The sequence below is a fragment of the Streptomyces sp. NBC_00775 genome (assembly GCF_036347135.1).
Classification (GTDB): Bacteria; Actinomycetota; Actinomycetes; order Streptomycetales; family Streptomycetaceae; genus Streptomyces; species Streptomyces lutosisoli.
The window spans coordinates 8,779,137-8,834,624 of the sequence record NZ_CP108938.1 but is presented as its reverse complement, the minus strand read 5'-3'; the positions used below and the strand labels follow the sequence as shown (position 1 = coordinate 8,834,624).

55 protein-coding genes (2 of these 55 running past the window's edge) are annotated in these 55,488 nt (G+C 70.7%); 17 read left to right on the top strand and 38 right to left on the bottom strand.

What is annotated here, in order from left to right; all coding sequences use genetic code 11:
* The 6 genes from OIC96_RS39230 to OIC96_RS39205 all read right to left on the bottom strand — a co-directional run.
* Nucleotides 1–862: the 5' portion of an acetylornithine transaminase gene (locus OIC96_RS39230; RefSeq protein WP_330303266.1), read on the bottom strand. 356 nt of this gene lie to the left of the window's left edge; only the first 862 of its 1,218 coding nucleotides appear in the window; it begins with the start codon at nt 860–862; its stop codon lies beyond the left edge, outside the window.
* A complete protein-coding gene (argB, locus tag OIC96_RS39225) occupies nt 859–1,800 on the bottom strand; it encodes an acetylglutamate kinase (protein ID WP_330303267.1) in 942 nt (313 codons plus the stop codon). The genes OIC96_RS39230 and argB overlap by 4 nt, the downstream gene beginning before the upstream one ends.
* The gene (gene argJ, locus OIC96_RS39220; RefSeq protein ID WP_330303268.1) at nt 1,797–2,966 is read right to left on the bottom strand and encodes a bifunctional glutamate N-acetyltransferase/amino-acid acetyltransferase ArgJ; all 1,170 of its coding nucleotides are present in this window, start codon (nt 2,964–2,966) and stop codon (nt 1,797–1,799) included. The genes argB and argJ overlap by 4 nt, the downstream gene beginning before the upstream one ends.
* Nucleotides 2,963–3,991, bottom strand: coding sequence for an N-acetyl-gamma-glutamyl-phosphate reductase (argC, locus tag OIC96_RS39215; RefSeq protein WP_330303269.1), 1,029 nt, complete (start codon nt 3,989–3,991; stop codon nt 2,963–2,965). The genes argJ and argC overlap by 4 nt, the downstream gene beginning before the upstream one ends.
* Nucleotides 3,992–4,107: 116 nt before the next feature.
* Entirely contained in the window at nt 4,108–4,749 is a 642-nt protein-coding gene (locus OIC96_RS39210) for a class I SAM-dependent methyltransferase (RefSeq protein ID WP_330303270.1), read from the bottom strand.
* A 119-nt stretch (nt 4,750–4,868) separates the two neighbouring features.
* Entirely contained in the window at nt 4,869–5,261 is a 393-nt protein-coding gene (locus OIC96_RS39205; protein ID WP_330303271.1) for a DUF5997 family protein, read from the bottom strand.
* A gap of 175 nt (nt 5,262–5,436) precedes the next feature.
* On the opposite strand from OIC96_RS39205, the gene OIC96_RS39200 reads away from it, so the two are divergent.
* Nucleotides 5,437–6,237 (top strand): LysR family transcriptional regulator substrate-binding protein, encoded by an 801-nt coding sequence (locus OIC96_RS39200; RefSeq protein WP_330303272.1) that lies wholly within the window; start codon nt 5,437–5,439, stop codon nt 6,235–6,237.
* Nucleotides 6,238–6,291: 54 nt separating this feature from the next.
* Here OIC96_RS39200 and OIC96_RS39195 read toward each other — a convergent pair whose 3' ends face one another.
* Entirely contained in the window at nt 6,292–6,891 is a 600-nt protein-coding gene (locus tag OIC96_RS39195) for an ABATE domain-containing protein (RefSeq protein ID WP_330303273.1), read from the bottom strand.
* A 113-nt stretch (nt 6,892–7,004) separates the two neighbouring features.
* Between OIC96_RS39195 and OIC96_RS39190 the strand changes: the two genes are divergently transcribed.
* The 3 genes from OIC96_RS39190 (at nt 7,005) to OIC96_RS39180 (ending at nt 9,203) form a co-directional block, all read left to right on the top strand.
* Nucleotides 7,005–8,237 carry a cysteine desulfurase gene (locus tag OIC96_RS39190; protein WP_330303274.1) on the top strand — a complete coding sequence of 411 codons (1,233 nt, stop codon included), beginning with the start codon at nt 7,005–7,007 and terminating at the stop codon, nt 8,235–8,237.
* 85 nt (nt 8,238–8,322) lie between these two features.
* A complete protein-coding gene (locus OIC96_RS39185; RefSeq protein WP_330303275.1) occupies nt 8,323–8,742 on the top strand; it encodes a MerR family transcriptional regulator in 420 nt (139 codons plus the stop codon).
* Between the two features lie 26 nt (nt 8,743–8,768).
* Nucleotides 8,769–9,203: a carboxymuconolactone decarboxylase family protein gene (locus OIC96_RS39180; RefSeq protein ID WP_330310026.1), complete on the top strand. Its 435-nt coding sequence runs from the start codon at nt 8,769–8,771 to the stop codon at nt 9,201–9,203.
* Here OIC96_RS39180 and OIC96_RS39175 read toward each other — a convergent pair.
* Nucleotides 9,190–11,673: an alpha-L-arabinofuranosidase C-terminal domain-containing protein gene (locus OIC96_RS39175; protein WP_330303276.1), complete on the bottom strand. Its 2,484-nt coding sequence runs from the start codon at nt 11,671–11,673 to the stop codon at nt 9,190–9,192. The two genes, OIC96_RS39180 and OIC96_RS39175, sit on opposite strands and share 14 nt — an antisense overlap.
* A 141-nt stretch (nt 11,674–11,814) precedes the next feature.
* Between OIC96_RS39175 and OIC96_RS39170 the strand changes: the two genes are divergently transcribed.
* Nucleotides 11,815–12,291: a DUF6314 family protein gene (locus tag OIC96_RS39170; RefSeq protein WP_330303277.1), complete on the top strand. Its 477-nt coding sequence runs from the start codon at nt 11,815–11,817 to the stop codon at nt 12,289–12,291.
* A 6-nt stretch (nt 12,292–12,297) separates the two neighbouring features.
* On the opposite strand, the gene OIC96_RS39165 is transcribed toward OIC96_RS39170, so the two are convergent.
* From OIC96_RS39165 to OIC96_RS39155, 3 genes are all read right to left on the bottom strand, one after another.
* On the bottom strand, nt 12,298–12,882 hold the full coding sequence (locus OIC96_RS39165) for a histidine phosphatase family protein (RefSeq protein ID WP_330303278.1): 585 nt from the start codon (nt 12,880–12,882) through the stop codon (nt 12,298–12,300).
* A 76-nt stretch (nt 12,883–12,958) separates the two neighbouring features.
* A complete protein-coding gene (locus tag OIC96_RS39160) occupies nt 12,959–13,396 on the bottom strand; it encodes a GNAT family N-acetyltransferase (protein ID WP_330303279.1) in 438 nt (145 codons plus the stop codon).
* A 102-nt stretch (nt 13,397–13,498) separates the two neighbouring features.
* A complete protein-coding gene (locus tag OIC96_RS39155) occupies nt 13,499–14,926 on the bottom strand; it encodes an aminotransferase-like domain-containing protein (protein ID WP_330303280.1) in 1,428 nt (475 codons plus the stop codon).
* On the opposite strand from OIC96_RS39155, the gene OIC96_RS39150 reads away from it, so the two are divergent.
* Nucleotides 14,925–15,944: a DMT family transporter gene (locus OIC96_RS39150; protein WP_330303281.1), complete on the top strand. Its 1,020-nt coding sequence runs from the start codon at nt 14,925–14,927 to the stop codon at nt 15,942–15,944. The genes OIC96_RS39155 and OIC96_RS39150 overlap by 2 nt on opposite strands.
* A 92-nt stretch (nt 15,945–16,036) precedes the next feature.
* On the top strand, nt 16,037–16,237 hold the full coding sequence (locus tag OIC96_RS39145; protein ID WP_330303282.1) for a DUF1918 domain-containing protein: 201 nt from the start codon (nt 16,037–16,039) through the stop codon (nt 16,235–16,237).
* Nucleotides 16,238–16,262: 25 nt separating this feature from the next.
* Here the strand turns inward: OIC96_RS39145 and OIC96_RS39140 are convergent, their stop codons facing one another.
* A complete protein-coding gene (locus OIC96_RS39140) occupies nt 16,263–17,540 on the bottom strand; it encodes a glycoside hydrolase family 10 protein (protein WP_330303283.1) in 1,278 nt (425 codons plus the stop codon).
* A gap of 169 nt (nt 17,541–17,709) precedes the next feature.
* On the opposite strand from OIC96_RS39140, the gene OIC96_RS39135 reads away from it, so the two are divergent.
* Both OIC96_RS39135 and OIC96_RS39130 read left to right on the top strand, forming a co-directional pair.
* Complete coding sequence (locus tag OIC96_RS39135) at nt 17,710–18,570, top strand: 3-hydroxybutyryl-CoA dehydrogenase (RefSeq protein WP_330303284.1); 861 nt, start codon at nt 17,710–17,712, stop codon at nt 18,568–18,570.
* 205 nt (nt 18,571–18,775) lie between these two features.
* Nucleotides 18,776–19,033, top strand: coding sequence for a hypothetical protein (locus OIC96_RS39130; protein WP_330303285.1), 258 nt, complete (start codon nt 18,776–18,778; stop codon nt 19,031–19,033).
* Nucleotides 19,034–19,059: 26 nt separating this feature from the next.
* Here the strand turns inward: OIC96_RS39130 and OIC96_RS39125 are convergent, their stop codons facing one another.
* The 10 genes from OIC96_RS39125 to infC all read right to left on the bottom strand — a co-directional run bounded on the left by OIC96_RS39125 (nt 19,060) and on the right by infC (nt 30,866).
* Nucleotides 19,060–19,605 (bottom strand): NUDIX hydrolase, encoded by a 546-nt coding sequence (locus OIC96_RS39125; RefSeq protein WP_330303286.1) that lies wholly within the window; start codon nt 19,603–19,605, stop codon nt 19,060–19,062.
* A gap of 228 nt (nt 19,606–19,833) precedes the next feature.
* Entirely contained in the window at nt 19,834–21,174 is a 1,341-nt protein-coding gene (locus tag OIC96_RS39120; RefSeq protein ID WP_330303287.1) for a transcriptional regulator, read from the bottom strand.
* 387 nt (nt 21,175–21,561) lie between these two features.
* Nucleotides 21,562–22,533 (bottom strand): PP2C family protein-serine/threonine phosphatase, encoded by a 972-nt coding sequence (locus OIC96_RS39115; RefSeq protein ID WP_330303288.1) that lies wholly within the window; start codon nt 22,531–22,533, stop codon nt 21,562–21,564.
* A 556-nt stretch (nt 22,534–23,089) separates the two neighbouring features.
* Nucleotides 23,090–25,594 carry a phenylalanine--tRNA ligase subunit beta gene (pheT, locus tag OIC96_RS39110; RefSeq protein WP_330303289.1) on the bottom strand — a complete coding sequence of 835 codons (2,505 nt, stop codon included), beginning with the start codon at nt 25,592–25,594 and terminating at the stop codon, nt 23,090–23,092.
* Nucleotides 25,594–26,718: a phenylalanine--tRNA ligase subunit alpha gene (gene pheS, locus OIC96_RS39105; protein WP_330303290.1), complete on the bottom strand. Its 1,125-nt coding sequence runs from the start codon at nt 26,716–26,718 to the stop codon at nt 25,594–25,596. The genes pheT and pheS overlap by 1 nt, the downstream gene beginning before the upstream one ends.
* Nucleotides 26,719–26,906: 188 nt before the next feature.
* Complete coding sequence (locus tag OIC96_RS39100; protein ID WP_330303291.1) at nt 26,907–28,136, bottom strand: sensor histidine kinase; 1,230 nt, start codon at nt 28,134–28,136, stop codon at nt 26,907–26,909.
* A gap of 53 nt (nt 28,137–28,189) precedes the next feature.
* Entirely contained in the window at nt 28,190–29,047 is an 858-nt protein-coding gene (locus tag OIC96_RS39095; RefSeq protein ID WP_330303292.1) for a TrmH family RNA methyltransferase, read from the bottom strand.
* Nucleotides 29,048–29,351: 304 nt separating this feature from the next.
* The gene (gene rplT / locus OIC96_RS39090) at nt 29,352–29,735 is read right to left on the bottom strand and encodes a 50S ribosomal protein L20 (protein WP_003970214.1); all 384 of its coding nucleotides are present in this window, start codon (nt 29,733–29,735) and stop codon (nt 29,352–29,354) included.
* Nucleotides 29,736–29,845: 110 nt separating this feature from the next.
* Complete coding sequence (rpmI, locus tag OIC96_RS39085; RefSeq protein ID WP_003977225.1) at nt 29,846–30,040, bottom strand: 50S ribosomal protein L35; 195 nt, start codon at nt 30,038–30,040, stop codon at nt 29,846–29,848.
* A 106-nt stretch (nt 30,041–30,146) separates the two neighbouring features.
* A complete protein-coding gene (infC, locus tag OIC96_RS39080) occupies nt 30,147–30,866 on the bottom strand; it encodes a translation initiation factor IF-3 (protein ID WP_330303293.1) in 720 nt (239 codons plus the stop codon).
* Between the two features lie 404 nt (nt 30,867–31,270).
* Between infC and OIC96_RS39075 the strand changes: the two genes are divergently transcribed.
* Nucleotides 31,271–31,627: a DUF1844 domain-containing protein gene (locus tag OIC96_RS39075; RefSeq protein ID WP_330303294.1), complete on the top strand. Its 357-nt coding sequence runs from the start codon at nt 31,271–31,273 to the stop codon at nt 31,625–31,627.
* A gap of 18 nt (nt 31,628–31,645) precedes the next feature.
* On the opposite strand, the gene OIC96_RS39070 is transcribed toward OIC96_RS39075, so the two are convergent.
* Nucleotides 31,646–32,377, bottom strand: a complete 732-nt coding sequence (locus tag OIC96_RS39070) for an SseB family protein (protein ID WP_330303295.1) — start codon at nt 32,375–32,377, stop codon at nt 31,646–31,648.
* 149 nt (nt 32,378–32,526) lie between these two features.
* Between OIC96_RS39070 and OIC96_RS39065 the strand changes: the two genes are divergently transcribed.
* On the top strand, nt 32,527–33,501 hold the full coding sequence (locus OIC96_RS39065; protein WP_330303296.1) for a serine hydrolase: 975 nt from the start codon (nt 32,527–32,529) through the stop codon (nt 33,499–33,501).
* A 139-nt stretch (nt 33,502–33,640) separates the two neighbouring features.
* Here the strand turns inward: OIC96_RS39065 and mycP are convergent, their stop codons facing one another.
* From mycP to OIC96_RS39050, 3 genes are all read right to left on the bottom strand, one after another.
* Nucleotides 33,641–34,843 carry a type VII secretion-associated serine protease mycosin gene (gene mycP, locus OIC96_RS39060; protein WP_330303297.1) on the bottom strand — a complete coding sequence of 401 codons (1,203 nt, stop codon included), beginning with the start codon at nt 34,841–34,843 and terminating at the stop codon, nt 33,641–33,643.
* Nucleotides 34,840–36,069: a hypothetical protein gene (locus OIC96_RS39055; protein WP_406501416.1), complete on the bottom strand. Its 1,230-nt coding sequence runs from the start codon at nt 36,067–36,069 to the stop codon at nt 34,840–34,842. The genes mycP and OIC96_RS39055 overlap by 4 nt, the downstream gene beginning before the upstream one ends.
* Nucleotides 36,070–36,382: 313 nt before the next feature.
* Nucleotides 36,383–36,913, bottom strand: coding sequence for a hypothetical protein (locus tag OIC96_RS39050; RefSeq protein ID WP_330303298.1), 531 nt, complete (start codon nt 36,911–36,913; stop codon nt 36,383–36,385).
* A 131-nt stretch (nt 36,914–37,044) separates the two neighbouring features.
* Here OIC96_RS39050 and OIC96_RS39045 point away from each other — a divergent pair, with 131 nt between their 5' ends.
* Nucleotides 37,045–38,247 carry an amino acid deaminase/aldolase gene (locus OIC96_RS39045; RefSeq protein ID WP_330303299.1) on the top strand — a complete coding sequence of 401 codons (1,203 nt, stop codon included), beginning with the start codon at nt 37,045–37,047 and terminating at the stop codon, nt 38,245–38,247.
* A 49-nt stretch (nt 38,248–38,296) separates the two neighbouring features.
* Here the strand turns inward: OIC96_RS39045 and OIC96_RS39040 are convergent, their stop codons facing one another.
* The 5 genes from OIC96_RS39040 to OIC96_RS39020 are packed head-to-tail and all read right to left on the bottom strand — an operon-like array spanning nt 38,297 to nt 44,145.
* Complete coding sequence (locus OIC96_RS39040) at nt 38,297–39,232, bottom strand: DUF2510 domain-containing protein (RefSeq protein WP_330303300.1); 936 nt, start codon at nt 39,230–39,232, stop codon at nt 38,297–38,299.
* Nucleotides 39,233–39,260: 28 nt separating this feature from the next.
* Nucleotides 39,261–40,538, bottom strand: coding sequence for a haloacid dehalogenase-like hydrolase (locus tag OIC96_RS39035; protein ID WP_330303301.1), 1,278 nt, complete (start codon nt 40,536–40,538; stop codon nt 39,261–39,263).
* Nucleotides 40,539–40,562: 24 nt separating this feature from the next.
* Nucleotides 40,563–41,354 carry a 3-oxoacyl-ACP reductase gene (locus OIC96_RS39030; RefSeq protein WP_327427396.1) on the bottom strand — a complete coding sequence of 264 codons (792 nt, stop codon included), beginning with the start codon at nt 41,352–41,354 and terminating at the stop codon, nt 40,563–40,565.
* Entirely contained in the window at nt 41,351–42,766 is a 1,416-nt protein-coding gene (locus OIC96_RS39025) for an aldehyde dehydrogenase family protein (protein WP_330303302.1), read from the bottom strand. The genes OIC96_RS39030 and OIC96_RS39025 overlap by 4 nt, the downstream gene beginning before the upstream one ends.
* A gap of 8 nt (nt 42,767–42,774) precedes the next feature.
* Nucleotides 42,775–44,145 (bottom strand): glutamine synthetase family protein, encoded by a 1,371-nt coding sequence (locus tag OIC96_RS39020; RefSeq protein WP_330303303.1) that lies wholly within the window; start codon nt 44,143–44,145, stop codon nt 42,775–42,777.
* Nucleotides 44,146–44,222: 77 nt separating this feature from the next.
* On the opposite strand from OIC96_RS39020, the gene OIC96_RS39015 reads away from it, so the two are divergent.
* Nucleotides 44,223–44,993, top strand: a complete 771-nt coding sequence (locus tag OIC96_RS39015; protein ID WP_330303304.1) for a FadR/GntR family transcriptional regulator — start codon at nt 44,223–44,225, stop codon at nt 44,991–44,993.
* 79 nt (nt 44,994–45,072) lie between these two features.
* Nucleotides 45,073–45,750, top strand: a complete 678-nt coding sequence (locus tag OIC96_RS39010; protein WP_330303305.1) for a gamma-glutamyl-gamma-aminobutyrate hydrolase family protein — start codon at nt 45,073–45,075, stop codon at nt 45,748–45,750.
* A 237-nt stretch (nt 45,751–45,987) separates the two neighbouring features.
* Here the strand turns inward: OIC96_RS39010 and OIC96_RS39005 are convergent, their stop codons facing one another.
* Entirely contained in the window at nt 45,988–46,845 is an 858-nt protein-coding gene (locus tag OIC96_RS39005; RefSeq protein WP_330310028.1) for a LysR family transcriptional regulator, read from the bottom strand.
* A 187-nt stretch (nt 46,846–47,032) separates the two neighbouring features.
* On the opposite strand from OIC96_RS39005, the gene OIC96_RS39000 reads away from it, so the two are divergent.
* Nucleotides 47,033–48,166, top strand: coding sequence for a TDT family transporter (locus tag OIC96_RS39000; protein WP_330303306.1), 1,134 nt, complete (start codon nt 47,033–47,035; stop codon nt 48,164–48,166).
* Between the two features lie 57 nt (nt 48,167–48,223).
* Here the strand turns inward: OIC96_RS39000 and OIC96_RS38995 are convergent, their stop codons facing one another.
* Nucleotides 48,224–49,015: a tetratricopeptide repeat protein gene (locus OIC96_RS38995; protein ID WP_330303307.1), complete on the bottom strand. Its 792-nt coding sequence runs from the start codon at nt 49,013–49,015 to the stop codon at nt 48,224–48,226.
* A 356-nt stretch (nt 49,016–49,371) separates the two neighbouring features.
* On the opposite strand from OIC96_RS38995, the gene OIC96_RS38990 reads away from it, so the two are divergent.
* Nucleotides 49,372–49,659, top strand: a complete 288-nt coding sequence (locus OIC96_RS38990) for a hypothetical protein (protein WP_330303308.1) — start codon at nt 49,372–49,374, stop codon at nt 49,657–49,659.
* A gap of 183 nt (nt 49,660–49,842) precedes the next feature.
* A complete protein-coding gene (locus tag OIC96_RS38985) occupies nt 49,843–50,226 on the top strand; it encodes a hypothetical protein (protein WP_330303309.1) in 384 nt (127 codons plus the stop codon).
* A gap of 117 nt (nt 50,227–50,343) precedes the next feature.
* Here the strand turns inward: OIC96_RS38985 and OIC96_RS38980 are convergent, their stop codons facing one another.
* The 5 genes from OIC96_RS38980 to OIC96_RS38960 form a co-directional block, all read right to left on the bottom strand.
* Nucleotides 50,344–51,051 carry a helical backbone metal receptor gene (locus tag OIC96_RS38980; protein WP_330303310.1) on the bottom strand — a complete coding sequence of 236 codons (708 nt, stop codon included), beginning with the start codon at nt 51,049–51,051 and terminating at the stop codon, nt 50,344–50,346.
* A 41-nt stretch (nt 51,052–51,092) separates the two neighbouring features.
* Nucleotides 51,093–51,890, bottom strand: coding sequence for a class I SAM-dependent methyltransferase (locus OIC96_RS38975; RefSeq protein ID WP_330303311.1), 798 nt, complete (start codon nt 51,888–51,890; stop codon nt 51,093–51,095).
* An 87-nt stretch (nt 51,891–51,977) separates the two neighbouring features.
* Entirely contained in the window at nt 51,978–52,559 is a 582-nt protein-coding gene (locus OIC96_RS38970) for a helix-turn-helix domain-containing protein (RefSeq protein ID WP_330303312.1), read from the bottom strand.
* A 150-nt stretch (nt 52,560–52,709) separates the two neighbouring features.
* Nucleotides 52,710–53,675 (bottom strand): hypothetical protein, encoded by a 966-nt coding sequence (locus OIC96_RS38965; RefSeq protein WP_330303313.1) that lies wholly within the window; start codon nt 53,673–53,675, stop codon nt 52,710–52,712.
* A 177-nt stretch (nt 53,676–53,852) separates the two neighbouring features.
* On the bottom strand, nt 53,853–55,488 hold the 3' portion of the coding sequence (locus OIC96_RS38960) for an ABC transporter permease/substrate binding protein (RefSeq protein ID WP_330303314.1). Its footprint extends 974 nt past the window's final position; 1,636 of the gene's 2,610 nt are visible here — the last part of the coding sequence; the start codon falls outside the window, past its right edge; it ends in the stop codon at nt 53,853–53,855.

The window sequence follows — 55,488 nt, the reverse complement described above, 5'->3', positions numbered from 1 at the left end:
GGTTGCCGCCGAAGGTCGTGCCGTGGTGTCCGGGCTTCAGCAGCCCGGCGGCCCGGCCGAAGGCGACGGTGGCGCCGAGCGGCAGTCCGCCGCCGAGGCCCTTGGCGAGCGTGACGATGTCGGGCAGGACGCCCTCGTGGGCCTGGTACTCGAACCAGTGTCCGGTCCGGCCGATTCCGGTCTGCACCTCGTCGAGAACCAGCAGCGATCCGGTGGCGGCGGTGATGGCACGAGCCGCCTTCAGATATCCGGCGGGCGGGACCACGACCCCGTTCTCACCCTGGATCGGCTCGATGATGACGAGGGCCGTCTCCTCGGTGACCGCGGCGGCCAGCGCCTGCGCGTCGCCGTTCGGGACATGCGTGACGTCGCCGGGCAGCGGCAGGAACGGCTCCTGCTTGGCGGGCTGGCCGGTGAGCGCGAGGGCGCCCATGGTCCGGCCGTGGAAGCCACCGGTGGTGGCGACCATGTGCGTCCGGCCGGTGAGCCGGCCGATCTTGAAAGCGCCCTCGTTGGCCTCGGCGCCCGAGTTGCAGAAGTACACCCGGCCCTCGCGCCCGAAGAGCCGGAGCAGCCGTTCGGCGAGCGTGACGGGCGGCTCGGCGATGAAGAGGTTGGAGACATGGCCGAGGGAGGCGATCTGCTTGCTCACGGCCTCGACGATCGCGGGGTGGGCGTGCCCGAGTGCGTTGACCGCGATCCCGCCGACGAAGTCGAGGTACTGCTTGCCGTCCGCGTCCCACAGCTTGGTGCCCTCGCCGCGGACGAGCGGCAGCCGCGGGGTGCCGTAGTTGTCCATGAGCGAGCCCTCCCACCGCTGGGTGAGCTCTTCGTTGCCGGTCACGCCCTGGTTCGCGGTCATACGGCATCCCCCTCTTCCTCGTCCGGCACGACCATCGTGCCGATCCCCTCGTCGGTGAAGATCTCCAGCAGGATCGAGTGCTGGACCCGGCCGTCGATGACGCGGGCCGTGGTGACGCCGTTGCGCACGGCGTGCAGGCAGCCCTCCATCTTCGGCACCATGCCGCTGGCCAGCTCGGGGAGCAGTTTCTCCAGCTGGGAAGCGGTGAGGCGACTGATCACCTCGTCGCTGTTGGGCCAGTCCTCGTAGAGGCCCTCGACGTCCGTGAGGACCATGAGGGTTTCGGCGCCAAGTGCCGCAGCGAGTGCCGCAGCCGCCGTATCAGCATTGACGTTGTAGACATGTCCGTCGTCCTGGGAGCGGGCGATCGAGGAGACGACCGGGATGCGGCCGTCGGAGAGCAGCGCCTCGATGGCGCCGGTGTCGATCGCGGTGATCTCGCCGACCCTGCCGATGTCGACGAGCTCGCCGTCGATCTCGGGCTGGTGCTTGGTGGCGGTGATGGTGTGCGCGTCCTCGCCGGTCATGCCGACGGCGAGCGGCCCGTGCTGGTTGAGCAGCCCGACCAGCTCGCGCTGCACCTGCCCGGCCAGGACCATGCGTACGACGTCCATGGCGTCCTCGGTGGTGACCCGCAGGCCCGCCTTGAACTCGCTGACGATGCCGTGCTTGTCGAGGGCGGCGCTGATCTGCGGGCCGCCGCCGTGCACCACGACGGGCCTGAGACCGGCCTGCCGCAGGAAGACGACGTCCTGCGCGAAGGCGGCCTTCAGCTCCTCGTTCACCATGGCGTTTCCGCCGAACTTGATGACGACGGTCTTGCCGTTGTGGCGGGTCAGCCAGGGCAGCGCCTCGATGAGGATCCGGGCCTTGGGCAGCGCGGTGTGCTTCCTGGTCGTGCTCGTCTTGTCGGTCGAGTTGTCGGTCGAATCGCTCATGAGGAGTACGCGCTGTTCTCGTGGACGTAGTCGGCGGTGAGATCGTTGGTCCAGATCGTGGCGGTCTCGCCGCCGGCGGCGAGGTCGGCAACGATGTGCACTTCGCGGTAGCGCATGTCGACGAGCTCGCGGTCCTCGCCGACACCGCCGTTCTTGCAGACCCATACGCCGTTGATGGCGACGTTGAGCTGGTCGGGCTCGAAGGCGGCCTTCGTGGTGCCGATCGCGGACAACACCCGTCCCCAGTTGGGGTCTTCACCGTGGATCGCGCACTTGAGGAGGTTGTTGCGGGCGATGGAGCGGCCCACCTCGACGGCGTCGTCCTCGGTCGCGGCGTTGATGACCTCGACCTTGATGTCCTTGCCTGCGCCCTCGGCGTCACGGATGAGCTGCTGACCGAGGTCGTCACAGACCGTACGGACGGCCTCGGCGAACTCCGCGTACTCCGGGGTGACTTCGGAGGCGCCGGAGGCGAGCAGCAGCACGGTGTCGTTGGTGGACATGCAGCCGTCGGAGTCGACGCGGTCGAAGGTGACGCGGGTGGCGGCGCGGAGCGCCTTGTCCAGCGTGTCGCTGTCCACGTCGGCGTCGGTGGTGAGCACGACCAGCATGGTGGCCAGGCCCGGGGCGAGCATGCCCGCGCCCTTGGCCATGCCGCCGACGGTCCAGCCGGGGCCCTCGTGGACCGACGTCTTGTGCACGGTGTCGGTGGTCTTGATGGCGATGGCGGCCTTCTCGCCGCCGTGCGGGCCGAGTTGGGCGACGGCCTGGTCGACGCCCGGGAGCAGCTTGTCCATCGGCAGGAGGACACCGATGAGGCCGGTCGAGCAGACGGCGACCGTGCCCGCGCCGGTCTCCCCGAACCCCGCGGCGTCGAGCGACTCCGCGACCTTCTCGGCGGTGGCGTGGGTGTCCTGGAAGCCCTTGGGACCCGTACACGCGTTGGCGCCGCCGGAGTTGAGGACGACCGCGGTCAACTGGCCGCTCTTGAGTACCTGTTCCGACCAGAGGACCGGCGCGGCCTTCACGCGGTTGGAGGTGAAGACGCCCGCGGCGGCGAGGCGGGGCCCGTTGTTGACCACGAGGGCCAGGTCCGGGTTGCCGTTCTCCTTGATCCCGGCGGCGATCCCGGCCGCCGTGAATCCCTGTGCTGCCGTGACACTCACGGTGCGACTCCGATCGTGGAAAGCCCAGTGGCCTCATCAAGGCCCAGGGCAATGTTCATGCTCTGCACGGCACCGCCCGCGGTGCCCTTGGTCAGGTTGTCGATGGCGCTGATCGCGATGATGCGGTGCGCAGCGGCGTCGTACGCGACCTGGATCTGAACGGCGTTGGAACCGTAGACGGACGCCGTGGCGGGCCACTGGCCCTCGGGCAGCAGGTGCACGAACGGCTCGTCCGCGAACGCCTTCTCGTACGCGGCCCGTACGGACTCTGCGGTGACCCCCTGCTTGGCCTTGGCGGTGCAGGTGGCCAGGATGCCGCGGGGCATCGGCGCGAGCGTGGGCGTGAAGGAGACGGTGACGGGCTCACCGGCGGCGGCGCCGAGGTTCTGGATCATCTCGGGGGTGTGCCGGTGGACGCCGCCGACGCCGTACGGGGACATGGAGCCCATGACCTCGGAGCCGAGCAGATGCGCCTTGGGCGCCTTTCCGGCACCGGACGTCCCGGAGGCGGCGACGATCACGGCCTCGTTCTCCGCCAGCCCGGCCGCGTACGCCGGGAAGAGCGCGAGCGAGACGGCCGTCGGATAGCAACCGGGCACCGCGATGCGCTTGGACCCCTCCAGCGCAGCGCGGGCACCCGGCAGTTCGGGGAGGCCGTACGGCCAGGTTCCGGCATGCGCGGAGCCGTAGAACCTCTCCCAGTCGGCCGGGTCCTTCAGCCGGAAGTCGGCGCCCATGTCGACGACGAGGACGTCCGGGCCGAGCTGTTCGGCGACGGCGGCGGACTGCCCGTGGGGCAGCGCGAGGAACACGACGTCATGCCCGGCGAGCACCTCGGGGGTCGTCTCCTGGAGGACGCGGTCCGCGAGCGGCAGCAGATGCGGCTGCAGCGCGCCCAGGCGCTGGCCCGCGTTGGAGTTGCCGGTCAGAGCGCCGATCTCGATCCCGGGGTGCACCAGGAGCAGACGCAGCAGTTCCCCGCCCGCGTACCCACTCGCTCCCGCCACTGCCGCACGTACCGCCATGGAACCCTCCTCTTGGATGGCATGACTATACGTTTCGCTGCACGTTTATGCAATCTCGGCATCGGTGGGCCGGAGGCGACGGAACGGAAGGGGTGAGAGCCAGCAGGCGAGGTCGCTCAGCCGGAGGCCGTCGGGGGTGTGGCGATTCCGACGATGAAGTTGCCCAGGGGGCGGACATCGGCCGACCAGCCGAGGGTGGCGAGATCGTCGGTGAGGGTGGTGGGGTCGTGGAAGATCTTGACGATGCGGTACTGGCTTCCGTCGTCGAGGTGGCGCAGTTCCACGGCGACCTCCTCGCGGGCGGCCTCCGCGGGGCCCTCGTCGATGAAGATCGCTCTGCCGTGCGGGGTGAGGGCGGCGGCGACGGTGTTCCAGAACTGGCCCATCCGGGACAGTGGGACGTGGGAGAGCCAGAAGGCGAAGAACACGGTGTCGTAGCGGCGTGGGGGCTGCCAGGTGAAGACGTCGGCCTGGACGAACTCGACATCGGCGGAGGCGGTCCGCGCCCGCGCGATGCCCAGGACCTCGGGCGACGAGTCGACGGCCGTCATCGAGTGTGCTCGTGCGGCCAGCCTTCCGGTCCACTGGCCCGTTCCGCAGGCGAGCTCCAGCACGTCTCCGGCGATGGGGAGCTCGTCGACCGCCGTCACCAGCTCGCGCAGGTCCTCGTGCTCGGCATAGACCCGGTCGTACTCGAAGGCACGGGCCCGGTAGTACGCGATCTGCTCCGCCACCAGAGCGTCGTCATCGGTGTCCATGACCATCGACGATAGTGGCGGCAGCGGGGCGCCGTCGGCCGCTTTCACGGATCGCGACGGACCCGCCACACCACTGGGCGAGAACCCGCCACACCGCCGCGCGAGGACGTGGGAGGCGGTCAGGAACGCTTGGCGGACCGCTCCGCGTTCTTCTCCTTGATGCGGACCGATTCCTTGCGGACGTCGGCCTGGGTGGAGCGCTCGCGCCGCAGCCAGGCGGGGTTCTCCGTCTTGAGGGCCTCGATCTGCTCGGTGGTGAGGGCCTCGGTGACCCCGCCCCGGGCGAGCCCGGCGATGGACACGCCCAGCTTGGCCGCGACCACCGGACGGGGGTGCGGGCCGTTGCGGCGCAGCTCCTGGAGCCACTCGGGCGGGTCGGCCTGCAGCGCAGTCAGCTCGGCACGCGAGACGACACCCTCCTGGAACTCGGCGGGGGTGGCCTCGAGGTACACACCCAGCTTCTTCGCCGCTGTCGCGGGCTTCATCGTCTGGGTGGTCTGGTGCGACGTCATGGTGTCAAGGGTATCGAGCATGTGAGCCACCGCCGACCATCACGTGTTCGGGAGGCGACGTCACGGGTGCGGCATCCGGTCGTGGTCACGGCGCGGCACCCGGTCAAGGTCGCGGTGCGGCACCCGGCCAAGGTCGCGGTGCGGCACCCGTGACCATGACCGGTAACCTGACGAAGTGACTGGCTCCGAAGCACCCTCCGCGTTCCGGCTCGCGTACGTCCCGGGGGTCACGCCCGCCAAGTGGGTGCGGATCTGGAACGAGCGGTTCTCCGGCATCCCGCTGACCCTCGTCGCGGTCTCCGCCGACGAGGCGTTCGGCCTGCTGCGCAGCGGTGGCGCCGACGCGGGCTTCGTACGGCTGCCGGTCGACCGGACCGACCTCAGCGCGATCCCCCTGTACACCGAGACGACGGTCGTCATGGTCCCCAAGGACCACATCGTGGCGGCGGTCGAGCAGGTCTCCACGGAGGATCTCGCCGACGACATCGTGCTGCACCCCCTGGACGACACCCTCGACTGGGAGCGCCTGCCGGGGAAGCCCGCGCTGGAGCGCCCCGCCACCACCGAGGATGCCGTCGAGCTCGTCGCGGCGGGCATCGGCGTCCTCGTCGTCCCGCAGTCCCTGGCCCGCCTCCACCACCGCAAGGACCTCACCTACCGGACGGTCACGGACGCCCCCGAGTCGCGTGTCGCACTGTCCTGGCCCGAGGAGAAGACCACCGACCAGGTGGAGGACTTCATCGGGATCGTCCGCGGCCGGACGGTCAACAGCACCCGGGGACGTTCCCAGACCCCGGCCGCCGACGGGCAGAAGGCCAAGTCCAAGGCCAAGGCCACGCCCCAGCGGTCGGACGCGGGCGGCGGCGCACGGCGCAAGTCCACGGCCGGCAAGGCGGGCGGCAAGAACCCCCGCGGCAGTGGTTCCGGTGGCCCCAAGGGCGGCGCCAAGCGCGGCAAGCCTCGCCGCCACTCGTAACCCCGCACCTCAGGTACGACACCACCGCACCTCGGATACGACGGCACCCCGCGGTTACCGCGTCTTGCGTGCCGCGTAGGCGCGTGCCGCCCGCACCCGGTTGCCGCACTTCGTCGTGCACCAGCGCCGGGCCGCGTGGGAGCGGAGGAACCAGCGCGTACAGCCGTCGGCCGCGCACGGGGCGAGCTGCGGGGATTCCGGGCCCGTGAGGAGTTCGGCCGCGTCGTCGGCGAGGAGGGAGAGGGCGGCGCCCGCCGGGTTGCCGGTGTCGGGTTCGTCGGCGCGGTGCGGGCCGTCCGCGGTCCAGGCGAGGCGGGGCGTCGCAGGGGCCGCGGCCAGCGCGGAGTTCAGGGTGTCGAGGCTCTCGCGCGGCGGTACGGAACGGGCCTCGCGTGCCTCGAAGAGCGAGCGCAGCGCCTCGCGCAGGCCGAGAAGCCGGCCGAACTGCCGGCCGTTCAGCGCCACCCGGTCCGGCAGCAGCTCATGCCGTACGAGCCAGAGGTGCGCGGCCTCGGTGTCGTCGAGCAGGTCGACCGGGCCATGGCTCAGCGCGAAACGCGTGTTGACCAGGGCCAGCGAGACATAGCGCTCCTCGCCGGGGACCCCCGGCTGATGCAGGTAGTGGGGGGCTTCGTGCTCCACGCGGTGTTCCACGCGTCTCATGCTAACGCTTGCGATTCTCCGTGAGGACGCCTAGCGTCCCTCACGGCAAAAAGTGCACCAACCCGTGAGACACCCAGCGAACAACCCGTGAGAGGTGAGCCCCCGTGGCCTTCGACGTGGACGCGCTCCGCAAGGACTTCCCGATTCTGGAGAGGACGGTGGAGAGCGGCGCCCGGCTCGTCTACCTCGACTCCGGCGCGACCACCCAGAAACCTCTCCAAGTCCTGGACGCGGAACGGGACTTCTACCTCACCCGCAACGCGGCCGTGCACCGCGGCGCGCACCAGCTGGCCGGGGAGGCCACGGAGGCGTACGAGGGCGCGCGGCACACCGTCGCGCGTCTCATCGGCGCGGAGGACGACGAGATCGTCTTCACCAAGAACACGACCGAGGGCATCAATCTGGTCGCGTACGCGCTCGGGAACGCCCGCCGCGTCGGCCCCGGCGACCGCATCGTGGTCACGGAGATGGAGCACCACGCGAACCTCGTCCCCTGGCAGCAGCTCGCCGAACGCACCGGGGCGACGCTGGACTGGTTCGGACTCACCGACGAGGGCCGCCTCGACCTCACCCGTGTCGACGAACTGCTCGACGAACGCACCAAGGTCCTCTCCCTCACCCACCAGTCGAACGTCCTCGGCACGCTCAACCCCGTGCGCCAACTCGCCGACCGCGCCCACGCGTTCGGTGCGCTCGTGGTGGTCGACGGCGCCCAGTCGGTCCCCCACCGGCCCGTCGACGTACGCGAGCTGGGGGCCGACTTCCTCGCGTTCTCCGGCCACAAGATGCTCGGCCCCAGCGGTGTCGGCGTGCTGTGGGGGCGGCGTCAACTCCTCGCGGATCTGCCGCCGTTCCTCACCGGCGGTTCGATGATCGAGGTCGTCGAGATGGACCGCACGACGTTCCTGCCGCCGCCCCAGCGCTTCGAGGCGGGCGTCCCGATGACCGCGCAGGCGGTGGGGCTGGCGGCGGCCGTGGACTATCTCCAGCGGCTGGGCATGGCCAAGGTGGCCGCGCACGAGGACCAACTCACCGCCCGCGCACTGGAGTTGCTCGGCGAGATCCCCGGCGTACGGATCGTCGGCCCCCGCGAGCTCACCGACCGCGGGTCCGCGGTGTCGTTCACGGTCGACGGCATCCACCCGCACGACGTCGGCCAGATCCTCGACGAGCGGGGCGTCGCCGTCCGCGTCGGCCACCACTGCGCCCGCCCGATCGTGCGGCGCTACGGGATCCCGGCGACCACCCGGGCATCCTTCTACGTCTACAACACCCCGGCGGAGGTCGACGCTCTGGCCGAGGGTGTTCGCGCAGCTCAGAGGTACTTCGGCGGTTGATCGTCGGCCGCCCTGAAGGCTCTTCGCGGCGTGCTCGCCGGTGAGGCTTGACCTGGAGCGCACTCCAGGTTCTACCGTTCTTGTCATGACCAGCGGACAGCCCCACCCGCACAGCCAGGAGCCGACGCTCACGATCGCCCAGGTCGTCGAGCACACCGGACTCTCGCACGACACGCTGCGGTACTACGAGAAGGCCGGCCTGATCGAACGGGTCGGCCGGACCACCGGGAACCAGCGGCGTTACGAGCTGGCCGACCTGGCCTGGCTGGAGTTCCTGATCCGGCTGCGCGAGACGGGCATGTCGATCGCGGACATGCAGCGGTTCGCGGAGCTGCGGGCACGGGGCGACGTCTCGGTCCCCGAGCGGCTCGCGTTGCTCCGGGAGCATCGCGCCGACCTCGCGGACCGGATCCGCGCCCTGCGCCGCAACGCGGCCGCCCTCGACGTCAAGATCGACCACTACGAACGGCTGCTCGACCAGCCGGGATCGGACGACCTCTCATGAGCGACGCCCTCATCGACAACGCCCCCATGGACAACGCCACCACCCGCGAGGAGCGCTTCGAGCACGGCCTGAAGATCCTTCAGCGCGTGGACGGCGAGGCCGGGCAGCGCGTGGTCGACGCGCTCTCCGACATCAACCCCGAACTGGGCCACCAGATCGTGGCCTGGGCCTTCGGCGACATCTACGACCGGCCCGGACTCGCCCCGCGCGACCGCCAGTTGGTGACACTCGGCATGCTCACGGCGCTCGGCGGCTGCGAGACCCAGCTGGAGGTGCACGTCAACGCCGCACTGAACGTGGGACTTTCGTCGGAGCAGATCGTCGAGGCGCTGCTGCACTCGGCGGTGTACTGCGGCATACCGAAGGCCATGAACGCGACCCTGGTCGCGAAGAAGGTCTTCGGCGAGCGTGGGCTGCTGCCGGTCGAGCAGCAGCCCACGGCCGGAGCTACCTCTTCTTGATCCTCAGGAACGTCACGGAGTTCGCCGGGAAGGTGTACGTGAACGTGTCGGCGACCCCCTCGAAGGTGGACTTCACCGGGGCGACCGCGGTGGCCGCCTCCGTGTTCACCGCGTCGGGCGCGGCCTGGAGCGTGGTGACGGCGGCCTTGTGTCCCACCTTCGCCCCGCCCAGGTCGATCGCGGTACGGGCGTCCGCGGACTGGGCGTTGACGACCTTGACGATGAGGTCACCGGTCTTCGCGTCCCGCGTGACGACCTGACGGAACGGCTCCGCGGGCTTGTCGTCGGTGAAGCTCCCCCACTCCTGGCCGTCCAGGTAGAGGGTGACCTGACGGCCTCGTACCTTGACGTCGATGTCGTACGCCTTGCCCGTCTCGATCGAGCCGGCCTTGGAGATCAGCGTCGACTTGCCGCCGTCCACGGCCTGTTCGACGGCGGAGGTGGTGTTGTTCCAGCCGCCGAGGTTCCACCAGTAGTAGTTGCCGGTGTCCTTGACTCCGAAGGCGACGAGGAAGCCTTCCTTGCCGGACTTCTTGGTGGCCTTCACGTGGAGGTCGTAATCGTGCCAGGCCGGGTCGCCCGCCTGGACCATGGTGTTGGTCGCGGCCTCGTCGGTCTGCACGTACTGCCCGTCCTGGAGGCTCCAGCTCCCGGTGCCCGTGTGGGTCCACTGCGAGGCGTCACCGCTGAAGTCGTCGCTGAGCAGTGTGGTCCCGTCCGCACCGGTGACCAAGACATCGTCGTACGCCGCCGTGGTCGCCCAGGTCGACAGGCCGACGGCGCCCGAGATCGGCGCGCTCAGCGACGGTGTGGTGGTGGCGCTGCTGGGCACCACCCGGTCGCCGACGTTGCTCATGAAGAGCTTCTGCACCTCGTAGTCGGCCGAGTTCCACGAGGCGTGGTTGTTGAACCAGATCATGTCCGGGCGCCACTGCACGTAGTCCTCGTTGGCGAGCAGCGGGGCGTACGAGGCGAGCTTCACGACGTCCGCGTTGCGTTCCAGGCCGGTCATGTACGCGGCTTCGGAGAGGGCGTTCTTGAAGGTGTTGCCGCCCGAGGCGTACTCGCCGAGGAAGACCTTCGGGCCGTTCCTGTCGTACGAGTCATAGCGGTCGTTGTTCTGCAGGAACCACTGCGGGCTGTTGTAGTAGTGCTCGTCGACCATGTCGACACCGGCGTCCTTGTTGAGCTTCCAGGCCGTGTCGAAGGTGGTGCCCGAGTCGTCCGGGCCGGCGTTCGAAATCACCGTGACGTCCGGGTACTTGGCCTCGATGGCGGCGCGGAACTGGGTGAAGCGCGAGAAGAACGCCTCGGGGAGGTTCTCCTCGTTGCCCACTTCGAGGTGCGTGAGGTGGAAGGGCTTGGGGTGGCCCATCTGGGCGCGCTTCTTGCCCCATTCGCTGGTCACCGGGCCGTTGGCGAACTCGATGAGATCGAGGGTGTCCTGGATGTGCCGCTTGAGCAGCGCGTCGTCGTCGGTGGCCTTGTTCTGGCCGCAGCCGGTGACGAGCGCGGGCACGACGGGCAGCGGCATCGCGCCGATGTCCTCGGCGAACTGGAAGTACTCGTAGTAGCCGAGCCCGTAACTCTGGTTGTAGCCCCAGAAGTTGGAGTTGGTGGCGCGCTGCTCGACCGGGCCGACGGTGTCCTTCCACTGGTACGAGCGCTTGCGCTGGTAGCCCGACGCCTCGTCATATCCCTGCATGCTGCCAGTGTTGACCAGGCAGCCGCCCGGGAAGCGTACGAAGCCCGGGTGGAGGGCGGCGATCTTCTCGGCGAGGTCCTTGCGCAGGCCGTGGCCCTTGTAAGTGTCCCGGGGGATCAGCGAGATCATGTCGAGCGCGACGGGGTTGCCCGCGGCGACGGTGAGGCGGCCGGTAGTGCTGGTGCGGGTCGCGGTGAACGTCGCCCGGTACTTGGCCCAGCCGCCGCGCGCGGTGACCTGACGGGCCTCGGCGAGCGTGCCCTCGGCGTCCTGGAGCGTCAGGGTCAGGGGCGACGCGGCATCGGCGCGGGCCCAGACCGAGAAGTCGTACGCCTTGCCGCTCTCGACCGAAATCCCGGTGTTGTAACCGGAGTTGGTGACGGACGAGCCGCCGTCCAGGGAGAGGTAGGTGCGGTTGCGGGCGTTGAGGCGGCCGTCGTCGCTCGCGGCCTGCGCGGTACCGGAGACGGTCCAGGAGGTCAGCGGCGTATAGGACGCGTTGTCGGCGGTGCTGTACTCGAACGACCGGTTCTGTACGAGCTCCGCGTACAGGCCGCCGTCGGCGGCGCGGTTGATGTCCTCGAAGAAGACGCCGTACATCGTGTCGTCGATCTTCGCGCCCGAGCCCTTCGGGTCGACGGTGATCGCGTAGTCGGTGACATCGGCGGCGGCGTTCGCCGGAGCGGTCCCGGGAACGACGGTGGAGGCCACCAGGAGTGCGGTGGCCGTGAGTCCGAGTCTCCAGCGGGTGCGGGTGGGTGACATGGATACTCCGCGGCTCTGTAGTTAGTGTGGAGTTGTTCGAAATATCAGACATCGATCAATACTTCGAACGGCAAGATAGGGAGGGGGCCAGAGTGCGTCAATGGGTCACGCAGCATCGGACGGGACGGAGAGCGGGACGGCATGGGCGAGTTCTGGCCAGTCGCGGACGTGCTGACATACCTAGCCGGGAGCTGGCGGGTCGAGCGTGCCGTGCGGGATCTGGCGAGTGACGCGGAGGGGCGCTTCACCGGCACGACGGTTTTCGGACCACTGGAAGATCCGCAGGAAGCGGGGCTTCTGCACCACGAATCCGGCACGTTCATCTGGCAGGGCGTCGCACGGCCCGCCGAGCGGACGCTGCGGTTCCTGCGGGGGCCGGCTGCGGGTACGGCCCTCGTCGAGTTCTCGGACGGCCGGCCCTTCCACGACCTCGACCTGAGCAGCGGGCGGCACATCGCCCACCATCCCTGCTCGGCGGACCTCTACCGGGGCGAGTTCACGGTGTACACGGAAGACCGCTGGCGCACGGTGTGGCGCGTCGGCGGGCCGGCCAAGGACCTCGTCCTGACGACCGACTACGCGCGCGTGCGCCGGCACGGGTCCGGCGACTCCTGCTGAACAGGCCTAGACGCGCTCCAGCCCGGCCTCCAGCCGGAGATTCCAGCGTCTGTTGTTCCCGGTGAGGGTGACCGTCGACAGGGGGCGCACATCGATGTTCCAGTACGTCGACGGCTGGGCCTTGAGCGCGTAGACCAGGGCGGCCCGCACCACGGACGGTTCGGCCACGGCGACGATGCGGCTGCCGTCGTCGGCGGGGCGGGTGTCGAGCCAGCCGCCGACTCGGGAGATGAAGGACATCAGGGACTCACCGCCGTGCGGCGCCGAGCGCGGATCGGCGAGCCAGGCGTCGACGGCCTCGGGTTCGCGGGCCATCGCCTCGCCCAGCGTGAAGCCGCGCCACCGGCCCATGTCGCAGTCGCGCAGCGCGAGCTGGACGAGCGGCCCGTAGCCCAGCGCGTCGCCGGTGGCCCGGCTGCGGGGCGTCGGCGAGCAGTAGCGCAGCTCGGCCGCCGCCAGCGGCACCAGCTCGGCGGCGGCGCGCTGCACTTCGTCCCAGCCGGCCTGGTCGAGAGGCCGGTCGTCCTCGAAGCGCTCGGCGAGCAGCGAGGAGCTGCGCGCGGCGGCTACGAACGTGACCCGAAGATGCATGCGGAGATCGTGGAGTGCGGGACTCCGCTGGTCAAGGGGTGTTACGCAGGGTACATGCGGGCTCACTGGAGCGGACTCAGTGGCGGGTGAGCGCCATCCACTGGTCGGGGCGGGCGAGCGGCTCGAAACCCAGCTTCGCGTAGACGCCGTGGGCGTCGTGCGTGGCGAGCAGGATGCGGCGCAGGCCGAGCGGTTCGAGGTGGTCGCGCGCGGCTGCGACCAGGGCGGTGCCGAGGCCCTTGCCGCGTACCGACGGGGCGACGTAGACGTCGCACAGCCAGGCGAAGGTGGCCTCGTCGGTGACGATGCGCGCGTACGCCACTTGCTCGCCCGAAGTGTTGTCGTACACACCGAAGTTGAGCGAGCCGGCGATCGCGCGCCGCTGCTTGTCGCGCGGGCGGCCGAGGGCCCAGTACGCGTCGGTGGAGAGCCAGTGGTGGACCCGGTCGACGTCGATACGGGAGGTGTCGGCGGAGATCTCGTAGCCCTCGGGGAGGCTGTGCGCATCGGTCATGCGGGGATCGTCGCAGGTGAGGGCGTTGCGGAGCGAACGGTTTTCGGGTTCGCCCCCGGCCTCGTCCTCAAACGCCGGACGGGCTGCAATGCGCGGGACGGGCTAAAAGGCGCACGCCTCCCGCAGTCTCCGTACACCCTCCGTGATCTCCTCCGTCCCCGCGACCGCCGCGAAGCTCAACCGGAGGTGGGCGGCAGGGGGTTCGGCGCTGAAGTAGGGGCGGCCGGGGGTGACTGCGACGCCTGCCCGGAGCGCGGCGGCGACCAGGGCGTTCTCGTCGGCGCCGTCGGGCAGGCGGAGCCACAGGTGGTAGCCGCCGAACGGGATGTGGGGCAGGGCGAGTTCGGGGAGGTTCAGGCGCAGCGCGGCGGTCATGGTGTCACGGCGGGACTTCAACTCGGCGGACACGGCGCGGAGATGGCGGGGCCAGGCGGGCGAGCCGACGAGTTCGAGGGCGGCCTCCTGGAGCGGGCGCGGTACGAAGAAGGAGTCGACGACCTGGATGGCGCGCAGCCGCTCAAGTACCGGTCCGCGCGCGGCCAGTGCGCTCACCCGGAAGCTCGGCGAGGTCGCCTTGGTCAGCGAGCCGACATGCACGACGACCCCGTCGGGGTCCTCGGCGGCCAGCGGTCGCGGCAGCGGGCCCGCGTCCTCGTGCACGAGATGGCGTACGAAGTCGTCCTCGATCACGAACGCGCCCGCCTCGCGCGCGATCCGCAGCACCTCGGCGCGCCGCTCGGGGGCCAGCACGGCGCCGGTCGGGTTCTGGAACAGCGGCTGGCAGACGAAGACCCGGGCGCCGGTCGCCTTGAACGCGTCGGCGAGCAGGGCGGGCTTCACCCCGTCCGCGTCCACCGGCACGGGTACCGGCCTGAGACCGGCCGCGCGGGCGATCGCCAGCATTCCGGGGTATGTGGGCGACTCGACCAGGACCGGGGCGCCCGGCGGGGCGAGGGCCCGCAGCGCCGTGGTGAGCGCGGACTGCCCGCCCGCCGCGATGAGCACCTCGGCCGCGGTGATCGCGCCGCCGATGCCCCGCGCGAACCACTCGCGCAGTTCCGTGAGCCCCTCCATGGGTGGCCGGGACCAGGCACCCGGGCGGCGCCCGGCCCGGGCCAGGGCCGCGCCCATCGCCCGCTCCGGCTGGAGCGACGGGTGCAGATAGCCGCCGTTGAACTCGATGACCCCGGGCGGCGGCGCGGCGAGCGAGACGAGGACGCCGGACGCGTCCACCGTGCGCGGTACGAGTTCGGTGGCGGCGTCCGCGCTGAGCGCGACCTCCTGCCAGGAGGTGTCCCCAGTCGGTGTGATGGCACTGCGCGGCTGCGCCCGGAACGCGCCGGCGCCGGGCCGGGTGACCACCAGCCCCTCGGCGGCGAGCTGCGCCAGCGCCCGCGACACGGTCACCGGGCTCACCCGGAACCGCTCGACCAGCGCCCGGCTCGACGGCAGCTTTCCACCCGGCGAGTAGCGGTCCAGCTCTCGCCGCAGCTGATTCGCCAGCTCATCGCCACTGCTACGCTCATGCATGAGAGCAAAGAGTAGCGCTACTGCCCACACGGGGATAGCGGTCAGCACGCAGGACAGCCTCCGTACCGACCCGGCTCACCACGAGGACCACCACGAGGACGGGGCCCCTGGTTCGCGCGCCGCCCACCCCCAGGCCGCCGGAGACCCCCGCCTCCGCGCCGAGCGCCGCTCGGGCACCCTCCAGGCCGCCCTCGGTGTCACCGCCTTCTCGCTCACCTTCCCGGCCACCGCCTGGGGTCTGGAGGGCTTCGGTCCCTGGTCCCTGGTGGCCGTGCGCAGTGGGCTGGCGGCGGTCATCGCGGGCGGCTGTCTGCTGGCGCTGCGTGTTCCCGTGCCGGGCCGTCGGCACTGGGCGGGGCTCGCCGTCGTCGCCGCGGGCGTCGTGCTCGGGTTCCCGATGCTGACGACGCTCGCTCTTCAGACGTCGACGACCGCCCACGCGGCCGTGGTCGTCGGGCTGCTGCCGCTGACGACGGCGCTGCTGTCGGCGCTGCGCACCGGAGCACGGCCCTCACGGATGTTCTGGACGGCGGCTCTCGCGGGCGCGGCCGCGGTGATCGCGTTCACGGTGCAGCAGAGCGGTGGCGCCCTGACCGGCGCGGACGCGTACCTCTTCGGGGCGCTGCTGGTCTGCGCGGCGGGCTACACCGAGGGCGGCCGGCTCGCCCGTGTCATGCCGGGCTGGCAGGTCATCGGCTGGGCGCTGGTCCTGTGTCTGCCGCTGACGCTGCCGGGCACGCTGGTCGCGCTGTCGTTCGAACCCGTGCGGCTGACCGCGCACAGCGTGGCAGGGCTGCTCTGGGTGGCGGCCGGTTCGCAGTTCCTCGGCCTGCTCGTCTGGTACCGCGGCATGGCGTCGATCGGGATTCCGAAGGCCAGCCAGTTGCAGCTGGCGCAGCCGCTGCTCACACTGGTGTGGTCGGTACTGCTCCTTGGCGAGCAGCTCACACCGGCCGCACCCCTGACGGCCGCCGCCGTTCTGGTCTGCATCGCGCTCACCCAACGGGCGCGCGGCTGACCGGTACGCACGGGCCGGGCCAACCGGCGCCACCAGCCGTAGACTTGCGGCCACGGACCGCTACTCCCGTATATGACGAGGAGACCGTTCAGATGCGCGCATCCGAGGGCGACCAGATTGTGCAGCACGGCAGGATTGTCGGCCAGCACGACAAGGTCGGGAAGATCACCGAGGTCCTGGGGCCGGAAGGCACTCCGCCGTACCGCGTGAAGTTCGAGGACGGGCACGAGGGAGTGTGCTCTCCGGGCCCCGACACCGAAATCCGGCACAAGGACACCGGCACCATGCACTAGCCGGGCCCGGGGATCGCCCCCGAGCTCAGCGCGGCGGTTTCGCCGGCCGCTGATAGTGGTCGGCGACGACCCGCGCCATCGCGCCGATGCGGTCCGCGGCGACCTCTGTGCCGGAGAAGAAGGCATGCCCGCGCACCTGCGGCAAGCCGCGTGCGAGGGTCAGGTGCCGGGAGAGTTCGGCGGGGTCCTGCCAGACCGCGGCCTGCGCCGGATCGCCCGCCTTGTACAGCGCCTCCCCGATGTACAGCTGTGTGCCCGTGCCCTCGGCGACCTTGGCCCACCAGGGCAGCAGCCGCGCGTAGTCGGCGGCGGTGAAGCCGATGTGCCAGTACAGCTGCGGGCAGATGTAGTCGATCCAGTGCTCCCGGACCCATTTCCTGGTGTCGGCGTACAGGTGGTCGTACGTCTGCACCCCGGCCTTGGTCGGCGAGCCGAGCGGGTCGGTGGTGGCGTTGCGCCACACCCCGAAGGGGCTGATCCCGAAGCGCGTCCCGGGCCGGATCTCCTTGATACGGGCCGCCATCTCCAGGACCAGGCGGTCGATGTTGTCGCGTCGCCAGGCGGCCCTGCTCGAAAAGCCCGCGCCGTGGGCCGCGTACGTCGCGTCGTCGTCGAAGACCTGGCCGGCGACCGGATACGGGTAGAAGTAGTCGTCCCAGTGCACGGCGTCGATCTTGTACTTCCGCACCGCGTCGAGCATCGCGGTCTGGACGAACTTCCGGACCTGGGGCAGCCCGGGGTCGTAGTAGAGCTTCCCGCCGTAGCGCACGACCCAGTCGGGGTGCCTGCGGGCGGGGTGCGAGGGGGCGAGCCTCGTCAGGTCCGTGTGGCCCGCGACACGGTACGGATTGAACCAGGCGTGCAGCTCCAGGCCGCGCGCGTGGGCCTCCCGCACAGCGGTGCCCAGCGGGTCCCAGCCGGGGTCCCTGCCCTGGACCCCGGTCAGGTACTGGGACCACGGCTCGTACGGCGACGGCCACAGCGCGTCGGCCGTGGGGCGCACCTGCAAGATCACGGTGTTGAGGCGAAGACGTACGGCCGTGTCGAGATGATCGAGCAGCTCGGCACGCTGCTGGCTGGCGGACAGGCCCGGGCTCGAAGGCCAGTCGCGGTTGGAGACGGCCGCCAGCCACATCCCGCGCAGCTCACGCACCGCCCGCGCCCGGCCCGGGGACGCGGCACCCGGGGAAGCCGGACCCCGGGAGGCCGGACCCGGCGAGGCAACACCGTCCCCCGCCGTCGCGAGCCCCGAAAGCGTCGCCACAGCGGCCACGGCAAACGCCCGACGTGACAGTCGCCCCATCTCCGCACCCCTACTACGCTCCGGATCCGCACCGTCACGGACCGTCTCCCCGCACAGCATGCCCGACCCGCACGATCGATCATCGATACTTCGGAGTAACGTGCACGATCGGAGCAGGCACCGGACAACGGGGGTCCTGCGGAGGTCGTAGATCAGCGAAGGGGACGATGTGACCGACATCGAACGCGTCGGAGTGGTGGGCTGCGGCCAGATGGGAGCGGGCATTGCCGAGGTGTGCGCCCGCGCCGGTCTGGACGTCAAGGTCGCCGAGACCACCGGCGAAGCCCTGGAGATCGGCCGTACCCGGCTCTTCAACTCCCTCTCCAAGGCTGCCGAGCGCGGAAAGATCTCCGCGGAGGAGCTCAAGGCCACCCAGGACCGGCTCAGCTTCACCACGGACCTCGGCGAGTTCGCCGACCGCGACCTGGTGATCGAGGCCGTCGTCGAGAACGAGCAGGTGAAGACCGAGATCTTCCAGGTGCTCGACCAGGTGGTGACCCGGCAGGACGCGATCCTCGCCTCCAACACCTCCTCGATTCCGCTGGTGAAGCTCGCCGTCGCCACCTCGCGTCCCGACCAGGTCATCGGCATCCACTTCTTCAACCCGGCCCCGGTGCAGCAGCTCGTCGAGCTGATCCCGGCGCTGACCACCTCCGAGGGCACCCTCAGCCGCGCCCAGCTGTTCGCCGAGAAGGCCCTCGGCAAGCACGCGATCCGTGCCCAGGACCGCTCGGGCTTCGTGGTCAACGCGCTGCTGATCCCGTATCTCCTGTCGGCGATCCGGATGTTCGAGTCGGGCATCGCGAGCCGCGAGGACATCGACAACGGCATGGAGCTGGGCTGCGCCCACCCGATGGGCCCGCTCAAGCTGTCCGACCTGATCGGCCTCGACACGGTGGCCTCGGTCGCGTTCAGCATGTACGAGGAGTACAAGGAGCCGCTGTACGCCGCTCCCCCGCTGCTGCAGCGCATGGTGGACGCGGGACGGCTCGGCCGGAAGTCGGGCTCGGGCTTCTATACGTACGCCTGATCACACCTCCGCCTGATTACACATCGTGAGCCTTGGGCTTGCGCGGGCCCGGCACCTGTCTCGGTGCCGGGCCCGCACCATTCACACACCGTGTGCGCGCCGGGCTCGCATATGCCCCTCGCACACGCTCCCCACCTGTCCACCAGGCGAGTTGACTTTCCGTGCGCATGTAAGGGATGTGACGACTACGGAAAGGAGCGGACAAGTGACCGCCGACCCGGAGCATCCCGTGGTTCATGGAGAACTCGCAGAGTTACGCCGTCGTCTCGACGTGGCGTACGCCCGCGTCGAGGGAGGACAGGCCCTGCTCAGTCACCGTGCCGAACAGACCGCCAAGGAGGTCGACGACCTGAGCGATCGGGTCGTCGCACTGGAACACACCCGCTGGCCACTGCCCGCGATCGCGGCCCTCACAGCCGTGGGCGCACTCACCGTGGCGGTCTGGCAGGCTCTGGGCCGTTAGGCCCCTGGACGCTGTGGGGGGATGGATCAGGGCAACGCGTCCTGCCCGAGCCTGAGATGGTGCAGAAGGAGCAGTGCGGCAGCCATGTTGGCGGCCGGGACCTCGCCGCGGGCGACCATGTCGGGGACGAGTTTCAAGGGAACCCACTCCCTTCGGTCCGACTCGAAGTCGTCCACGGGGTGTCCGATGTACGTGCCCTCGTCGGCCCAGAAGATGTGGTGCCGAGCGTCGGTGAGCCCATTGGAGGGCTCGACCGTCATCAGATGCCGTAACGGTCCCGGCCGCCAGCCGGTCTCCTCCTCCAGTTCGCGGGCCGCCGCGACGGCGATGTCCTCGCCGTCCTCGACGACGCCCGCCGCGAGTTCCCATCCCCAGCTGTCGGTGATGAAGCGGTGCCGCCACAGGAGCAGCACCTCGTTGGCCTCATTCACCACAGTGGCCACGGCAACGGGCCGCAGGCGTATCAAAAAGTGATCGAGGTGCCGACCGTCCGGCAGCTCCACATCCGCGAGATTGACGCTGAACCAGCGGTTTGCATACACAGTTTGTTCGTTCTGTTTCGTCCACTGCACGGTTCTGCCACCTTCCGCCGAGTAGATGGCAATATCGCAGCAGGAGCGTCCTGACAGCAGGCTCACAGGGTCGGGGCGCAGTGCAGCGGCGGCGGCAGGCACAGTGTCGTAGAGCGGTGCGCAGCTTTCCAGAGCGGTGCGCTGGAGCGGTTTCCAGAGCGGTGCGCTGGAGCGGTTTCCAGAGCGGTGTGACGGTGCGGTTTCTAGAGCGGTGTGCCGGTGCGGTTTCTAGAGCGGTACGCGCAGTGCGCCGTCGATGAGTTCGGCGGCCGCGGTCGTACCCGCGCAGCCGCTGCGCACCAGGTGCTCGCGTACCGCGCGGAGTCTGTCGCGCAGGCGCTGGGACTCCATCCCACGTGCCTGCTCGGCCATTTGGACCGCGGTGGCCACCGCCTTGTCGGCGTTGCCCTGCCGCAGTTCGATCTGGCTCAGCATGGCGAGCCGGTGCACCCGCCCCCGGTCGTGGGCCGGGTTGCCGACGGCGGCCGTGGCGTGCTCCGCCGCGGCCACGAGGTCGCCCAGGCTCAGCAACGCCTCCGCCACCTGGACATTGACCAGGCCCGGCTGGACATAGCCGGTCTCGTCCGGCTCGTAGCCGCGCCGGATGCGCTCTGCGGCCTGTTCGGCACGCCGGATGCAGGACAGCGCGCTGCTGCCGTCGCCGAGGTGTGCGTACGCCTTGGCCTGCATCGCGTAGAGGTCGGAGGCGAGCGCCGGGGTGATGTGCCGCCCGGCGGCGCGCAGTGCGGCCTCGGCGAAGGCGACCGCCTGCCGGTGCTCGCGCATGAACAGCGACTGGTTGACGAGCAGGGCTATGACGTACGCCCCGAGGCCCCGGTCCCCACTGGCCTTCGCCAGCCGCAGCGCCTGGTGGAAGTAGCGCTGGGCGAGTCCGTGCGCGTCGGAGTCATAGGCGCAGATGCCCGCGATGGCGACCAACCCGCCGGTGGCGCGGTGGAGTTGGCGGCCGGTGGCGTCGGTGTAGCTGCCGCGCAGCAGTGGCGCCGTCTCCGAGTTGAGGAAGCCGACGATCCGGGTGCGGGTCGCTATGCCGCCCGCCTTGCGGTACATCTGCTCGTAGTGGGCGCGGGCCGCGCGCAGCATGTCGATGTCGGCCATGCTCACGAGGTGGCGTCCGCCGCGGGAGACGTCCACGTCCTCGGGCGGGTTCTCCCACTCCCACACGGGCATCACGGCGGGTGTTCCGGTGACGGCCGGGGCACCGAGGATGTGCGGGCGCTGCTGCTCGTCGGAGCGCCACAGGGCGGTGGCACGCTCGACAAAGCCGGACAGCGAGGTGCCGTGCGGGGCGGACGGCTCGCCGGGCACACCGAGGCCGATGTCGTCGAGTGTGACGGGCCGGTGGAGTCGGCCGGCGAGCACCTCGCAGATCAGGTCGGGCACCTGGCCGCGCGGCCGCTGGCCCTTCAACCAGCGTGCCACGGCGGTGTGTTCGTACCTGAGCGCGAGACCGCGCGCCCTCCCCGCCTGGTTGACGTGGGCGGCGAGTCCCGCGTGCGAGATGCCGGCCTCGTCAAGAATCGCGTCGAGCAGAGTGTTGGGCTGCATGGAGGCCCCCCGGGTGGCTCGGTGCCGTCAGACTAGTGCGTCCCGATTCACACGGGGTGTGAAACGAGTGCTCGTATCCGGGCAGTACGCGCACTGTCGCAGAGCGTTTCTGGCCTGTTGACTGAAATGCCTCGCAAGAGGCCGGCCGGGCCGCCGGCTCCCCCTCGTACAGTGCGGCGGCCCGAATCCGCGCCGTCCGCCCAGCTGCCTGCCCGACACTCCGTGGCGGGGCGGACGGCTCCGCCGGTTCGCTCTGCTGGGCTGAGCCGGAAAGCTCGCGGTTCGTTGCCTGGTGCGGGTGCGTTGGGGCTGGGCGCGCCCACGCGGCGGAGCCGCAGAATGTCGCAGCCCCGCGCCCCTAAAAGACTGAAAGCGGGGCGCTGGTGCCTACGTGACCTGATGGGTTACGGAGTGGCCGTGCTGCATCGGGACTCGGGTGCGGTCGTTACGAAGGACCAGTACGGCCACGTCGTCCGTCGGTCTTCCGCCCGAGTGGCGCAGGACTTGGGTGAGGACCGCCCGCAGAACCGACTGAGGTGAGACCGGCTGGGTGCGGGCCGCCTCGGCGAGAACGACCGGCAGCGGGAAGAAGCGGCCCTGGGTGTCGCGGGCGTCCTCGACTCCGTCGGTGTGCAGGAACAGGGTCTCGCCAGGGAGGAGTTGGCCGCAGTGGGTGGCCGTCAGTTCGGCCGGGAGGGGGAACGGGCCGAGCGGAGGCAGTGGTTCAGCGCCGGTGAGCGGTTCCACGCGGCCGGTGCTGAGCAGATACGGCGAGGGATGCCCGCAGTTGAGGGCATACACGTCGCCGTCGCGGCGGATCTCCAGGAGCAGCACGGTGACGAACTCCTCGGCGACCGGGCTGTCGGGGTCGAGCCCCGTCGAGGGGTGCTCGGCACGGGCCCGCTCCCGCAGATGCCGGGCCAGCGCGCGCTCCAGCCGCTTGAGGACGGAGCCGAGTTCGGGCTCGTCGTGCACGGCTTCGCGGAAGCTGCCGAGGACGGCGGCGACGGTTGCGATGGCGCCGAGTCCATGCCCGCGGACATCACCCATGACGATCCGTACGCCGTGCTCGGTGGCGATCACCTCGTACAGGTCACCACCGACACTCGCGCCACGGTCCGCCGAGAGCTGGGCCGCGGCGATGCTCAGCCCGCCGATGCGCGGGGGCAGCGGCCTCAGCAGTACGTTCTGGGCGGCGCCCGCGACCTTGCGGAGCTGTCTGAGCTCTCCCAGCAGCGCCCTCCTGACGTGGAGTATCAGGCCCGTACCGACAGCGAAGAAGACGGCGCTGGTGACGATCCGGGCGCCGAGCCCGTTCTGCTGCGCGAGCGGGCAGGCCATTTTGTACGTGATCGCCATCGCGCCCCAGGCGATGGGCAGAGTAATGCTCAGCGCCCGGCGCAACGGCCTGCGTTCGGCCCGGCGCAGCGGTCGGTCGAGGACGACGCGCGGGCCACGTCTCCGCCTCGTCCGGGGACTTCCGCCGCGCACCGCCCGAGTGAGCCCGGCCCGCAGGCCGTCGCCCCGGCCGCGCGGCCCGAGGCCCGCCCGGGCCAGCACCCGCGAATGCCTCCGGGGCGTTGCCCTGCAGGGAGCCCCAGCCTTGATACGGATCATGCCGATTGGCCCCCCAATAGGCCCTGACAACGCAGACGGCCTCCAAGAGGCCGGTCCGATTCTGTCGACCACATGCCCCGATCGGGCCAGATCGCCCGGAGTTGTCACCCGAATGAGTGAGCCACCGTCGGACACCCGCATTTATGCAGGTGGGGGTCGGGGGAAGCGCCCCAAAGGAGGCCCCAATAGGGGCCCCGCTAGGGGCCCCTAAAGGGGCGCGGGGAACTGCGCGCCCAGCCACGTCCAATCCGCAGCCGACCAACGACGCACAGTTCCCCGGTACTCCCAGCCGGGGGGGCTAGCCCCGCAACACCGCTCCCGTGCGCTCAGCGGCCAGCGCCACCGCCGCGTCGCGAGCGGCCGACGCCTCGTCCACGGTCAGCGTCCGGTCGTCGGCACGGAACCGCAGCGCGTACGCCAGCGACTTCTTGTCCTCGCCGAGCTGCTCGCTGTTCTCGTAGACGTCGAACAGCCGGATGGACTCGAGGAGTTCACCCGCACCCTCGCGCAGCGCGGCCTCGACGTCCGTGTGCGGGAGGGTCTTGTCGACGACCAGGGCCACGTCCTGGGTCGCGACCGGGAAGGTCGAGATCTTCGGGCCCTTGGGGACGCCCGCGCTCGCCTGCTCCAGCGCGTCCAGGTCCAGCTCCATCGCGCAGGTGCGCACGGGCAGGCCCAGGGTCTTCAGGACGCCGGGGTGCAGCTCACCGGCGTACCCGATGACCTTCTCCGTACCGTCGACGACGACCGCGAGTTCGGCGCAGCGGCCCGGGTGCCACGGCCCGTACTGGCCGGAGCGGACGAGGAGTTCGGTCCCCGCCTCGCGGGCCAGGGAGCGCGCGGCCTCGATCGCGTCGGCCCAGTCGGCCGGGCGGCCCTTGCCCCACCAGCCGGCCTGCTCACGGGCGCCCGCGAGGACGACGGCGGCGTGCCGGGGCTGGACGGGGAGCGCGGCCGTGAGGGACGCGATCTCCTCGTCGGTGGGACGGCGGTCGACGGGCAGCCGGCCCGCGACGCGCAGTTCGTCCTGCGGCTGGAAGACCAGGCCCGTCTCGAAGAGCGCGAGGTCGTGGCTGCCGCGGCCGTCGTTGCGGCGCAGGGCGTGAAGCAGGCCCGGCAGCAGCGTCGTACGGAGCGCGGGCTCCTCGTCGGAGAGCGGGTTGACCAGCTTGACGACCTTGCGCTTCGGGTCGTCGGCGGCCAGGCCGAGCTGGTCGAAGACGTGCTCGCCGATGAACGGGTAGTTCAGCGCCTCGACGTATCCGGCACCGGCCAGCGCGCGGCCGAAACGGCGGTGCAGCCGCTGCCGGTCGGTGAGGCCCCGGCCCGCGGGGGGCTTGGGGAGCGTGGAGGGCAGGTTCTCGTAGCCCTCCAGGCGGATGACCTCTTCGGCCAGGTCGTTCGGGTCGGTCAGGTCGGGCCGCCAGGACGGCACGGTGACGATCAGCTCGTCCTGCCCGTAGACGTCGCAGCCGACCTGCTGGAGACGGCGTACGACGGTCTCGCGGCCGTAGTCGACACCGGCCACCTTGTCCGGGTGGTTCGCCGGGATGGTGATGGTGTGCGGCGCGGAGGGCGCGATGACCTCGGTGACCCCGGCGTCGGCGGTGCCGCCGGCGAGGAGCACGAGGAGGTCGACCGTGCGCTGGGCGGCGGCGGACGCGGCCTGCGGGTCGACGCCGCGCTCGAAGCGCTTGGACGCCTCGGAGGCCAGCTTGTGACGGCGGGCGGTGCGGGCGATGGAGAGCGCGTCGAAGTGCGCGGCCTCGATGACGACCTCGGTGGTGGTGCCCTCGGTGTCGTCGATCTCGGTGTTGGCACCGCCCATGACGCCCGCGAGGCCGATGGGGCCGCGGTCGTCGGTGATCACCAGGTCCTCGGCGTCGAGCGTGCGCTTGACGCCGTCCAGGGTGGTGAGCTTCTCGCCCTGCCCGGCCCGGCGCACGCCGATCGCGCCCTGGACGCGGGTGCGGTCGTACGCGTGCAGCGGCTGGCCCAGCTCCAGCATCACGTAGTTGGTGATGTCGACGGCGAGCGAGATCGGGCGCATGCCCGCCTTCTGCAGGCGGCGCTTGAGCCAGATCGGGGAGTGTGCCTCGGGGTCGAGACCCGTCACCGTGCGCGCGGTGAAGCGGTCGCAGCCCATCGGGTCGGAGATCTGCACCGGGTAGCCGAAGGCGTTCGGGGCCGGTACGTCGAGCAGCGCGGGGTCGCGCAGCGGCAGGCCGTACGCGGTGGCGGCCTCGCGGGCCACGCCGCGGATCGACAGGGCGTAGCCACGGTCGGGCGTGACGGCGATGTCGAGGACCTCGTCGACGAGCTGGAGCAGCTCGATGGCGTCGGTGCCGACCTCGTGCTCGGGCGGCAGGACGATGATGCCGCCGCTGCCGTCGTCGCCCATGCCCAGCTCGTCGCCGGAGCAGATCATGCCGTGCGAGGTCTTGCCGTACGTCTTGCGCGCGGCGATCGCGAAGTTGCCGGGCAGGACGGCGCCCGGCAGCACCACGACGACCTTGTCGCCGACGGCGAAGTTGCGGGCGCCGCAGACGATCTCCTGGGGCTCACCGGTGCCGTTGGCGGTGCCGACGTCGACGGTGCAGAAGCGGATGGGCTTCTTGAACTCCGTCAGCTCCTCGATGGTCAGCACCTGGCCGACGACCAGGGGGCCCTTGAGGTCGGCGCCGAGGTGCTCGACGGTCTCGACCTCAAGGCCTGCCGAAATGAGCTTGGCCTGGACGTCGCGGCCGGTCTCCGTCGCCGGCAGGTCGACGTACTCCCGCAGCCAAGAAAGCGGGACCCGCATCAGATCTCCATCCCGAACGGCCGGGTGAACCGGACGTCACCCTCGACCATGTCTCGCATGTCTTCGACGTTGTGGCGGAACATCAGCATCCGCTCGATGCCGAACCCGAAGGCGAATCCGCTGTACTTCTCCGGGTCGACGCCACAGGCGACCAGCACCCGCGGGTTGACCATGCCGCAGCCGCCCAGCTCGATCCAGCCCTCGGACGAGCAGGTCCGGCAGGGGCGGTCGGGGTTGCCGACGGACTCGCCCTTGCAGACGTAGCAGAGCATGTCCATCTCGGCGGACGGCTCGGTGAAGGGGAAGTAGGCCGGGCGCAGCCGGGTCTTCATGTCGGCGCCGAAGAGCGACTGGACCATGTGGTCGAGGGTGCCCTTGAGGTCGGCCATGGTCAGGCCCTCGTCGACGGCGAGGAGCTCGATCTGGTGGAAGACCGGGGTGTGCGTGGCGTCCAGCTCGTCCGTGCGGTACACGCGGCCGGGGCACACGATGTAGACGGGCGGCTCACGGTCGAGCATGGCGCGGGCCTGCACCGGGGAGGTGTGGGTGCGCAGCACGACACCGGACTCGCCGTGGTCGCCCGTGGGCCCCTGGACGAAGAAGGTGTCCTGCATCTGCCGGGCCGGGTGGTCGGGCGTGAAGTTCAGGGCGTCGAAGTTGAGCCACTCCGCCTCGACCTCGGGGCCCTCGGCGACCTCGTATCCCATGGACACGAAGACGTCCGCGACACGCTCCATGAACGTGGTCAGCGGGTGGCGGGCGCCGGCCGGTACACGGTCGTAGGGCAGCGTGACGTCCACCGCCTCCTCGACCAGCACCCGGGCGTCGCGCTCGGCCTCCAGCTCGGCCTGGCGGGTGGCGAGGGCCTTGTTGACCGCGCCGCGGGCCTGGCCGACCACCTTGCCGGCGGCGGCCTTGGCGTGCGGGGGCAGGGCGCCGATCTCGCGGTTGGCGAGGGCCAGCGGCGAGGTGCCGCCGGTGTGGGCGACCTTGGCCTCCTGGAGCGCGTCGAGGTCACCGGCGGCCGCGAAGGCGGCGAGCGCCTCGTCCCGCATGCGCTCGATCTCTTCCGGTTTCAAGGCCTCGACCTCTACAGGGTCGTACGACTTATTCGGTGCCGACATCTCTTCCCGTGCTTCCGGTTGGCTGGCGGATGGTCCCCGTCCCGACTCGGGGGACGCGCATCGTCCCTGAAACGTGAAACGGGGACGCAAAGGTGCCAAAGGCCGAGTCTAACGGGGGTGGGGCCCTGCCCCGGACTGGTGTCCACGGGAGGCCCCGGTACGAATGCGCCCGTGGGGCCTGTTCGGCGCTACTGGAGATACGCCGGGGTGCCCACGGGCAACGTAAATCGGAACTCGGCGCCGCCGCCGGGGGCGCGGCCGACCGTGATGCTGCCGCCGTGGGCCTCGACGATGCCCTTGACGATGTAGAGCCCGAGACCGGTCCCGCCGCGCTTGCTGCCCCGCCAGAAGCGGGTGAAGACGCGGTTCATGGATTCCTCCGGGATGCCGGTGCCCTCGTCGCTCACGGTGACCGACGTAGCAGCGTTGACAGCGTTTTGATCGTCGTCCCGCTCACGCGGTGACGCCGAGGGCGTGACGTCGATGGTGACGGTTCCCTCGCCGTGGCGCACGGCATTTTCGAGCAGGTTGCTGAGCACCTGGTCGATCTTGTCGGGGTCGGCCCACAGCGCGGGCAGCGGCTGCTCGATGCGCAGCAGGAAGCGGTCGGCGGGCTGGCCCGAGGTGACGTACGCCTGGATGTGACGGCCGACGGCCGCGCCGATGTCGACGGGCTGGCGGCGCACTTCGAGGCGCCCGGAGTCGATGCGGGAGATGTCGAGCAGCTCGGCGATGAGCCGCGTCACACGGTTCGCGTCGGCGTCGACGGTCTCCAGCATGAGCTTCTTCTGGTCGTCGGTGAAGCGTTCCCACTTGGCGAGCAGGGTGGCCGTGAAGCCCTTGACCGAGGTGAGCGGCGAGCGCAGTTCATGGGCGACCGTGGCGATCAGCTCGGCGTGGCTGCGCTCGGTGCGGCGGCGGGCCTCGGTGTCGCGCAGTGAGACGACCACGCGGTGGACGGGACCGGTGGGCTTCGTCCGCACATAGCGCGCCGAGACGAGGACCTCACGGCCTCCGTGCAGCAGCAGATTGCGCTCGGGCTGACCGTTGCGGATCGCGAGACCGCCGTACGGGTCGGTCAGCTGCCACCACCTGCGACCCTCAAGATCCTCTAAAGGGAGCGCCGACTCCAGGCGGCGCCCGAGGGCTTCGGAGGCGGGGACGGCGGTGATACGGGCCGCGGCGGCGTTGAAGCAGATCACCCGGCCGTGTTCGTCGGCGACGACGAGTCCGTCGGGGAGGTCGTCGGGGTCGATGCCCAGCGCTCCGAGCCCGGCCGCGGGGTCCACTCCGGATTCGGCTCCGAGGTCGGCTTCGGCCGCGGCGGCGAGATCACCGCGCCGGGACGGGGACGCGGTGGTGCCGCGCACGTCCCGTGCTCGCGGCGCCTTCTGCGCACCGCTCGTGCCGACAGTCATCCCCGTACCCCACCTCTCGTCTGGCGCCGAGGGCCCCCGAGCCCGTCACCCTACTAGCTGTCGGTGACGGAACGGCACCCTCCGGAGGCGCGCTGCGCACGGGCGGATGCGTAGAGACATACGGCCGCGGCCGTGGCCAGGTTCAGACTCTCGGCCTTTCCGTGAATCGGTACGCGCACGACGGCATCGGCCAGCGCGCGCGTCTCCTCCGGAAGCCCCCACGCCTCGTTCCCGAACACCCAGGCCGTGGGCCCGCCCATGGTCCCCTTGTCGAGTTCGTCGTCGAGGTCGTCGTCGCCGGCGCCGTCCGCCGCGAGAATCCGTACGCCCGCGTCCTTGAGCCCCTGGACGGCCCGCTCGACGGGCACACCGACGGCAACGGGCAGATGGAACAAGGACCCGACCGAGGCCCGTACGGCCTTGGGGTTGTAGAGATCGACGGACGCGTCGGTGAGCACGACGGCCTCGGCACCGGCGGCGTCCGCGCAGCGCAGCACGGTCCCGGCGTTCCCGGGGTCCCGGACATGCGCGAGTACGGCGACGAGCTTGGGCCCGGCCTTGAGGATGTCCTCGAACGAGGTGTCCAGGAAGCGGCAGATCCCGACGAGCCCCTGCGGGGTGACGGTCGTCGAGATGTCGGCGATCACGTCCTCTTCGGCGAGGTGCACCCGGGCTCCGGCGTCTTGGGCCTCCCCGATGATGTCGGCGTAACGCTCCGCGGCCTCGACGGTCGCGAAGAGCTCGACGAGAGTGGGGACGCCGTCGGGCCGATGCGCCGCCGCCTCCCGCACGGCCTGCGGCCCCTCGGCCAGGAAGAGCCGCTCCTTGCCCCGGAAGTTCCGCCTCGCCAGCCGCCGCGCGGCAGAGACGCGAGGCGAGCGCGGGGAGATCAACTCGGGTGCGGCAGCCATGGGTTCACCTTCGGAGGGTTACGGAGGGTTGTTCGGTGTCCGCCGCGCCGAGCCGAAGCGACGGCGGAAGCGCTCCCGGCTACGTAGGGGGCTCGCGTGGCGGGGTCGCGGGTGGCAGCGCCCCGTAAGGGGCGCGGGGAACTGCGCGACCAGCCACGATCGACCGGTGGCCACTGAACGGCCGAAACCCCTACGGCGCGGTCGTACTGGGCGGCAGCGCGTGCGGAAACGCACATGGACCCGCAAGCCAAGAGGCAAGCGGGTCCACAGCCACAGCTACATCCGGCTCAAGGCCAGCGCAGCGTCACGCAGCCTTCGGCGCGTTGACGTCCGACGGCAGCGCCTTCTGCGCGACCTCGACGAGCGCGGCGAACGCGTTGGCGTCGTTGACGGCCAGCTCCGCGAGGATCTTGCGGTCCACCTCGATGTTGGCGGCCTTCAGACCCTGGATGAGGCGGTTGTACGTCATGCCGTTCTGGCGGGCAGCGGCGTTGATGCGCTGGATCCACAGCTGACGGAAGTCGCCCTTGCGCTTCTTGCGGTCGTTGTAGTTGTAGACCAGCGAGTGGGTGACCTGCTCCTTGGCCTTGCGGTACAGGCGCGAGCGCTGACCGCGGTAGCCAGAGGCGGCCTCGAGGATCGCCCGGCGCTTCTTGTGGGCGTTGACTGCCCGCTTGACGCGTGCCACTTGTTAACTCCTTGTAGCGGGGCCGTGGTGATCGTCACACGGCCCGAAATCGATGGGGTCCCGGTCCAGACATACGGCGCGCGGCGATCAAATGATCAGGCGCCGATACGTCACTTGCCGAGAAGCTTCTTGATCTTCGCGGCGTCGCCCGGGGCCATCTCGGCGTTGCCGGTCAGGCGGCGCGTCACGCGGGACGACTTGTGCTCGAGCAGGTGGCGCTTGCCGGCGCGCTCACGGAGCACCTTGCCGGAGCCGGTGATCTTGAAGCGCTTGCTGGCACCGCTGTGCGACTTGTTCTTCGGCATAGCGCCGTTCTCTCCTCGTCAGTGGCGTTCCGGTGCCCGGTCGTGAAACCGGGCACGGTGGAACGTCATATGTATGGATTGCCATCCCGGGGCGTGAGCCCTGGGATCAGGCCTCGGCAGATGCCTCGGCCGGAGCCTCGGCGGTCTCGACCTCGGCGGTCTCGGCCTCGTCGGCGATGTCCTCGTCGACGATGTCGGTCTCCGCGGCGTTCTGCGACTTGCCCGGGTTGGCCTTCGCTTCTGCCTTGCGAGCCGCCTGAGCCTCACGGGCCTCGGCCATCGCCTCGGTCTTCTTCTTGTGCGGACCGAGAACCATGATCATGTTCCGGCCGTCCTGCTTCGGGTTCGACTCGATGAACCCGAGGTCCTCGACGTCCGACGCGAGACGCTGCAGCAGTCGGTAGCCCAGCTCGGGCCGGGACTGCTCGCGACCACGGAACATGATCGTGATCTTGACCTTGTCGCCCTGCTTGAGGAACCGGACGACGTGACCCTTTTTGGTGTCGTAGTCGTGCGGGTCGATCTTCGGCCGGAGCTTCATTTCCTTGATGACCGTGTGCGCCTGGTTCTTGCGCGCCTCACGGGCCTTCATGGCCGACTCGTACTTGAACTTCCCGTAGTCCATGAGCTTGCAGACCGGCGGACGTGCGTTCGCCGCCACCTCGACCAGGTCGAGGTCGTACTCCTGCGCAAGCTCCAGGGCCTTGGCAAGCGGAACAATCCCGACCTGCTCGCCGCTGGGACCGACAAGTCGCACTTCGGGAACGCGAATCCGGTCGTTGATGCGGGGCTCGGTGCTGATGGATCCTCCTCGGTAGCACCACACGGCGGTCTGGCGGACAGCCGCGTATGTCTCTGATGACAGTTGGACCAACCACCGCGGGGCATGAAAAATGCCCCGGACGGGACACAGGCGGGGCTCCAAGGAATACCGGAGCACCGCCGCGGTGAACCGCGGGGCGCACATTCGGGCGACTCCACCGTCCGTACGGAACGGTGGTGGCCGCCTGACCGGGTGACCCGCCGTCCCGGAGGATGGTCGGGTGGGAGATCGGAGCCTCCACTTGTGGGCCGAGCACGCTGACATACTTCTTGGCGCGTCCGGCCGGTCGTTACACAAGGTTAGCAGCTCGGGGCAGCCAGGGCTAACCGAAGGCATCCGCGGGTACAGAAGACGGCCAACCAGGGGTGTGTAGGGGTCGCTCCCAGCTACGACCTATCGTGTGATGCATGAGTGACACCCCTCCCCAGACGCCCGACTACGACACCATGACCCGCGACATCGCCGAGGTCCCCGCGGTCGAGGTGATCGTGACGGTCGCCGTCAACCTGATGAGCGCCGCCGCGGTGAAGCTCGGTCTCACCGACGAGGGCGACGAACACAAGGACCTGGACGAGGCGCGCAAGCTGGTGACCGCGCTGGCCGGGCTGCTCGACGCGAGCGCGACCGAGATCAGCTCCTTCCACGCGGCGCCGCTGCGCGACGGTCTGAAGTCGCTGCAGCTGGCCTTCCGCGAGGCGTCGATCGTCCCGGACGAGCCGGGCCAGGGCCCGGGCGAGAAGTACACGGGCCCGGTCTACGGCTAGGACCGCACCGCCAGAACATCAGGAACGTACATAGAGGGGCTCGCCCGGCGGCGTCGCTCCGGCCGGCAGAAATGCCAGGTCGAGGCCGCGCACCAGGCGGGCCCTCAGCGTTTCGTCGGCCGCGAGCCGCTCGCCGAGCGCGCGGGCGGTCTCGGCCGGGGCGGCGGACGGGTCCAGTACGAGGGCGAGGATGCCGTCGGCCTGACCGGGGCCGAGGTGGGCGCGGAGCACCATGGGCTCGGCGGCGACCGCGGCCCGTACCGCGTCGACGACGGCCGGGTCGGCGAGCGGGTCGGCGGACGTACGCCCCTCAGCGAGCGCCAGCAGGGCCGAGCCCGTCAGCTCGTAGGGCACGGGCCCTGCCATGTCGAGCACGATCGTGTCGGCCTTCTCGTGCGCCGCCGCCTGCAGGGCCTGATGCAGGGGTACGGCGACGGGGCGGGCCTCGGGGTCCCAGCGGGCCAGCGACTCGGTGGACGTGAAGGCGGGCAGCGCGGTGCGGCTGCCGGCCTTCAGGGTCGGCACGGCCATGTCGCTGGTCTTCTCGTGGCGCAGCCCCTTCGCGTCCTCCTCGACCTCGCCGAGGACGGCCACGACGGGCACGAGCAGCCGGGCGCCCGTGAGCGCCTCCAGGACGGGCCCTACGGCGGTGCGGTCCTCGGCCCAGGCCGCGAGCGCCGCGCTCAGCCGGGGATCGGCGGAACCGTCGTCGTCGGAGAAGCCGGAGTCGGGAATGTTCTTGTTCGCCACGGTCCCCGACCCTATAGGGGGGATGCTGCTGCGCTTGTGCGGCCCCGGAAACCCGGCAGTGACGGGACTCATCGGTTTCTCAGGTTTCCCTGACACACCTCTAACATTCGTCTAACCGCGGACACAGGCCCGGCATCCAGCATCGCGGGATGGACCGTCACAGAGCACGCGGGCGCCGAGCCCGCCCCTCCCGACGCACGCCAATCCTCTACACCTTGGTGGCCTCCGTCGTCCTTGTGGGCGGTACGGCTGCCGGGACCGTGTACGTGAAGGCGCAGGCGCACGACGGCCCGGGCCTCGTATCGTCGTCGGCGTCGTCGTCCGCGCCCTCGGCGTCGTCCTCGACATCGCCGGCCGTCAGCGAGGAGGCCTCGGTGGAACCTGTGGCGGAGCCCTCGGTTGACTGGGACGCAACTCTCGCCAAGGCGATGAAGGACGTGACCGTGGCGGACACCGCGAAGGTGTCGGTCGCGGTCCTCGACACCGACTCCGGCGAGAGCGCCACGTACGGCGACTCCGCCTTCGACACGGCGAGCATCGTGAAGGTCGACATCCTGGCCACGCTGCTGCTCCAGGCGCAGGACGCGGACCGGCATCTGACGGCGCAGGAGAAGACGTACGCCACGGCGATGATCGAGAACAGCGACAACACATCGGCGTCGGCGCTGTGGCGGATCATCGGCAAGGCGAAGGGGCTCGACGCCGCGAACAAGCGCTTCGGACTCACGGACACCGCGGGCGGCGACAACATGCTGTGGGGGCTGACCCAGACCACGGCCGCCGATCAACTCACCCTGCTCCAGCAGGTGTTCGGGGACGACTCGAAGCTCAGCGAGTCCTCGCAGACGTACCTTCAGGGGCTCATGGGGGAGATCGAGGTCGATCAGCAATGGGGGGTGTCGGCCGCGGCCGACGGCTCCAAGTGGGCCCTGAAGAACGGGTGGCTGGCGCGCAGCACGACCGGGCTGTGGGACATCAACAGCATCGGGCGGGTCACCGTCGACGGGCACGACTATCTGGTGGCGACGCTGTCGAACGGCAACTCGACGCAGGCGAAGGGGATTTCGCTGGTGGAGGCCACGGCCAAGGCCGCCGTGTCCGCGCTCGCGGACGGCCAGGCCTGAGCGTTGGTTCTGTCGCCGCCGTCGTCATAGTTGCGGCCGTATGCGGCTGGTCGCGCCCATGCGGCGGAGCCCCATATGTCACAGCCCCGCGCCCCTTGCGGGGCGCTCCTCCGAGGCGCGCTTACCTTGCGGGGCGCCTTTACCGGGTGTGCTCCGAGAATCTGCGGCCCCGCCACAGCGCCACCGCCGATGCGAGCAGGACCGCGCCGAGGCCGCCGGCGAGTGGGCCCGCCCAGCCGGCGGAGTTGTTGTCGTCCTCGGGGGCGTCGGGGCCCGTACCGAAGTACTTCTCGCCGTACGCCGCCGAGTCGAGGCCCTCCGGCTTGATGCGGGCGGCGGCCTTGATGGCGGCGGCGGGGTCGACGAAGCCGAAGCCGCGGGAGTCGTCGTGGCCGCCGGAGGGGGCGTCGCGGGCGGTGTCTTCCAGAAGCTGTTTGATCTGGGCCGGGGAGAGGCCCGGGTGGGCCGCCTTGACGAGCGCGACCGCGCCGGAGACGAACGCGGACGCCGCGCTGGTGCCCCAGCCCGAGTAGTAGCGGTCGTCCGGGTCGGCGATGACGACGTCGACGCCCGGGGCGCTGACGGTGGCGTACCAGCGGCGGGTGGAGAACGAGGCGCGGGTGCCGTACCGGTCGACGGCGGTCGCGGCGATCACGCCCGGGTACGCGGCCGGGTAGGAGATGTGGTCGCCCTTCTCGCCCCCGTTGCCGGCCGAGGCGACGACGACGGCGCCCTTCTTCAGGGCGTACTGGACGGCCTCGTCCTCGGCGGGTTCGGGGTGGGCTGACTTGGAGTCGTCGCCGAGGGAGAGGTTGATGACGTCGGCGCCGTGGTCGGTGGCCCAGCGGATGCCCTCGGCGAGGGCGTTGCCGCGGGTGTTTCGGGCCTTCGTCCGGGCCGAGTCGCCGTCTTCGAGGATCACCCGGACCGGGAGGATCTTGGCCTTGGGGGCGATGCCCATGACGCCGTCGGCGTTGCCCGCGCCGTGGCCGTGACCGGCGATGATGCCCGCCATGGCGGTGCCGTGCCGGGCCCAGGACCGGTCGCCGCGGGAGGCTCCGAAGCCGACCATGTCCTTGCCGGTGAGGACGTTGCCCGCGAGGTCCGGGTGCTGGGCGTCGACGCCGGTGTCGAGGACGGCGACGGTGATGCCCTTGCCCTTCGTCGTGCGCCAGGCCTCCTGGGTGTGCATCGCGTCGAGGGCCCACTGCTGGGCGCGTATGCCGTCGGCGTGGGCGGCCGTGGACGGGACCAGGGCGAGGGAGGCGGCCAGCAGGACGCTGAGGAGTCCGGTCCTGCGGGTCACTCCGGCCCTGCGGGACGCTCCGGCCTTGCGGGTCATGAAGGCTTCTCCGTGGCCGAGGTGGCGGTCTTGCGAAGGCCTCGCTCCACACGGTCGGCGAGGCCCTGCGCCTCGTGGCCGAGACCCGCCTGGGCCGGGGCCGTGGTGGCGCCGGCCTTCATGGCGTCGGCGGCGGGCTGGGGAGCCGTGACGGTGCGGCCGTCCGCGAAGCCGGAGACGGCGTAGACGACGACGGGGGCGTCGGTGAGGACCGACACCGTCCAGGAGGCGCGCTGGGCGTCGCCGAAGCCCTCGGCGGCGGTGCCCTTCACGGCGTACGGGCGGGGCATCAGGTCGGTGCGGCTGCCCAGGTCCTCTTTCTGGAAGCGAGCCTTCAGGGAGGTCATGGCCGCCGCGTCCGCCTTGGTGAACAGCAGGCCGACGGTGGTGACATGGCTGCGGGTCGCGTCCGTGTAGGTGGCGCGCAGCAGCCGCAGGCAGCCGACCGGGGCGAGGGCCTTGCGCAGCAGCGGGTCGAAGGCGTCCTTGCAGCCGGTGTCCGGAGCGACGGCGATACGGGTCCAGGTGCGGTCGGCGCCGCCGGGGCCCGCGCCGTCGCCCTGCACGGTGGGCGGGAAGAGCTCGTCCACGGGAACGCTGTGCCAGAGCTCCGCGGCCGCCGCGTAGGCGCTGCGCGAACCGGGCCCGTCCCCGCCGTCACCGGTCAGCCAACTCCCCGTCACCGCACCGCCGATGAGCCCGAGCCCGAGGACGACACAGGCCGCAGCTGCGGCCGTACGGGGTCGGGTGCGCCGCCTGGCGACCGGGCGCGTGCCGTCGTCGTACGTCTCCGGCTGCGCGAACGACACGAAGGGGCGCTCCACGCTCGGGGTTGGTGACGGGGTTACTGACGGAGGTGTGGGAACCGTAGGTGTGGGAGCCGGGGGTTTTCCGGCGGGGTCCTCGGCCGGGATGGGCCGCAGCCGCCTGGTGGTCTCGCTGGGCCCCTCCACGGACACGCCGGCACGGCGTGCGGCAGCGGCGGGCGACACACCACGGCCGCTCTCCGCGGTCACGGGCGGCGCGTCCGGGAACCGCGCGGAGGCAGCGGGCGGCGGCGGGCCCACCTGACCGGCCCGGCGCCCGGGCCGCAGCTCGGGAAAACGCCGGGCCTCCACCCCGGCCGCCGACGCGGAGCCCTGCGGGCCACTGGTGGCGTCCGGCGCCGACACCGGCGTATCGGAGGAGGAGTCGAAGAAGTCGAAGGACCTCGCCGGCGCCGGCACACGCGGGCCTCGCCCCGCACCCGACACAGGGCCGCCACCGGACGACCGAGGACCGTCGCCCTCCGCCGTCCCTTCACCCGGCCGGGACCAGGACGAGGACGAGGACGAGCCGAAGGCCTCCCCCGCCGCGGGCGGGTTCACCGGACGGGGCGGAGGGTTGCTGCCCGCCGGTGCGGCCTGGGGGCGGGGCGGAAGCACGGGGCTGCGGGTCGGCGGGGTCGTCGGGCGGGGCGGCGCCAGTGACTCTGCCCGCGCCGCGGTCGCTTCCCGCGACGAGGTCTGTCCCGGCGACGGGACCTCGCGCCCCGCGGTCTCAGCCCACCCTGCGGCTTCGCCTCGCGACGCGGGCTCTCCCCGAGAGTCGGTCCCGTCCGGCACGAACGACTCTCCCGACGTCGGAGGCCGCTCCGGGCGAGGTGGGGTCGCCGGGCCGGGCGGAGACGTAGGAGGACTGGACGGAGGCATGGGACCGGCCTGGTCCGCCGGGCCGGACGGAGTCCGCGAACGGGACGGAGCCGAGGAACCGGACGAAGTCGGCGAACCGGACGGAGCCGAGGAACCGGACGAAGTCGGCGAACCGGACGGAGTCGAAGAACCGGCTGGAGTCGAGGAACCGGGCGGAGTCGAAGAAGACGATGCCGAAGAACCGGGCGGAGTCGACGGACGCGGGGGGATGGAGGCGCGGCGCGCTTCCGTGCTCATGGACCCCCCGTTTCCTCGTACCGGGCTGTCGGACCGCCGCGGAGCTCGGCGGGGCCGTTTCACAGGTGCGGAAGGGAAACCGCCACGGGCACGCATACCCGCACCGGTGGACCGTCACCCCGGGCAGAGCCCGTCGGGACAAGGTCGTTCCTCCCTGCGTGCGCGTCACTCTACGGGTTGACCCTGGCCCGGAGGGAACCAGTCCGGGGCCCCGGGGCATCTGCCCGGAACGTCCCCCTACCCTGCGGTAATCGAGTCTGGCAGGCTTCGGTCATGACTGCCCGCGCCGCAGACCGGGCCCGTTACGACCGGGCCACCGCTCACCTCGACGCCCCCGTCGCGATCGTGGACCTGGAGGCCTTCGACGCGAACGCGGACGATCTCGTCCGCCGGGCCGGCGGCAAGCCGATCCGTGTCGCCAGCAAGTCCGTCCGCTGCCGCACCCTGCTCGAACGTGTCCTGGACCGGGACGGCTTCGCGGGAATCATGTCCTTCACCCTCGCCGAGTCCCTGTGGCTGGCGAGGTCCGGCTTCGACGACGTACTGCTCGCCTATCCCTCGGCGGACCGCAAGGGCTACGCCGAGCTGACCAGCGACCCCAAGCTCGCCGCCGCCGTGACCGTCATGGTCGACGACCCGGCCCAGCTCCGTCTCATCGACGAGGCCCGGCAGGGCGGCACCGAAGTCGTGCGCGTCTGCCTGGAGTTGGACACCTCCCTCAAGCTGCTCGGCGGGCGGGTCCGCGTCGGCGCCCTCCGTTCGCCGCTGCACTCCCCCAGCCAGGTCGCCGACATGGCCCGCGCCGTCGTCCGGCGGCCGGGGTTCAAGCTCGTCGGGATCATGGCCTACGAGGGTCATATCGCCGGCGTCGGGGACTCGGTCGAGGGAAGGCCCCTGCGCTCGCGTGCCGTCCGGCTGATGCAGGCCACCGCCCGCAAGGAGCTCGCCCAGCGGCGGGCCGACGTCGTCCGCGCCGTACGGGCCGTGGAGCCCGACCTCGAGTTCGTCAACGGCGGCGGCACCGGCAGCGTCCAGCACACGGCCGCCGAGGACGCGGTCACCGAGATCGCGGCCGGCTCCGGGCTCTATGTGCCGAGGCTCTTCGACAACTACACCTCGTTCACCGGGCGCCCCGCCGCGCTGTTCGCCCAGCCCGTCGTCCGCCGGCCGGGCGTCGGGATCGTGACGGTCCTCGGCGGCGGTTACCCGGCCTCGGGCGCTCCGGGCCGCGACCGGCTGCCGGTCCCGTACCTCCCGGAGGGGCTGAAGTACGACCCTCAGGAGGGCCCCGGCGAGGTGCAGACACCGCTGCTCGGCTCCCCGGCCGACGATCTGCTCATCGGCGACAAGGTGTGGTTCCGGCACGCCAAGGCCGGCGAACTGTGCGAGCGGTTCGACACGCTGCATCTGGTGGAGGGCGATGCGGTGACGGCCACGGTCCCGACGTATCGCGGCGAGGGCCACACCTTCCTGTGACCCGGTCCACTTGCCTGTGATCCGGTTCACTTCCTCCTTGTGACCCGGTTCACTTCGACGGGCCGATGCTGCTGCCCACGCCCCCACCCGTGTCCGCGTCGCCCACCGGCCGGATCCCCTTGGTGATCCTGTCCATGTCGGTGAGCGGCGGGCCGTCGGGTCCCGCGTCGAAGGCGAAGCGGACGATGACGAGCGACTCCGAGCCCACGCTGGACGGAAAGGCCAGCGATTCGACGTAACCGCCGGGCCCCACCCGGGTTTTGACCTTCCACCGCACGAAGTACCCGGCACGTCCGGCGACGGCGACCTGGCCCGACTTCACCTCCTGGTGGGACGTGATGCCCTTGAAGGGGCGGTTGTCGATGAGGTCGCGGTCGTACGAGCTCTTCGCGGCGTCCTCGATGTCCTGCTGGGCGAGGGCCTTCGGGGACTTCTCGTCGTTCCCCGTGACCGTGCGCGAGATGACCCGGCCGTGCCGGCAGAGGCCGGGGTCGCCCGGGCAGTCGTACGTGCCCGGAGTCGTCATCACGATGTCGTGCTCGGCGACGTACTGGGGTCTGACCCAGCCGTCGAGCAGCGGCAACGTGATGCCGTTGAGCTCGTCCACGACGACGGACGGGTCGTCCGGCGAGGGTGCGGAGGTGGACGCCGAGGGCGACGGGGTGTCGCTCGCGGTGGGGGACACCGCGGTCGTCGCGGTCGTCGTCTCGGTCGTCGTCGCCGCCGCGTCGCCGCCGCCGTCGTCCCGGCGGAGCAGGACGGCGCCCGTGACGATCGAGGCGACGAGGACGACTCCGGCCACGGAGAGCGCGACGGCCTTGGCGCGGCCGGAACCGCCCCCTCCGGGGGACTCCGGCTGCGTCAACGGCAGTTGGGGCGCCTCGGGCTGGCGCCGGTGGTCGGTCCACGCGGTCCCGTCCCACCAGCGCTCGACGAGCGGGTACGACGGATCGCGGTACCAGCCGGGCGGAGGCGTCATGCTCATCCCCAAACTCTAGGACGAGCCCCGAAGATCAGTACACGGTGTCCGCCCGGTCGGGCACGACCGAACCGTCCTCCCTCAGTACCGGGCCTTTGGTCCCGTCAGGCTCGTTGTACGCGGTGGTCGAGCACGGGTAGGGATCCCGCCTGCGCGGCAGCGGCTCGATGAACATCGGGTTGATCACCCAGCGGCCGTCGGCGTCGTCGTACGCCCGGCACATGAGTTCGTTCTTGTTGCGGTTGAGGACGAGGTGCGCGCCGGTGGCGTCGCCGACGAACGTGACGTCGGTGTCGGCGTCGCCGCCCGCGATCGCGGTGCGGTGGCGCCGGTCCTGCTTCTGCCAGGCGGTGGCGCCGCGCACTCCGTAGATCTCCTGGTTGATCCAGCAGCGCTTCCCGTCGATGTACGGGATGGCCTCGCCCCGGCTCGCCGGTACGTCGCCGCAGCCCTGGTTCCAGGTGGTGATCCGCCCGCGCCGGTCGAGGACGGAGCGGATCGCGATCGTGTGCCGGGCGTCGACGCCGACGCCGCGCGACCAGACCTCGGTGACGGGTTCGGATCCCGCCGAGACGATGTAGACGTCGAATCCGGCTCTTTGGAGCGTACGGATCAGATCGCGCTGCTGGTCGTAGTAGCGGACGTACGCCGGGATCGTGTGGGTGCCGAGGGTCTGCGTCGAGCCGACGGGCGCCGCGAGGGCCGCCTTCCGTGCCTGTCGGGCGTACGAGGTCAGCTCGGCGGTCGTGTGTCCGGCGAACAGCTGGGGCACCCAGGCGTACTGCGGGACGGTGCGCCGGTGGTTCCAGTCGCCGGCGAAGGCGGCGGCGCCGCTCATGGTCCGCCCGTCCTCGCGGATCTCGAAGATCTCGTCGGTGCAGCGGGTGTTCGTGGCGGTCGGCAGGGGCGCGCCCACGGGTACGCCGGTGCCGCAGGCGGCGGTGAGGGCGGTGTTCGCCCCGTCGGTGAGCCATTCGCTGGTGGCCTGCCAGTCCGCCGGGCGCAGGATCTTGTCGTGTTTGAGGGCCCAGGCGAGGGTGGCGTCGGTGACGTCGTTCTTGGTGACCGTGTTGTCCCAGTCGAAGGCGGCGACCGGCCGCCGGCCCAGGCCGACGTGCCCGGCGCAGGTGCCCCGTTCATCGATCACCTGCTGGAGGTGGGCGCGGTTGTCGCCGTACCAACTCCCGGACAGTCGGGGGCAGTCCGGGCTGACCAGGCTGACCGGGCTGACCGGCGGTGCGGCCTCGGCCGGTGCGGCCGCCAGGGCGGCGGCCGCGACCAGGGTCCACGCGAAAACGGATCGGCATCGCATGGGACGTACATACACCGAGGTGATCTACAGGGGCGTGACGTACGCGCCCGAGATTCCGCCGTCCACCAGGAAGTCGGTGGCGTTGACGAAGGAGGAGTCGTCGCTGGCGAGGAACGCGACCGCCGCGGCGATCTCGTTCGCCTCGGCGAACCGCCCGACCGGGATGTGCACGAGCCGCCGCGCGGCCCGCTCCGGGTCCTTGGCGAACAGCTCCTGGAGGAGCGGGGTGTTCACCGGCCCGGGGCACAGGGCGTTGACCCGGATGCCCTCGCGGGCGAACTGGACGCCCAGTTCGCGGGACATGGCCAGGACGCCGCCCTTGGAGGCCGTGTACGAGATCTGCGAGGTCGCCGCGCCCATCCGGGCCACGAAGGACGCCGTGTTGATGATGGAGCCCTTGCCCTGGCGCCGCATGTAGGGGATCGCGGCCTTGCAGCACAGGTAGACGGAGGTGAGGTTGACCTCCTGGACGCGCTTCCAGGCCTCCAGGCCCGTCTCCAGGATGGAGTCGTCGTCGGGCGGCGAGATGCCCGCGTTGTTGAAGGCGATGTCGACGGAACCGTAGGTGTCGTACGCCGTCTTGAAGAGCGCCTCGACCTGCTCGGGGTCGGTGACGTCGACCTTGACGAAGATCCCGCCGATCTCCTCGGCGGCCGCCTTGCCGCGCTGCTCGTCCACGTCGCCGCAGACGACATGGGCGCCCTCGGAGGCGAGCCGGCGCGCGGTGGCGAGGCCGATGCCGCTGCCGGCGCCGGTGATGACGGCGGTACGGCCGACGAGACGGCGGCAGATGTTTCCCTCGGTGGCTTCGGTCACTGTGCGGGGCCCTCCGTGCTGATGAAGACGTTCTTGGTTTCGGTGAAGGCGGTGAGCGCGTCCGGGCCGAGTTCGCGGCCGATCCCCGACTGCTTGAAGCCGCCGAAGGGGGTCCAGTAGCGGACGCTGGAGTGGGAGTTGACGGACAGGTTCCCGGCGCGGACGGCTCCCGAGACGCGCAGCGCCCGGCCCACGTCGCGGGTCCAGATGGAGCCGGAGAGGCCGTAGTCGGTGGCGTTGGCGAGGCGGATCGCGTCGGCCTCGTCCTCGAAGGGCAGGACCACGGCGACGGGGCCGAAGACCTCTTCGACGGCCACGCGCGCGTGGGGCTCGACCTCGGTGAGGACGGTCGGCGGGAACCAGAAGCCGGGGCCTTCGGGCGCCTTGCCGCGGATGCCGGGCGCGTCGGCGTCGACGTACGACCGTACGCGCTCCAGCTGCGCCCGGGAGATCAGCGGGCCCATCTGCGTCTGCTCGTCGGACGGGTCGCCGACGACGACGGATTCGACGGCGGGGGCGAGGAGTCCGAGGAAACGGTCGTACACGGAGCGCTGGACGAGGATGCGGGTGCGGGCGCAGCAGTCCTGGCCGGAGTTGTCGAGGAAGGACATGGGGGCGGCGGCCGCGGCGGCCTCGATGTCGGCGTCGGCGAAGACGATGTTGGGGCTCTTGCCGCCGAGTTCGAGGGTGACGCGCTTGAGGAGGGCCGAGCCCTTCGCCAACACCTGTTTGCCCACGGTCGTTGACCCGGTGAAGACGATTTTCGCCACCCCCGGGTGCTCGACCAGGGCGTTGCCCGCGACGGGTCCCGCGCCCGGCAGCACTTGGAAGAGGTGCTCGGGAAGGCCCGCCGCCAGGGCGAGTTCGGCCAGTCGCAGGGCCGTCAGGGGGGTCGTCTCGGCGGGCTTGAGGATGACCGCGTTGCCGGCCGCGAGCGCGGGGGCGGTGCCCCAGGCCGCGATGGGCATGGGGAAGTTCCAGGGCGCGATGACGCCCACGACCCCGAGCGGTTCGAGGATCGTCACGTCGAGGCCGCCCGGGACCGGGATCTGGCGGCCGGTGAGCCGCTCCACTCCCCCGGCCGCGTAGTCGAGCAGATCACGGACGTTGCCCGCCTCCCAGCGGGCGTTGCCGAGGGTGTGACCGGCCTCGCGGACCTCAAGGCGGGCCAGTTCTTCGAGGTGGTCGTCGACGGCGACGGCGAAGCGGCGCAGCAGCCGGGCGCGGTCGCCGGGAGCCAGGGCCGCCCATGCGGACTGCGCCTTCGTCGCCCGTACGACGGCGGCGTCCACGTCCTGCGCGGTGGCGCCCGGCACCGTGGCGATGACTTCTTCGGTCGCGGGGTTGAGTACGGGAAGCTCGTACGGGTCGGACAGCCCGTACCGCTCGGCCTGCTGGGACTGCTCGGACAAGAAGGGCCTCACATGCGTTCGAAGGAGCGGCGCAGCTCCCAGTCGGTCACCGCGGCGTCGAAGGCGTCCAGCTCGACGCGTGCCATGTTGCGGTAGTGCGCGACCACCTCGTCGCCGAAGGCGGCCTTGGCGATGGGGCTGTTCTCCCAGAGCTCGGCGGCCTCGCGCAGGGTGGTGGGCACGTGCTCGTACTCGGCGGTGTACGCGTTGCCCGCGCACGGCTCCGGCAGCTCCAGCTTCTGCTCGATGCCGTACAGACCGGCCGCGACGAGTCCGGCGACGGCCAGGTGCGGATTGACGTCACCGCCGGGCAGCCGGTTCTCGAAGCGCATCGAGCGGCCGTGGCCGACGACGCGGAGGGAGCAGGTGCGGTTGTCGTACCCCCAGGCGACGGCGGTCGGCGCGAAGGAGCCGGGCTGGAAGCGCTTGTACGAGTTGATGTTGGGCGCGTAGAGGAGCGAGAAGTCGCGCAGGGCCGCCAGCTGTCCGGCGAGGAAGTGCCGCATGACGTCCGACATGCCGCCGGGGTCCTGTGCGGAGCCGGCCATCACATTCGTGCCGTCCGCGTCGGTGAGCGAGAGGTGGATGTGACAGGAGTTGCCCTCGCGCTCGTTGTACTTCGCCATGAAGGTGAGCGAGACGCCCTCCTGGGAGGCGATCTCCTTGGCGCCGGTCTTGTAGATGGCGTGCTGGTCGCAGGTGACGAGGGCCTCGTCGTACTTGAAGGCGATCTCGTGCTGGCCGGGGTTGCACTCGCCCTTGGCGGACTCGACGGTCAGCCCCGCGGCCTGCATGTCGTTGCGGATGCGGCGCAGGAGGGGCTCGATGCGCCCGGTCCCGAGCACCGAGTAGTCGATGTTGTACTGATTGGCAGGGGTCAGCCCTCGGTAATGGGCGTCCCAGGCCTGCTCGTACGTGTCCTTGAAGACGATGAATTCGAGCTCGGTGCCGACCTGGGCGGTGTAGCCGAGTTCGGCGAGGCGGTCGAGCTGGCGGCGCAGGATCTGGCGGGGCGCGGCCACGACCGGGGAGCCGTCGTTCCAGGCCAGGTCGGCGATGAGCAGGGCGGTGCCCTCGTTCCACGGGACGAGCCGTAGGGTGCTGAGATCCGGGTGCATGGCAAAGTCGCCGTAACCCCGGTCCCAGGAGGACATGTCGTACCCGTCGACGGTGTTCATCTCGGTGTCGACGGCGAGGAGGTAGTTGCAGCCCTCCGTACCGTGCTCCAGGACCTCGTCGAGGAAGAAGCGCGCGGCGAACCGTTTGCCCTGGAGCCGCCCCTGCATATCGGGGAAGGCCAGGACTACCGTGTCGATCTCGCCGCCCGCGACGAGGGCGTGCAGCTCCTCGACGGCGAGCGGGGGTGTGCGGTCTGCCACCGGAAAAGCCTCCTTGGGTCAGCCGAGAGCCATAAGGTATTGCCGAGAACCATTGCTTGGGAAGGGGGCACGACCAGATGACGCAGGCGGGTCCTGACAGTGGTCCGGCGAGCGGTCCGGGGAGCGGTCCGGGAAGCTTGGGCGACGGGCTGACGCCGGTGCTGCGCCCGGTGCGGGCGGGCAACGGTTTCGAGGAAGCCCTGGAGCAGATCCTCCAGGTCGTCCGGCTCGGCCTGGTGCCGGGCGGCGAACGGCTGCCCGCCGAGCGGGAGTTGGCGGAGCGGCTCGGGATCAGCCGGGTGACGCTGCGCGAGGTGCTGAAGGTGCTCCAGGACCAGGGCCTGGTCGAGTCGCGGCGCGGCAGGTACGGCGGGACCTTCGTGGTGCCGAGGACCGACGCGCCCGGCGAGCAGGAGCTGCGGCGGCGGGTCGCCGAGGTCGACATCGAGGACGTGCTGCGCTTCCGCGAGGTGCTGGAGGTGGGCGCGGCGGGACTGTGCGCCGCACACGGGCTCGACGACGACCAGGCCGACCGGCTGCGTGAGGCGCTCGCCCGCACCCACGACGCGCCGCTGGCCGACTACCGGCGCCTGGACACGATGCTCCACCTCACCCTCGCGGAACTGTGCGGCTCCCCGTCGCTGACGGCCCAGTACGCGGCCGTCCGTGCCTCCGTCAACGACCTCCTCGACTGCATCCCCCTTTTGGTACGGAACCTGGAGCATTCCCAGCGGCAGCACACCGCGCTGGTCGAGGCGGTGCTCGACGGGGACGCGGACGGGGCGCGGGAGATGATGCGGGAGCACTGTGCGGGAACGGCGGCGCTGCTGCGGGGGTTCCTGACGTGACGGGACCTTGCTTCCGCGGGACCGGCCACGCAAAGGTATAAGCCTGTTCCATTGATGTCCGACAAGTGAGGGAGACAGCGTGGGCAGGCCGCTGATCGGTGTGAGTACGTATCTGGAGTCCGGGGCGCGCTGGGGGGTGTGGGAGCTGGAGGCGGCGCTGCTGCCGGCCGGTTATCCGCGGCTCGTGCAGCGGGCGGGCGGGCTCGCCGTGATGCTGCCGCCGGACGACCCGGCACAGGCGGCCGCGACCGTCGCCCGCCTCGACGGGGTGGTCGTCGCGGGCGGCCCCGACGTCGACCCCGTCCGCTACGGCGCCGAGCGTTCCCCGCGTACGGGGCCGGCCGCGCCCGAGCGTGACGTCTGGGAACTCGCCCTGATCCGGGCCGCGTTGGCCTCCGGCACGCCGCTGCTCGGGATCTGCCGGGGCCTGCAACTCCTCAACGTCGCCCTGGGCGGCACGCTCGTCCAGCACATCGACGGGCATGTGAAGGATGCCGGTGTCTTCGGGCACCACGAGGTGACGCCCGTGCCGGGAAGCCTGTACGCCGGTGTCGTCCCGGAGGTGACCGCCGTGCCCACGTACCACCATCAGGCGGTGGAGCGTCTCGGCGATGGCCTGCGGGCCTCGGCCCATGCGGCGGACGGGACGGTGGAGGCGATCGAACTCCCCGGCTCCTCGTGGGTGTTGGGGGTCCAATGGCATCCGGAGGCGGGCGAGGACCTGCGCGTCATGCGGGCCCTGATCGAGTCTGCGTAAGCCAGACCACCGGTTTCTCGCCCCCGCCGCCCCTACCCGTCCCATCCCGTTCCTGGGGCTCCGCACCAGACCCCGTTCGGTTGTGTGTCGGGTGCGGGTGGGTGGGGGCTGGTCGCGCAGTTCCCCGCGCCCCTTAAGGGGCGCGGGGAACTGCGCAGTCTTTTAGGGGGGTCTGGGGGCGCAGCCCCCAAGGATGGGACGGGTAGGGGCGGCGGGGGCGAAAACACCCGGCCTCGGCTACATGCCCCGCGTCAGCGACAGTAGGTCTCGGGCCGGGCCCGTGGGGCGATGGCCCGTTGGCCAGACGGCGCGGAGGGAGCGGGCGAGTTGGACGTCGGCGAGGGGGATGTTCACCAGACGGTGGGCCGAGAGTTCCTCGCCGAGTGCCAGCTCGCTCAGGACGGCGGGCCCGGCGCCACTGACCGCGGAGGCCTTGACCGCCGTGGTCGAGGAGAGCTCGATGAGAGGCCGGGCAAGGCCACCCAGCGCGGTGTCGAGGACCTGACGCGTACCCGACCCCTCCTCCCGGAGGATGAGCGGCGTAGCCGCCAGCTCGGCGGCGGACAGGGGCGCCCGGCGACGCGCCCAGCGATGTCCGGGTGACGTCACCACGATCAGCCGGTCGTGGGCGATCACCGTCGAGTCCAGACCCGCCGGAACCGACAACCCCTCGACGAAGCCCAGATCCGCCTCACCGGCGAGGAGCCGTTCCGCGACGACGGCCGAGTTCCCGGCGAGCAGCGACACCGCCGTGTCGGGCCGCTGCGCGCGCAACGCGATCAGCCAGCCCGGGAGCAGATACTCGGCGATGGTCATGCTCGCGGCGACCCGAAGCCGCGAGTCCCGCCGGTCCCGCAACGCCTGCGCCCCCGCGTCGAACGCCTCGGCCGCCTCCACCACCCGCCGCGCCCAGTCCGTGACCAGCGCCCCCGCGTCGGTGAGCCGCGACCCGCGCGGCGACCGGTCGACGAGGGCCACTCCCAGCTGCCGTTCCATGGAGCGGATCCGGCTGCTGGCCGCCGGCTGGGTGATCCCCAGTTCGCGCGCGGCCCGCCCCAGACTCCCGAGGCGCGCCACGGCCAGCAACAGCTCCATCGCCCCCAGGTCCGGCACCCGGTGCGCGATCCCGACCGCGGACGACTCCCCGCCTCTGCTCCCGGTCGCCCCAGTCCCAGCCGCCTCTGCTCCGGTCGGCCCTTCCGCGTTGCCCATAAACCCAGCTTATGCCCCCATAGAACGACACTCCCTGGTGGGGAGCGCGGCGCCACGCGACCGTGGGGACATGGTCACCGCAGCCCAGCCCCTCACCCTCCGCAAGGCCGGAACCCCCCGCACCTCGGGAACCCCTCGCGCCGTCGCCGTCCGGCACCTCGGCCCCAACTGGTACGCCTCGGTGATGGGCACCGCGATCGTGGCCACGGCGGGCGCCGGACTCCCCGGGGACGTTCCGGGCCTGCGAACCGTCTGCACCGCCGTATGGGCGCTCTCACTCGCGGTGCTCGTGACCCTGCTCGCCGCCCGCGCGCTGCACTGGACGCACCACCGCGACCAGGCCCGCGCCCACCTCCTCGACCCGGCCATGGCCCCCTTCTACGGCTGCCTCTCCATGGCCCTGCTGGCCGTCGGCGGCGGCGCCCTGGTCGTGGGCCAGGACTGGATCGGAACCGGGGCGGCCGTCGCCCTGGACGCCGTCCTGTTCACCGCCGGTACGGTCGTCGGGCTCGTCGCCGCCGTGGCCGTGCCGTACCTCATGGTCGTACGCCATCGGATCGAGCCCGGCCAGGCGACACCGGTCTGGCTGCTCCCGCTCGTCGCGCCCATGGTCTCGGCCGCCCTCGGCCCCCTCCTCGTCCCCCATCTGCCTTCCGGACAGGCCCAGGAGACTCTCCTCCTTGCCTGTGTCGCGATGTTCGGACTGAGCCTGCTGGCCACCTTCGTGATGCTGCCGGTGATCTTCGCCCGGCTCATCACCGGGGGGCCGCTGCCGCTCGCGCTCACCCCGACCCTGTTCCTCGTGCTCGGCCCGCTGGGCCAATCGACCACCGCCGTCGGCAAGTTCGCGGACTTCGCGCCGGGCGTGGTGCCCGCCCCGTACGACCAGGGGTTCGGCATGCTCACCGTCCTCTATGGCGTCCCCGTGATGGGCTTCGCGCTGCTCTGGCTGGGGCTGGCCACCGCGATGGTGCTGCGGGCCCGCCGCCGGGGCATGGGTTTCGCGATGACCTGGTGGGCGTTCACGTTCCCGGTGGGGACCTGTGTGACCGGCGCCGAGGGGCTGGCCCGGCACACCGGCCTGGTCGCCTTCGACGGGCTGGCGGTCGCCCTGTACGTGCTGCTGGTGGCCGCCTGGTCCGTGGCCGCCTTCCGCACGGCACGCGGCCTGCTCAGTGGTGAGCTGCTCGCAGCGCCTCGATGAAAGTAACCTCTTGCGTCGCGTCTCCAGCCTTCACCTGCCCTCAACGTGTTGTCGCGGCTATTGGTGCCGCGAATTGATCAACGCTTCCGCCCACTCAGGTGAATGGGCCCGACGTGCCGCATCTCTGATCTGTTGGTCGCTCATGTCTGAGACGAGCTGGTGCGACTCATGTATGCCGTCTCCGTTGCCGACGTGGAGCATCATCAAGAACCAGGTCAGTGAGCGAACCGCGTCTCTGTCCGTACCGACCGCGTCCCGGTAGCGGACAGCGGTGGCGAACATCGAAGGCCCATGTCCGCCCTCTGCCGCCCGCTCGTACCAGGTCAGTGCGTCAACCTCACGGCCGAGCTCGCTGAACCACTCGCCGAGTACGCCGGCAGCCTCCGGCACGTCCTGCTCCGCTGCTGTCATCAGCAACGTCATCACTGCCTGCGGGCTCATATGATCAGTCGCCGTGTCCATGAGGTGCATCATCGCCAGGTTGAACATGGCGTGGCTGTCACCTGCCTCGGCCGCCAAGGTGAAGAGCCGCTCCGCACGCTGCGGGTCGCGCTGCGTACCGCGGCCTGTCGCCAACAAGTGGCCCAGACCGCGCTGCCCGGCAGGATGGCCCTGCTCAGCCGCGAGTGTGAAATGCAGCAACGCCGTCACAGCGTCTTCGTCGTACTCCAGCGCGACGCCACCCAAGAGGCTTCGCGCTTCCAGATCGCCCGCCTCCGCCAGCGCAGCGAGTGGCCCCCGTAGCTCATCGAGCCTTGCCTTCGCATCATGGTCCCCCCACTGAGCAGCGGCCAGAGCCCGTTGAGCGCTGCCCAGGACGTCGGTTGAAGGGGCGGATTCGGAAGACATCTACTCTCCAGCGGTCGGTGTCAGCGGAGAGGCACCGTAGCAACAGCCCACACGGATAACCCAGATGCGGTCGCGCGACCAGGGTCGGCGCACACGGCCTTGGAGGATCTCCCCCGCAAGCCGTGGACGTACTGCACAATCCGGAACGAGAGCCTGTGCTGAGAGCGGCAGAGCCTCCTGATTGGTGAGTGACCGACGTCGATGCAGAGGTCTGTGAGCACGGCTTGGCATGGATCAAGTCACCGTTCCTACGGCTGGCCGCTCCCCCTGAGCGGAACGAGGGCTTGATCCAGGTCAAGCCGTGCTTCCGGGGCCGGAGATCGGGAGGGGACAGGGTGACTAGGACGTGGTGGCTCATGCGCGGAGACGTTCGGATCGGTGAGCTCCGCCAGTACGGGATCGACCAGCCGACGTACTTGTGCCACTTCGTGCCCGGACCGGGTTGGGAGGCCGTCAGGGCGCCGTTCGAGGCGTGGGCGGCCGTACAAGGACCTGACCCCGACGGGAGTAGGAACGCGGAGGCCATCCGCCCCCTGATGGATCTGGAACTGACCCTGCACCCCTCGGACGGGGGCGCGCCGCTGGGCTGCTTCAGGGACTGCATCCTGCGCATCTACGGGAACACGGCGCGCCTCCGCCACTGATCGACACAAGCCATACAAATCGGCCCGGCCGGCGAGAAGTTGCTGCCTCTGACGGTCAAGAACACCGCGCCGGTTCCAGCGGGTCGCAGCCGGGAACCACGGGGAACGGCAAGCCTGGGCTGCGCTCTGACCAGGTCTCGGCATGCCTCAGCCGGCCGCCGGCAAGAAGAGCAGACTGTGCACATGCAGCTCCCTCCCGACGCCGTCGCGTCCACCGTGCTGATCGAGGTCGTGAGGATCTCCGCCCTGCCGGCCAAGAAGGGTGCGCCCTACCCCGGCAGGGCGGTCGCCCACTGGACCGGGAGCGAGGCCGCCAAAGCCCTGACTTTGATCGAGAACCTGCCCGGCAGCCAACAGCACCGCTGCGGCTTCTCGCCAGGCTGGAGTGTCCGAGCGTACGAGGACTCTCTCGACCTGGCGCTATTCGAGGCGGCGTTCTGTTTCAGTTGCCACGAGGTCCGCATGCACGGAACGGCAGTGCCAGCCGCGCTGGCCACGCAGTTCTTCGACGTGGACACCCCGCCGGCCCAGGCCCTCCTGGACCTCTTCCGCGCGGCAACCACGTAGCCGGCTGGCCGGATGAGCTCGGGCAGACGTACGCGCCCGCGCTTCCAAGCCGAGGTCTCCGGCTCCAGGTAGGTGTGGATGTACCGGCCACCTCGGCTCTCGATGAACTGACGTCGCCTACATCCAGCGATGCGCTGCTCGCAGCGCCTCGCCGAGCACCCGGGGCGCTTGCGCCAACGACGGCCCGTACCAGGTGAGTCGGCGGCCGTCGACGAGCGCGCAGGGCATGCCCTCGAAGGCTTCGGGTCCGTCGTCGGCGGTGAAGCGGTACGGCTCGTCGGGCAGGACGACGAGGTCCGGGGCCGTGGCCCTGAGTTCGGGGAGCGGGATGCGGGGGTAGCGGTCCTCGTGGTGCGCGTACACGTTGTCCACGCCCAGCCGGGCCAGCACGTCCCCGGCGAAGGTGTCCCGGCCCAGGACCATCCAGGGCCGCCGCCAGACCGGCACGATCGCGGTCGTGCGGCGGTCGGGAGCGGGCAGCTCCGACCACGCCGTCTCCGCCTCGTCGAGCCAGCGCGGCCGGCTGCCCGCGCCGCACGCGTCCAGCACCCGCGCCAGCTCGCGGAAGGCTCCCGGCACATCCCGCACCTCGGTGACCAGCACCTCGATTCCCGCCTCCCGCAGGGCGGTCAGATCGGGCTCGCGGTTCTCCTCCTCGTTGGCGACGACCAGATCGGGCGCGAGCCGCACGATCCGGTCGACCCCGGGATTCTTGGTGCCCCCGATCCGTACGACATCGAGGTCCGCGGGATGGCTGCACCAGTCCGTCGCGCCGACCAGGGCCCCGGGGACGGAGACGGCCACGGCCTCGGTGAGTGAGGGCACGAGCGAGACGACACGCGGTGCGGCTCGCGGTACGGCGCGTGTCACGGCCGTACGCCCCAAGTCGTGATCAGCGGATAGGAGTTGACGGCGAAGTCGGGGTCGTCGAGGAGCCGCATGCAGTCGGCCAGCTGCTCCTCGGTCAGGCCCTTCTCGACCAGGCGGCCGGCCAACTGGCGGATGTTGACCTGGTGCAGACGGGTGCCGGACGAGCCGCCGCGCCAGGACTCGGCGTACGTGGCGGACGCCACCTCGGTCAGACCCGCCCGGCACAGCGCCGCGTAGGCATGCGCGCCCCAGCGCATGTCGGCGCCGGCCGCCGTGATGATGCCCATCACCGCGTCGTGCATCCTCTCGAACAGTGCGGCCGACTCGGGCGAGGGGGACGCGAGCACGGGGATCCAGCCGCAGTCGAACTCGTCAAGGACGAGCAGACCGCCGGGGCGCAGCGCCCGCACCAGCCGGTCGAGGGCCGCCCCGCGTTCGGGCACGTGGAGCAGCACGAGCCGGGCGTGGATCAGGTCGAAGTCGCCCTCCGGGAGCTCTTCCGCGCCGATGTCGTGCCGTACGACGCGCAGGTTGGCGCGTCCGGGGAGGCCGTCCATCCAGCGTGGTTCGAGGTCGGTGACGAGGACGGAGCCGGTCGGGCCGACCCGGTCGGCGAGCCAGCCGGCGACGGAGCCGCCGCCTCCGCCCAGCTCCAGGCAGCGCATCCCGGGACCGACGCCCAGGTCGGCGAGGCGGGCGAAGGTCACCGGGTCGTAGCAGGTCTCCAGGGCGTCGAAGCGCCCGCCGGCGAGCTCGGAGGTGTTGTCGAAGGCATAACCGGAGGTACCGGACATGGCGTCAGTATCGCAGTGCCCCCTGACATGGATCCGCCACGGAAGGGTCAGCGCCACCCAAAAGTGTGCCCGTCACCCGGGCAACGGTCAGCGTCTGCCGAAGCCGTGCCGGTCCTCCACCGCGTCGATGTGGTCGGCGACCTCGACCACGATGACCCGGGTGTCCGGGACGGTCGCCCGCCACCGATGGCGTACACCGCCCGTCAGATACAGCGTGTCGCCGCGCCCGAGCCGATGGGCGCGGCCCTCCGCCTCGACCTCGACGGCGCCGTCGGCGACGTACATCAACTTGTCGTTGCGGTGCTGGAGTTCGCGCCCCTCGTCGTGGTCACCGGTGAACTCGGTGGCGTGCAGCTGGTGGTGACCGCGCACCAGGGGGCGCACTTGGGCTTCGGGGGTGAACTCGGCACCGGCGTCGGCGCGCACGACGTCGACGCTGCACGCCGGGTCGGCCGCGGCGAGCAGTTCCACGGCGGTGGTGCCGAGGGCGTCGGCGACTCTCTCCAGGGAGCTCTTGCTGGGCCGGGCCCGCTCGTTCTCGACCTGGCTGAGAAAGGGGACCGACAGGCCGCTGCGCTCGGCCACGACGGCGAGCGTGAGCTCCAGTGCCCGGCGCCGCCGCCGGACGGCCGCGCCCACCCGAAGGGGCTGTTCTTTGTGGTCGCCCATCGCTCCGGCTGCCTCCCTTGCGTAGTCGGTCCGCTGGTTCTTCGGTCTCTTCGGTCCACTACCTCTGAAGAGTTGTTTGCACCCTACGCATGTTCGGCAAACCGTTTCATGCACCCGTCACATCGCTGTCACATCGAGGGAGTGCGAGGGTCACAGTTCTCGCCAATACACGAGCTGTCCCGACTCCCCCGGCGCCGCGCCCTCGCGCGGCACGAAAAGGCTGACCAGCAGGGCCGGATGCCCGTCCGGATCGGTGAGCCAAGTCGCCGAGGGATTGGCGAAAGCCCGGCTGCCGCCGTGAGTGCGCAGGGTCAGCCGGTCGGCCCGTCCGGTCGCGGGATCGTAGGCGTACGTCCGCCAGCTCCCGAAGTCCCCACGCCACCGCTGACCCTCTATCAGTACCAGCTTCCGGCCCCCGAGTCGCAGGAGCGAGCGGTCGCCTATGTTGCCGCCGGTCCCCCAGGACTCCAGGGCGCGGTCCAGGCGCCGGTCGGGCTCGGCCTGCCAGGTCGTGAAGTCCGTGAGGGTGGCCCGGAGTTGGCGGTCCGTGTCGCACTCCGCCCGGTAGTGGCCGGTGAGTTCGACCGTGCCGTCGTGCACGGAGGTGATGTCCGGCGTGCCCTCGGCGCAGCGCGAGAGGGTGCGCGGCGCGTCGTACGCGTGGGCCGCCTCCCCGGCCAGCAGGGCGGCCGGATCGGCGTAGCCGCGTACGGCGATGTGGTTGTCCGGATCCTTCTCATACGCCAGTACGTAGCCACCGGTGTCGTCGGCCGCGAGTGCGGGCTGGCTGGTGCCCGCGCCGAAGTCGTGGCGGCGGGTCCAGGTGCGCAGATCCGTGGAGGTGGCGACCGCGGCGTGGAACCGGCCGTCGCCGAGGGTCGTGTGGTAGACGGCGAGATAGGTGCCGTCCGCCGCCTGGGTGATCTGCGCGGCGTCCATGGTGCGGCCGGAGGTGTCCCGCAGGCCGTACACGTATCCGTCGGCGTCGCGCACGTCGCCGGCGAGTTCCGCGAAGCGCGCCGTCGCCAGGGACGCGGGTTCCGCGCTCGCGCCCGGGAGCACGGCGATCAGCAGCGCCACCGCGACGAGGGGGCCGAGCCGGAACAGGGATCGCACGGAGGTCTCACAGGAACGAGCGGAAGAGGAGAGCCGAGCGTACGGAGGAATCGCGGGCCCCGTGAATGCCGCGAGGGATGGGCTTCGCCACACGGGACACGGGCCCCGTACGACGAAGGCCACCCCTCGGCGCGAGCCCCCGGTGGACCACCGGGGACGATCACGGATGACCGCGGCCTACTGCGGAGTCATCCGCTCCACCATGTCCGGGTGCTCCTTCAGCCACGCGGCGACGGCGTCCTCCTCGTGCCCCTGCCCGCGCTGCTTGATCTCGCTCTCCAGGCTGCCGAGTTCGGCCTCGCTCATCCTGAAGTTCTTGATCCACTTGGTGAGCTGCGGATACTGGCTCGGGAACTTCTTGCTGGAGATGGTCCGGATCGTGTTGCCCTCGCCGAACAGCTTCTTGTCGTCGGCGAGCTTGGTGAGCTTGTACTCGCTGTAGGCCCAGTGCGGGGACCACAGAACGACGGCGACCGGCTGCTTCTTGGCGTACGCGCGCTTCAGCTCGGCGAGCATCGCGGGCGTGGAGCCGTCGACGACCTTGTACTCCTTGTCCAGGCCGTAGCCCGGCAGCACCTTCTTCTTGAGGAGGTTCATCTCGCCGGTACCCGGCTCGATACCGATGATCTTCCCGTCGAAGGTGCTGCCCTTGCCCTTGAGGTCCGCGAGGGACTTGACGTCCTTCACGTACGAGGGCACGGCGATCTCCAGGGAGGTCGGCTGGTACCAGGTGCCGAGGTCCTTCAGGTCGTCCTTGTGCTGGTCCCAGTAGTTGGACTGGGCGTACGGCAGCCACGCGTCGAAGTTGAGGTCGAGGTCGCCGGAGGCCAGTCCCGTGTAGACGGGGCCGACGTCCATCTGCTTGAGGTTGAGCGTGTAGCCGCGCCGGGCGAGGACGTTCTTCCACAGGTAGGTGACGGCGACGTCCTCGTCCCAGGGGAACCAGGCGACGTCCAGCGGACGCTTGGCCTCGGCACTGGTGGCGGTGCTCTTGACCGGGGCGAGCTTCTCGACGACGCCGGGGTTCTTCTTCAGCCAGGCGCGCACGGCGTCCTGCTGCTTGCCCTTGCCCGCCTTGTTGATCTCCGCCTCAAGGCCGGTGAGCTGCTTCTCGGTCATCTTGAAGTTCTTGAGCCACTGTCCGACGACCGGGTTGTCCTGGGCGAAGCCCTTGCGGGCGAGCGTGTGTACTCCGTCGCCCTTGCCCCAGGCGCCCTTGGGGTCCTTGAGCTTCTTCAGCTTGTAGTCGCTGTACGCCCAGTGCGGCGACCAGAGGGTGACGACGACGGGCTCCTGCTTGGCGTACGCGCGCTTCAGCTCGGCCAGCATGGCGGGCGTGGAGCTGTCGACGACCTTGTACTCCTTGTCGAGGCCGTACTCCTTGAGCACCTTGCTCTTGAGCAGGCTCATCATTCCGGCGCTGGGCTCGATGCCGGTGATCTTGCCGCCGAACTTGGACGCCTGGCCCTTGAGGTCGTCCAGGGAGTCGATGCCCTTCATGTACGCGGGCACGCTCAGCTCCAGCGAGGTGGGGCCGTACCAGGAGCCCAGGTCGTCGAGTTTGCTGCCGTACTTCTTCCAGTACTGCTCGTGCGTGGTCGGCAGCCAGGAGTCCGTCTGGAAGTCGATGTCGCCCTGGGCGAGGGAGGTGTACAGCGGGCCCGCGTCGAACTGCCTGGTGTCGACCTGGAAACCGCGTTCCTCCAGGACCTCCTTCCACAGGAAGGTGGAGGCGACGCCCTCGTCCCACGGGATGTAGCCGATGGTGACCTTCTTGCCCTGGCCGACGTTCGCGCCGTCGGCCGCGGTGGAC

Excerpts from the sequence above, each read along its gene's own strand:
- argB (WP_330303267.1), bottom strand. The coding sequence starts at position 1,800 with ATGAGCGATTCGACCGACAACTCGACCGACAAGACGAGCACGACCAGG.
- argC (WP_330303269.1), bottom strand. The coding sequence starts at position 3,991 with ATGGCGGTACGTGCGGCAGTGGCGGGAGCGAGTGGGTACGCGGGCGGG.
- OIC96_RS39210 (WP_330303270.1), bottom strand. The coding sequence starts at position 4,749 with ATGGACACCGATGACGACGCTCTGGTGGCGGAGCAGATCGCGTACTAC.
- OIC96_RS39205 (WP_330303271.1), bottom strand. The coding sequence starts at position 5,261 with ATGACGTCGCACCAGACCACCCAGACGATGAAGCCCGCGACAGCGGCG.
- OIC96_RS39185 (WP_330303275.1), top strand. The coding sequence starts at position 8,323 with ATGACCAGCGGACAGCCCCACCCGCACAGCCAGGAGCCGACGCTCACG.
- OIC96_RS39180 (WP_330310026.1), top strand. The coding sequence starts at position 8,769 with ATGGACAACGCCACCACCCGCGAGGAGCGCTTCGAGCACGGCCTGAAG.
- OIC96_RS39175 (WP_330303276.1), bottom strand. The coding sequence starts at position 11,673 with ATGTCACCCACCCGCACCCGCTGGAGACTCGGACTCACGGCCACCGCA.
- OIC96_RS39170 (WP_330303277.1), top strand. The coding sequence starts at position 11,815 with ATGGGCGAGTTCTGGCCAGTCGCGGACGTGCTGACATACCTAGCCGGG.
- OIC96_RS39165 (WP_330303278.1), bottom strand. The coding sequence starts at position 12,882 with ATGCATCTTCGGGTCACGTTCGTAGCCGCCGCGCGCAGCTCCTCGCTG.
- OIC96_RS39160 (WP_330303279.1), bottom strand. The coding sequence starts at position 13,396 with ATGACCGATGCGCACAGCCTCCCCGAGGGCTACGAGATCTCCGCCGAC.
- OIC96_RS39150 (WP_330303281.1), top strand. The coding sequence starts at position 14,925 with ATGAGAGCAAAGAGTAGCGCTACTGCCCACACGGGGATAGCGGTCAGC.
- OIC96_RS39155 (WP_330303280.1), bottom strand. The coding sequence starts at position 14,926 with ATGCATGAGCGTAGCAGTGGCGATGAGCTGGCGAATCAGCTGCGGCGA.
- OIC96_RS39145 (WP_330303282.1), top strand. The coding sequence starts at position 16,037 with ATGCGCGCATCCGAGGGCGACCAGATTGTGCAGCACGGCAGGATTGTC.
- OIC96_RS39140 (WP_330303283.1), bottom strand. The coding sequence starts at position 17,540 with ATGGGGCGACTGTCACGTCGGGCGTTTGCCGTGGCCGCTGTGGCGACG.
- OIC96_RS39120 (WP_330303287.1), bottom strand. The coding sequence starts at position 21,174 with ATGCAGCCCAACACTCTGCTCGACGCGATTCTTGACGAGGCCGGCATC.
- OIC96_RS39115 (WP_330303288.1), bottom strand. The coding sequence starts at position 22,533 with ATGGCGATCACGTACAAAATGGCCTGCCCGCTCGCGCAGCAGAACGGG.
- pheT (WP_330303289.1), bottom strand. The coding sequence starts at position 25,594 with ATGCGGGTCCCGCTTTCTTGGCTGCGGGAGTACGTCGACCTGCCGGCG.
- pheS (WP_330303290.1), bottom strand. The coding sequence starts at position 26,718 with ATGTCGGCACCGAATAAGTCGTACGACCCTGTAGAGGTCGAGGCCTTG.
- OIC96_RS39100 (WP_330303291.1), bottom strand. The coding sequence starts at position 28,136 with ATGACTGTCGGCACGAGCGGTGCGCAGAAGGCGCCGCGAGCACGGGAC.
- OIC96_RS39095 (WP_330303292.1), bottom strand. The coding sequence starts at position 29,047 with ATGGCTGCCGCACCCGAGTTGATCTCCCCGCGCTCGCCTCGCGTCTCT.
- rpmI (WP_003977225.1), bottom strand. The coding sequence starts at position 30,040 with ATGCCGAAGAACAAGTCGCACAGCGGTGCCAGCAAGCGCTTCAAGATC.
- OIC96_RS39075 (WP_330303294.1), top strand. The coding sequence starts at position 31,271 with ATGAGTGACACCCCTCCCCAGACGCCCGACTACGACACCATGACCCGC.
- OIC96_RS39065 (WP_330303296.1), top strand. The coding sequence starts at position 32,527 with ATGGACCGTCACAGAGCACGCGGGCGCCGAGCCCGCCCCTCCCGACGC.
- mycP (WP_330303297.1), bottom strand. The coding sequence starts at position 34,843 with ATGACCCGCAAGGCCGGAGCGTCCCGCAGGGCCGGAGTGACCCGCAGG.
- OIC96_RS39045 (WP_330303299.1), top strand. The coding sequence starts at position 37,045 with ATGACTGCCCGCGCCGCAGACCGGGCCCGTTACGACCGGGCCACCGCT.
- OIC96_RS39040 (WP_330303300.1), bottom strand. The coding sequence starts at position 39,232 with ATGAGCATGACGCCTCCGCCCGGCTGGTACCGCGATCCGTCGTACCCG.
- OIC96_RS39035 (WP_330303301.1), bottom strand. The coding sequence starts at position 40,538 with ATGCGATGCCGATCCGTTTTCGCGTGGACCCTGGTCGCGGCCGCCGCC.
- OIC96_RS39015 (WP_330303304.1), top strand. The coding sequence starts at position 44,223 with ATGACGCAGGCGGGTCCTGACAGTGGTCCGGCGAGCGGTCCGGGGAGC.
- OIC96_RS39005 (WP_330310028.1), bottom strand. The coding sequence starts at position 46,845 with ATGGAGCTGTTGCTGGCCGTGGCGCGCCTCGGGAGTCTGGGGCGGGCC.
- OIC96_RS39000 (WP_330303306.1), top strand. The coding sequence starts at position 47,033 with ATGGTCACCGCAGCCCAGCCCCTCACCCTCCGCAAGGCCGGAACCCCC.
- OIC96_RS38995 (WP_330303307.1), bottom strand. The coding sequence starts at position 49,015 with ATGTCTTCCGAATCCGCCCCTTCAACCGACGTCCTGGGCAGCGCTCAA.
- OIC96_RS38990 (WP_330303308.1), top strand. The coding sequence starts at position 49,372 with ATGCGCGGAGACGTTCGGATCGGTGAGCTCCGCCAGTACGGGATCGAC.
- OIC96_RS38985 (WP_330303309.1), top strand. The coding sequence starts at position 49,843 with ATGCAGCTCCCTCCCGACGCCGTCGCGTCCACCGTGCTGATCGAGGTC.
- OIC96_RS38975 (WP_330303311.1), bottom strand. The coding sequence starts at position 51,890 with ATGTCCGGTACCTCCGGTTATGCCTTCGACAACACCTCCGAGCTCGCC.
- OIC96_RS38970 (WP_330303312.1), bottom strand. The coding sequence starts at position 52,559 with ATGGGCGACCACAAAGAACAGCCCCTTCGGGTGGGCGCGGCCGTCCGG.